The organism is Bacillus sp. FSL R5-0439 (genome assembly GCF_038008805.1).
GTDB lineage: Bacteria > Bacillota > Bacilli > Bacillales > Bacillaceae > Bacillus > Bacillus safensis.
In genome coordinates, this window is sequence record NZ_JBBOZW010000001.1 from 173,015 (window position 1) to 230,078 (window position 57,064).

Below are 57,064 nucleotides of genomic sequence, written 5' to 3' on the forward strand. Positions count from 1 at the left end.
TGAATGGTTCTTAAAAAGGCCTTTCTGTCTGTTACAATAGAAAAGGTAAGAAAGTGAAGGATGGAGGTGGCCGGCATGCTTTTGCGTTTGAATCAAGTGCTCGGCCGGATGATGCCGCTCATTACACCTTTTAGTGTGTTACTCGGTGTTTTATTGGCGGCTTACTTAAAGGATTATACGTTTTTAGTGCCATGGGTATTTGCTGTGATGACCTTTGCAGGGAGTTTGTCTTCTACTTTTTCGGCTTTAAAGCATACGGTGATGCACCCATTGCCTTTGATTTTATCGTTTATGATTTTGCATGTGTTGATGCCTCTTTATGCTTGGTCAGCGGGACATCTCATATTTGCAGGTGATGCCATGACGATTACTGGTTTGACCCTTGCAATGGTGATTCCCACAGGAGTTTCTAGTTTAATATGGGCGGCAATGTATAAAGGGAATGTTGGATTAACGTTATCCATTATTTTAATTGATACAATGCTTTCGCCATTAATTGTGCCAGCCAGTTTGTCACTTTTGGCCGGTACACAAGTTCATATGGACATGGTGGCGATCATGAAAGGGCTGTTTGGGATGGTGGTGCTTCCATCTATTTTAGGTATGCTCGTTCGTCACTATGCAAAGCCTGATGTGACGAAAAAGATCAGTCAGACACTGTCACCTTTTTCAAAAATAGGCTTGTTTGTAGTGGTGTCGATTAACAGTTCTGTTGTTGCGCCATACTTGCGTGAACTGGATGCCGCATTTTTTAGCAAAGCAGCGACGGTGTTTCTCATTGCGATGAGCGGTTATGCGTTTGCTTGGTTGATTGGGAAGGCGATGAAATGTACTCAAGGAGAGATTGTGGCCATCGTGTATACGGGCGGTATGAGAAACATTAGTGCGGGGGCTGTGCTTGCCATAAGCTTTTTTCCGCCTGCTGTCGCTGTTCCTGTAGTGATTGGCATGCTGTTTCAGCAAGTGCTTGCTGCCTTATTTGGCTTCTTACTCAATCGTTTTGAGTTGAAAGCACCTGCTGTGACCAAATCTTTCTCATGAAAAACCCTCCATCTATCAAAGGATGGAGGGTTTTTTGTGATTTAATAGATGAGATATTTTTTTCGCTTCTTTTCGAATGTTTTGAGGTCATGATGATAACGTTTCATGATGTGTTTGACGGAAGTTCCTTTTTTGATTTCTTCTTTCATCCAGCCATTCCCGATGAGTTTGTCAAAGCTGCCTGTTTGAAGGAACTGAAAGTCGTTAGGATATAAATCATGTATTGCTTTAATGATGGATAACCCCGTTTTCACCGCTTCAAAAGATGAGCGGTCTGTGACGTATAACTGCACACCGTGAGATAGTGTACCGGCATGTTTAGAAAATGTGGGGGTGAATGACACAGGTCTAAATTGAACGCCTTTTAGTTTTAGCTGATTTAAATGATCTGCCAGCTCGCTGCTATTGATATATGGTGCACCAATGAGCTCGAATGGTTTTGTCGTTCCTCTGCCTTCAGAGACATTTGTGCCTTCAATTAATCCTGTGGCAGGATATACAAAGGTACTATCCACTGTTGGCATGTTAGGGGAAGGAAGGACGAACGGCAGCTTCGTGTCATCAAATGTCATGGACCGCTTCCAATTTTTCATTTTGATGACTGTTACATCAGCATTGATATGAAACTCTTTGTTAAACAGTTTTGCAAGCTCACCAGTAGTCATTCCATGTCTTAGCGGGATTGGATAGAGCCCTACAAATGAGGCGTGTTCAGGCTCTAAAACAGGTCCTTCTACTTTTAGTCCGCCAATGGGATTTGGGCGGTCTAGTACAACAAAGGGAATGTTGTTTTCTTTAGCGGCTTCCATCGCATAGGCCATTGTGTAAATATAGGTGTAATAACGAGTACCAACGTCTTGAATATCAAACAGCAGGACATCTACATTTTTTAGCATTTCAGGAGTTGGTTTTCTTGTTTTTCCATAAAGAGAGTAAACAGGAAGACCTGTTTTTTCATCGGTATAGGATTCGACACCTTCTCCTGCTTGTGCATCGCCGCGCACGCCGTGTTCAGGCCCATATAAAGCAGTGAGCTTGATATTTGGATGTTCAAATAGGAGGTCGACACTGCTTTTCATATTTGCATCAATGCCAGTCGGGTTGGTAATGAGACCAACCCTTTTCCCTTTTAGCCATGAAAGATTGCTTGAGAGTAGTGTTTCGATCCCTGTTTTGACTGCTGCTTTTTTTCCTTTTGTGTCTGTTCGTTCTTGATCTGCGGGAGAGGCGGCGGTCAATGTGCTCATCATAAGAATGCTTGCGAGTATGAAACTTGCTGTTTTCTTCAAGAGAATCCCTCCTATTTGATCTGTTTCCCTTTCAAATTGAGTCCATAGCCGAATGGGTAAAGGGTTTGATTTGGATGAGTGACAGATGGGATATCAACTGGCAGTTTCCCTTTAGGTGATGCAGCTCCAAATATCACTTCTAGTCCAGCAGGAATATTTGGCTGATTGAATTGTCCGTTTGAGTAGCCTTTAAAACCGTACACAGCTAGTAAGGCATCAGCTTCTTCAAAATTTGCCGCATCATAAGGGTTTCTAAGACTCATGATGACCATTTTTTTATTTTGTGCTCCTGCTTCTTTCATGACAGCACGAGGGAAGGCAGTTGCCCATTTTTTTGGGTCCTGGACATTGTCATCAATTACGCCATCATTTACAGCTGGGTCATTTTGGACAACGTAAGAGCCAGTGATGACATAGTCAGCTTCTTGAATTAGTTTGGCAGAGTCTTTGGTGAACGTTTTATCCGCAAAAGCATATGACTGGATGCGTACAGGCTTGATCTTTTTTTGTTTTATGAGAGATTCGACTGTGACAGACATTGCTTTTGTCTGATCTTCGTAAGGTGCCATGACCACGATTTTGTCATTCTTTTTAGGCTTGAAAGGTAAGGTTTTTTTGTTGTTTTTAAGCAGGGTGATTCCTTCACGTGCCATTTTTTGTTCTGCTTGACGGTGCGATTTTTTCCCGACGACTTGAGTGGCTTTTTTGATTTTTTTCTCAAGACTGATTGGTTTTTTGGAGGAAATAATGCCGCGTTTGATTTTCAATTGAAGAATTTTTTCGACGGATTCGTTAATCTGCGACATCGGAATTTCTTTCTTTAAAATCGCTTGTTTGACCGCATTAAATACATTCTCCAGGTTTTTCTCTGTTTTTAATGAGGTAACTGGTGCTGGCATGAGAGCGATGTCGACGCCTGCTTTAATGGCCATCACTATGGCTTCTTCCTGTCCAAAATTATCTGCAATCGCTTTCATGTTTAGGGCGTCTGTCACAACAACACCTTGAAAGCCCATCTCTTCTTTTAATAAGTGTGTGATGACTTTTTTTGATAAGGTTGCTGGAACCATGATGTCCTCGCCATCTTTCTTGCTTCGATACGTTGTGTCATCAATGGCAGGAAATTGCACATGAGCGGTCATGACCATATCTGCACCAGCATTGATCGCTTGTTGGAACGGATACAGCTCAACCTTTTTTAAACGATCTAGGTCATGCTCTACGAGCGGCAAGCCATAGTGACTGTCGACCGCTGTATCACCATGTCCTGGGAAATGTTTTAGTGTGGAAATGGTCTTTTCCTTTTGAAGTCCTTTCATGGTTTGAAGGCCAAGTCTAGAGACAAGAGCAGGATCAGAGCTAAAGGAACGGACACCAATGACGGGGTTGTTTGGGTTGTTATTCACATCAAGCACAGGTGAGAAGTTTGTATTAATCCCCAAGGCGTTTAATTCTTTTCCGATGATTTTTCCTGTGTCATATGCATTTTTTTTGCTTCTAGAGGCACCAATCGACATATTTCCTGGGAAATGTGTTCCCTTTTGTAACCTTGTGACGATTCCGCCTTCTTGATCAATGGAAATGAGTAAAGGAATGTTTGGTGATGCTTTTTGAAATTCGTGGGTGAGTTTTACGGTTTGTTCCGTATCAACGACATTCTCCGCAAATAAGATGACACCACCTAGATGATATTTTTCTACAAGGTGAGATACTTCGTTATTCATCTTTGTGAAGCCTGTAGGTGTGGATTCATCTGTTGTTTGCCAATTGCGAAAGTCCGGCATGAGCATTTGACCTATCTTTTCATCCAGTGACATGTCTTGAACCATTTGTTTAGCGGTTGGCAGAGAGGCAGAGCTAACCTTTTCCGTTGGAATGGAAGAGGTTAGCAGGGCTAAAACCAGTGCAGCGGGAAAGAGAGCTTTCAACATCGAATTCCTCCTTTTACTTAAAAGATTCGTAGATTGCAGTCATGATGCTTCCATAAGTACCAGTTGGGAACAGGTCACCTTCAAATTGATTAGGATTGGTTTCTGGTGAAACAACGGGTGAATGTTTCTTATTCGTCAGCAAGACGACACCTAAATTGTGTTTAGGATCAATCAACGTCATTGTGCCAGTCCAGCCAGTATGTCCATAGGCTTCGTTACTTGCATATTTTCCAAACATCCATTCCATGTCAGTATGACCGTTTTTTCGCCAGCCTAGCCCGTAAGTTGGGTTCGTATCAGAGGAGGCTGTAAAGAGATCGATGGAAGCTTGATCAAAGATGGTTGTTTTTCCATAGCCTCCTTTGTTAAGCATCAGCTGAAGCAGCACGGCCATATCTGAGGTATTCGAGAAAAGTCCAGCGTGGCCGGAGATACCTGCCATTGAGTAATATGCTTTCTCGTCGTGTACTTCACCTAGCAGGGTGTACCGTCGGATGTTTTCAAAATCGATTACACCGTCTCGTGAATTGCCTAAACGTTCTGTTGCTGCAAAATGCTTCGGCTTGAACCCCTTTTGCAGCGGATTGAACATTGTGTGTTTGAGACCTAACGGCCGATAAATGGTTGACTCGACATATTGATCAAGAGGCATGCCTGTTTTCTTCTCGATGATCATGCCCAGCAGCATGTAATCAATATCACTATAAATGTGCTGGGTACCTGGCTTGTATTGCAGCGGTACTTTTGGCAGCCATTTCATCGTTGTTTTTCTATCTTGAGAATAAAAAGAGCCAGCTGATTCTTTGCTATAAAATAAGACACTGGAAGGGAGACCGGCAGAATGGGTGAGTAGATCCTTTACCCGGAGCTGGTCTTTACCAGTTACCTTTGCATCAGGTTCATCCTGAAAATCTGGAAGGATGGTCTGTATTTTTTCGTTGACATCAAGTTTTTTCTCGTAGACAAGCTTTTGCAGGGCATAGTTGGTCGCATACATTTTCGTATTAGATGCCAAATCGAATAGTGTATCCTTTTTCATTTTTTTATATGATTTGAGCTCTGTTGTGCCATCGTATTTTTGCCGGTAGCCATAGGCTTTTTGATGGACGATCTTTCCGTCCTTGATAATGATGAGAGCGGCTCCTGGAAATCCTGCTTTGATGTCATTTTGAATCATTTGATCAACCTTCCTCAGCTGCCTGGAAGAAAAACCTACTTGTTCCGGTCGTTTTGCTTTTTTTAAGACGGGATATTCTTCAGATGCTGTTTTAGACAAAGACGATACAGGATGGGAGCTAGTTGCAAATGTTTGTACTGGAAACCCAAGGAGCATGAGCAGACATGTGATCAAAAGAAAACATTTCTTCAAGGTCTAGACCTCCTTATTGATTGTGATCCTCGAATTCAACAGCCATATCATCATGAAATCCAAATAAGTATGTGAAGAAAAATCCAGCAACATATGCGATAAATAGTCCAATTAAGTAAAGAAGCATTTGATGTGTGTGAACAATAAAGGTTAATGGAAGACCGGATACACCGATGGCTTTTGTCGCGATTTGGAAGTAGGCTTGAAATGCGCCGCCGATTCCTGCACCAAGACAAGCGGTGAGAAATGGTCGTCCTAGCGGGAGTGTGACACCGAAAATGAGTGGTTCACCAATGCCCAGCATCCCAGAAGGAAGTCCACCAGCAATGGCTCTTTTGAGCTTTTTCTTTTTTGTTTTCATATAAATGGCGAATGCAGCGCCTACCTGTCCTGCACCGCCCATAGCGAGAATTGGCAGAAGCGGGTCATCTCCAATTGAATTGATCAGTTCCATATGAATCGGTGTCAGCCCTTGATGAAGTCCTGTTACAACAAGTGGAAGGAAGGTCGCACCAAGAACAAACCCTGCGAAGATTCCGCCCATATTTAATAGGTAAGTCAGTCCTGAGGTGATGGCATCAGATATAAATCCGCCGACTGGCATGAAGACAACATACGTGAAAATGCCTGTAATGAGTAGTGTGATGGTTGGTGTGACGATGATATCAAGTGATTGCGGGACGAAGCGTCTAATTCGGGTTTCCACAAGTGCCATAAAGATGGCGGCTAGAAGAACACCGATGAGTCCGCCTCTGCCTGGTAGAATATTTGTGCCAAATAACATAATGTCTGCGGAGGCTGGGTTAATAATGAGAATACCAGCTAATGCGCCTAATGCAGGAGAGCCTCCAAATTCCTTTGCGGCGTTTGTTCCGACTAATATCCCTAGGTAGGCGAAAAGGCCAGAACCTATAACTGTTAAAATAACTGCGGCTTGAGATTTTTCGTCAAGCCAGCCTGCTTGCACGATCGCTTTTGTAATCCCAGTAATAAGCCCTGAAGCAACAAGTGCCGGAATGATTGGAATGAAAATGCTGGCAATCCGCCGTAAGAACAGCTTGAACGGTGTGCGGTTTTTTTGTGAAATGGCTTGCTTGTTTTTTTGTGCTTCGTTGTTTAAATCATAAGAGCCAGACGCATTTAGAAGCTGTTCAAACGCACTTGATACTTGGTTGACAACACCGGTACCTAAAATGATTTGAAGCGTTTCTGCTTCGACGACGCCAATAACGCCATCGAGTTCTTTGATTGCTGTGATGTGAACTTTTTCATTATCGATCGGTGTAATTCGAAGACGTGTCATACAATGTGTATGGGAAGAGATATTTTCAGAACCACCACAGAGTGAAAGAATGTCTTTCGCCAACTGCTGATATTTCTTTTGATGACTCATGTTGAATCCCCCTTTGTTTTTCGTTTCATGGAGCGGATGGCATGCCTTGTCTTGTCAATATATTGCGCTGTCTCTTCATATTGACGAGAAGCTAAACTGAGGAACAAGACATCAATTAAGTAGAGCTGTGCCATTCTAGAGGAAGTGGCAGCACTGCGAAAAGGTGCTTCATTGGAACCGGACGTCGATAGGTGAACATCACATAAAGCAGAAACGCTAGTATGACCTGGATGTGTTAAAGCAATGGTTTTCACTTGGTTGTCTTTTGCGAGCTGAAGGGCTTGAATGATGTCTAACGTTTCTCCTGAAAAGGAGATACCAAACACAATGTCATTCTCTCCTGCATTTGCAATGACCATAGATGCAATGTGCATGTCAGTGAAGGCTGTCGCTGCATAGTTAATTCTGAGAAATTTCTGCTGGGCATCAGCTGCGACGATGCCAGATGCACCAACACCGATAAAATGAATTTGGTTTGCATTCAGCAGTAATTGAACAGCCTTTTCTAAAGCATCTGCATTTAAAATAGAAGCGGTGTCCTTAATCGATTGAATCGAGTTTCCAGCTGTTTTTTGAATAATGGATTGAAGTGGTTCATCTTGTTCGATATCTCTGTAGCCTTGTTTATCGTCATGCATCAAGTCTCCAGCGATCCGCATTTTTAAATCTTGATAGCCATCCAGCCCGAGAGATTTACAAAGACGGATGACTGCAGAGCTGCTTGCGCCGGCTGCCTGACTGATTTCGTGTACTGTACTTTTAATGACTTTGTCAGGATGGGCAAGGATATAGTCTGCAATGATTTTTTCAGATTGGGGAAGCTTTGATTTGATTGTGTGTAGTAGGGTAAGTCCGCCTGCTGACATGAGCTCTGCCTCCTTTAGGATTGATAACGTGAGATCGCTTTGTCGATATGACCATTCGTTTTGCTCAGTAAATCTTTGGCTGTTTTCTTTTCTGTGTTTGTTTGGAGCATGACGATGGCGGTTTTGACTTCTAAGTCTGCTGCTTCGAGAGTCTTCACGGCTTGTTCGTAGGAAGCATTTGTCACATGTTGAATGATGGTGATGGCGCGTTCTTTTAATTTATGATTGCTGACTTTAACATCAACCATCAGGTTTTCATATACTTTGCCTTGTCTGATCATGACTGAGGTGGAAAGCATATTTAAAATCATTTTATGAGCGGATGCTGCTTTCATTCTTGTTGACCCAGTGATGGCTTCTGGTCCTACAATGACCTCAATGGCGCAATCTGCAAGCTCGCTAATTTCTGCTTGTTCATTGCAGCTGAGTGCTACTGTTTTAGCTCCAATTGACTTTGCATAGTTTAAAGCGCCGATGATATAAGGTGTCCTGCCGCTTGCGGCAATTCCGACGACTGTATCTTTTGATGTCAGGTGGATGTGTACTAAATCCTGTTTGCCGGCTTCTTCACTATCTTCCACATCTTCGGCAGCTTGAGAAAAAGCTGAGTCTCCGCCTGCCATGATGCCTACAATGACATCAGGTGAGACGCTATAGGTTGGGGGACATTCGACAGCATCCATTACGCCAATTCGGCCGCTTGTTCCGGCGCCTAAATAAACGAGTCTGCCTCCATTTGAGATGGATTCATAGGCAAAGTCACTTGCTGTTTTGACATGGGGAAGTACAAGGTTGACTGCTTGAGCGACCTTCCTATCTTCTTCATTAATCATCTGGAGTATTTCAAGCGGATTTGCTTGAGAAATTCCCATTGTGTTGGGGTTTCTTGATTCTGTTGTCAAAGAACGCAGTTGAGATGGCTGCATGTGACATACCTCCTTATTTCTTCATTTTCAGTATATTGAGTATGATATGAAATTTCAATATTATATTTGAATATTGAAATTATATTTCAGTAGAAATGTTGAATAAATAGGGAGCAAATAGTTAGAAAATAAAAAAAATAAAAATCCCCTTTACAAAAGGGGGACAACCTGTATATAATAACTTTTGTCAGCTTCACGGAAACAACAAACTTGACAAACTGGCCCGTTGGTCAAGCGGTTAAGACACCGCCCTTTCACGGCGGTAACACGGGTTCGAATCCCGTACGGGTCACCATGATGTGGAGGATTAGCTCAGCTGGGAGAGCATCTGCCTTACAAGCAGAGGGTCGGCGGTTCGAGCCCGTCATCCTCCACCATATGCCGGTGTAGCTCAACTGGTAGAGCAACTGACTTGTAATCAGTAGGTTGGGGGTTCAAGTCCTCTTGCCGGCACTGTTTTATCTTTATCAATTCCATATGTGGAGGGGTAGCGAAGTGGCTAAACGCGGCGGACTGTAAATCCGCTCCCTCCGGGTTCGGCGGTTCGAATCCGTCCCCCTCCACCATTTTTGGGCTATAGCCAAGCGGTAAGGCAACGGACTTTGACTCCGTCATGCGTTGGTTCGAATCCAGCTAGCCCAGTTAAGACACCTTTTTCAAAAAGGTGTCTTTTTTTATGTTGGCGGAGGGACTGTATAACTATTCAAAATGTTGTCGAGTTGAGTCAGAAGGCATCAAGAAAGTAAAATATAAGCATGAACGGAAAGGGGATGTACATATGGGAGAGCAAAAGAAGGTCACGATTGTTGGAGTTCCGATGGACTTGGGGCAAACGAGAAGGGGCGTCGATATGGGGCCGAGTGCGATTCGTTGTGCAGGCGTAAAAGAAAAATTGGAAACGCTCTCATTTGATGTGGAGGATCTAGGAGATATTCCAGTTGAACAAAGAGATGATGAGAAAGGTTTATATACAAGTGAAAAGCTAAAAAATTTGACCGAGAATGCTGGGGCGAATCAGCTGCTTGCTGAGAAGGTTGACAGTATTGTGCAATCAGGTTCGTTTCCGCTCATTTTAGGTGGTGATCACAGCATTGCGATTGGCACACTTGCTGGGGTAGCCAAGCATTATGAAAACTTAGGAGTCATTTGGTACGATGCGCATGGTGATTTAAATACGGAGGAAACCTCTCCTTCTGGAAATATTCATGGCATGCCGCTTGCTGTCAGTCTCGGTCTTGGGCATGCTGATTTAACAAACATTGGCGGTTATTCTCCTAAATTGAAGCCTGAAAATGTCGTTATAATTGGTGCTCGATCCTTAGATGAAGGAGAGCGGGCATTGATTCGAGAGAAAGGCATTAAAGTCTATACGATGCATGAAATTGATCGTTTAGGGATGACAAGGGTGATGGAGGAAGCTATTGCGTATCTAAAGGAAAGAACAGATGGTGTCCATCTCTCGCTTGATTTAGACGGGCTAGACCCAGCGGAATGCCCTGGTGTAGGCACTCCGGTAGCAGGCGGCATTAGTTACCGGGAGAGTCATCTTGCAATGGAGCTTTTAGAGGAGGCGGGTATTTTAACGTCTGCTGAATTTGTTGAAGTAAATCCGGTTTTAGATGAGAAAAACAAAACAGCAGAAGCTGCTGTTGCGTTAATTGGTTCGTTAATGGGTGAAAAGCTATTGTAGAGCGGGACTTGTTCCCGTTCTTTTTTGTTTTGGGAAAATTTAAGGATATGTTAAGGTTTTTACCGGTTGATAAGCGTAACACACTGTCAAAAATTTGTTACACTATTTTTTAGAGGAGAATGAAACCTTTTGGAAAGAGGTTCGTATACATAAAGACCGGTGAAGGCAGAGGTTGAATATACTATGGACACAATGATTAAAAAGAGAATTAAGCAAGTGAAAAAAGGCGACCAGAACGCATTTGCAGACATCGTAGACCTGTATAAAGACAAAATTTATCAGCTGTGCTACCGTATGCTTGGGAATGCACATGAAGCGGAGGATATTGCGCAGGAGGCGTTTATTCGTGCTTATGTGAATATCGAAAGCTTTGATGTGAATCGTAAGTTTTCCACGTGGCTGTACCGCATTGCAACCAACCTGACCATCGACCGTATTCGCAAAAAAAAGCCGGATTACTATTTAGATGCAGAGGTGGCAGGAACAGAAGGATTAAATATGTATTCTCAAATTGCTGCTGATGGCATTTTGCCAGAGGATGAGGTGGTGTCTCTTGAATTATCGAGTACCATTCAGCAAAAAATTCTAAGATTACCCGACAAATATCGTTCGGTCATCGTATTAAAGTATATTGATGAACTCTCGTTAAAAGAGATTAGTGAGATTCTGAATATACCAGTTGGTACGGTGAAAACGAGAATACACAGGGGTAGAGAGGCTCTCCGGAAACAGTTGAGAGACCTTTGAGTGAGGTGATTTTGATGAGCTGTCAGGATAGAATCGTCCAGCTTATGCATCAGTATTTAGACGGGGACATTGAGCCCCAAGACGAAAAAGAATTAAAAAGCCATCTGCAATCGTGTGAGGAGTGCCGTACTCATTTTCAACAAATTGAGAAATCCATCGCGCTAGTGCAGAGTACATCTCATATAGAAGCACCATCTGATTTCACTGCAAAGGTGATGGCAGGTCTTCCAAAGGAGAAAAAGCGTGTGTCGGTTCAAAGATGGATCAAAGCTCACCCGCTGATGGTAGCCGCTGCCCTCTTTCTCATTTTAATGGGAGGTAGTCTGTTCACGAGCTGGAATACCGATCATAATTTCAGTGTGTCAAAGCAGCCGAATCTCGTCGTTGAAAATGATACAGTGACCGTACCTAAAGGGGAAACCGTAAAGGGTGATGTCACTGTCAAAAATGGCAAGTTGATTGTAGAAGGCAAGGTTGATGGAAATGTCACCGTCGTCAATGGGGAACAGTTGACTGCTTCTGCCGGACAAGTCACTGGTCAAATTAATGAAATTAATGAAGTGTTTGATTGGATCTGGTACAAAATGAAATCAACAGCACAAAACGTAATGCGGGTCATTGGGCCAGAGGAGCAAAAGTAACTCAATCGGCTTAAGAGCAGTCTCTAAGGGGGCTGCTCTTTTTTCTATACATTGGTGAGATTCACGCATACTAACAAGTCAGCCAGATATGGCAACTATTTTCCTTGCTGAAACAAAATGTGGTATAATAGCCACGCTATGTATTGATACATAGGCTCTTTTTATATTAAAAAAATGCATCAAACGAAGAATAACTGAAAATTCTGGAGGACGAGGAAATGGCTTTAGGGGATATTCCTTTTTTGCAGTACCTCGGTAATGCTGTTGATATTCTCGTTGTTTGGTATGTGATATATAAATTAATGATGGTCATCCGCGGAACAAAAGCGGTTCAGCTTTTAAAGGGAATTGTGGTCATTGTTCTCGTCAGGATGGGAAGTGCGTATCTCGGTCTTAACACACTTCAATGGCTGATGGATCAAGCGATTACGTGGGGATTCCTTGCGATCATTATTATTTTTCAGCCAGAGCTAAGGAGAGCGCTTGAGCAGCTTGGGCGCGGCCGTTTCTTCTCAAGAAGCGGGACACCTGTAGAGGAACAGCAGCAGAAAACGATCGAGGCAATTACAAAAGCAATTAACTATATGGCGAAACGCAGAATCGGCGCGCTGCTGACAATTGAGCGCGATACCGGGATGAATGATTACATAGAGACAGGAATTCCTTTGAATGCAAAGGTGAGTTCAGAGCTGCTCATTAATATTTTCATTCCGAATACACCGCTTCATGACGGTGCTGTCATTATGAAGCGGGATGAGATTGCAGCTGCAGCTTGCTATTTACCGCTGTCAGAAAGCCCTTTTATCTCTAAGGAGCTTGGGACGCGTCATAGGGCGGCAGTTGGAATAAGTGAAGTGACAGACAGCTTAACTGTCATCGTTTCTGAGGAAACTGGCGGTATTTCTGTCGCAAGGAATGGTGATCTCCACCGAGAATTGACAGAAGAAGCGCTTGAAGAAATGCTGATTGCTGAATTTAGTAAGAACAGCAAAGATGCTTCCTCGACCAAATGGTATTGGAGGGGCAAGAAAAATGGATAAGATTTTGAATAATCGCTGGGCCGTTAAGCTTCTTGCATTGGTCTTCGCTTTATTGCTGTATGGTGCAGTCAATTCAGCGCAAGCGCCCACGCCGAAAAAAATCGGTGAATCCTTTTTCCCAACATCGACGACAGATGAAGCAACTTTAACTGACATTCCTGTTAAAGCGTATTATGATGACGAGAAATACGTTGTCACTGGTGTGCCGCAGACAGTCAATGTCACGATTAAAGGGTCAACAAGTGCTGTGAAAACAGCAAGGCAAACAAAGAATTTTGAAATTTACGCAGACATGCAGAACTTATCGACAGGTACACATAAAGTGGAGCTGAAGGCAAGAGATGTATCGAAGGGACTCACACTATCGATTAATCCATCTGTGACGACTGTGACGATACAAGAAAAAACGACAGCTGAATTTCCTGTTGAAACCGAATTTTATAATCAAAATAAAATCAAAGACGGCTATTCACCTGAACAGCCCATTGTGAATCCGAAAAAGGTCACAGTTACTGGATCAAAGGACGTCATCGACAAAATTTCTGTCATTAAAGCTTTTGTGAATTTAGAGGATGTCGATCAGCAAATTGAAAAAGAAGCGAAGCTCACTGTGTATGATAGCAGCGGGAATGAGCTGCCAGTCGAAGTAAGTCCGTCCGTGGTGGATATTACGGTTCCAATCTCGAGTCCGAGCAAAAAGGTTCCGTTTAAACTTGAGCGGACGGGCAGCTTGCCAGAAGGGATCAGCATCTCAAGCATTGAGACAAGCCCGAGTGAGGTCACAGTGTACGGCTCTCAAAAGGCACTGGATGCACTTGATTTTATTGATGGCGTCAAGCTGGACCTAAGCAAGATCAAAGATGATACGGAGATTGATGCCGACATCCCCCTGCCAGATGGTGTGAAAAAGGTATCGCCCGAAACTGTAAAGATCAAAGTGAAGGTTGCAACAGCTGAAGAAAAAAAGATCGATAATGTACCGATTTCTGTCGTGGGTTTGAGCAAGGATCTCACATCTGATTTTGTGAGCCCATCTTCTGGACGGATCACGTTAACAGCAAAGGGGTCGAAGAGTGCGATTGATAAACTAAAGGCTTCAGATGTTGAAGCCTATATCAATGCAGGGGACTTGAACGAAGGAACCCATGAGGTCAAAGTTCAAGTGAATGGTCCTCAAAATGTGACATGGACATTATCAAGATCAAAGGTCAAAGTGAAACTCACTTCTACTGATACAGAGGATCAGCCGGCGTCGACGAATGATCGAAAGGATCAAAAAGATCAATCAACTGATGATGATGATCAGAGTGAGAAGAGTAAAGAAGAATCCACACAAGATAAAGCAAAGAAAGAATCAAGTCAAAGACAGCCGGTCAAAGAAGATAAAAAAGAGGACGAAGCGTCCTCTTGAATGGAAAAAGGAGCGATTGAAACATGGGCAAGTACTTTGGAACTGATGGTGTAAGGGGTGTAGCAAATAGCGAATTAACACCAGAGCTCGCATTTAAAGTTGGGAGATTTGGCGGCTATGTGCTCACAAAGGATAAAGAACGTCCAAAGGTACTCGTTGGACGAGACACACGTGTATCCGGTCATATGCTGGAAGGAGCGCTCGTTGCAGGCTTACTTTCAATTGGAGCTGAAGTGATGCGTCTAGGTGTGATCTCAACACCTGGTGTGTCTTATTTAACGAAGGCAATGGATGCTGAAGCGGGTGTCATGATTTCTGCTTCACACAATCCAGTTCAAGACAACGGCATTAAATTCTTCGGCGGTGACGGCTTTAAGCTGTCAGATGAACAGGAAAGCGAAATTGAGCAGCTGATGGATCAGCCAGTCGATCAATTACCACGCCCAGTTGGAGCGGATCTTGGAACGGTCAATGACTATTTTGAAGGCGGTCAGAAATACTTGCAATTCTTGAAGCAGACAGCGGATGAGGATTTCACAGGTATTCACGTGGCGCTTGACTGTGCACACGGTGCAACCTCTTCTCTAGCGACACATTTATTTGCAGATTTAGATGCTGATGTGTCTACAATGGGAACATCACCAAATGGACTGAATATCAATGATGGTGTAGGCTCAACTCATCCAGAGGCACTTTCTGCATTTGTGAAGGAGAAGGGTGCAGATATTGGTCTTGCGTTTGATGGTGACGGTGACCGTTTAATTGCAGTCGATGAAAAAGGTGATATCGTAGACGGCGATCAAATTATGTACATATGTGCACGTTATTTGAAGGATGAAGGCCGATTAAAGGATGACACCGTCGTGTCAACGGTCATGAGCAACCTTGGTTTTTATAAAGCGCTTGAGAAGCAAGGCATTAAGAGCATTCAAACTGCTGTTGGTGACCGCTATGTGGTCGAAGCGATGAAAAATGATGGCTATAATGTCGGCGGTGAGCAATCAGGCCATTTGATTTTCCTTGATTATAATACGACAGGTGATGGCATGCTTTCTGCGATCATGCTTGTGAATACGCTCAAAGCGACAGGGAAAACATTATCAGAGCTTGCAGCGGAAATGGAAAAGTTCCCGCAGCTTTTAGTGAATGTGAAAGTGTCTGATAAATATAAAGTAGAAGAAAATGAAAAAGTAAAAGCAGTGATCCAAGAGGTCGAAAAAGAGATGAATGGTGACGGCCGTATCCTTGTTCGTCCATCTGGAACAGAACCGCTTGTACGTGTTATGGCTGAGGCAAAAACAAAAGAGCTGTGTGATGAATATGTAGCTCGAATTACGGCTGTTGTGAAAGAAGAAATGGGTATTGAGTAATAGATGAAAGCAAATCGCTAGCAGCGGTTTGCTTTTTTTTTTCGAATAAACGACATAATTGGATGGATCTGTACGAATCATATAAGTGAGGGCAACTTGAAGCTGCCTTCATACATAGGAGAGCACATCAAAGGTAGAACGTGACAAGCCTCATCGCATATAGTGTATGGAGGTCTCACTTTCTCAAATGAAGGCAATCACCTGCTAAATTGTGATTGACGGAGGTCAGACCTTATAGTACAATCATCCTTGTGTTACTGGATTTTTATTCTATCAGGAAAGGCAGGGTAGATGTTCAGAAACTCTCTTATAATTATAGCGCCCGAACTAAGCGATCGGACGAAAGATGCTTAGTTGACGAGGATGGAGGTTATCGAATTTTCGGCGGATGCCTCCCGGCTGATCAAAAAAAGAGATCACAGCCGTAAGTGTTTCTTTAAACCAAAGAGGTGACTCTTTGTACAAAGGGAATACACATGATCTCCCAAAATAAACATGTAGAGAGGGACGAAGAAATGTCCCTTCTATTTTAGTAGGCTTTCTTTGTCCCTTTCACATGATCGGGAGGAAGAATATTTATGTGTGGAATCGTGGGTTATATTGGTCAGAATGATGCGAAGGAAATCTTATTAAAAGGTTTAGAGAAGCTTGAGTACCGCGGGTATGATTCAGCAGGTATCGCTGTGGCAAACGAAGAAGGCGTGCATGTGTTCAAAGAAAAAGGACGTATCGCTGAGCTTCGTGAAGTCGTGGATGCAAACGTAGCATCTTCAGCAGGAATCGGACATACACGCTGGGCAACTCACGGTGTACCAAGCCATCTAAATGCGCATCCGCATCAAAGTGCTTCTGGCCGTTTTACGCTTGTTCATAACGGTGTCATCGAGAACTATGTACAATTGACACGCGAATATTTACAAGACGTCACACTAAAAAGCGACACAGATACAGAGGTTGTTGTTCAAGTCATCGAACAATTTGTGAATAGAGGTCTTGATACAGAGGAAGCTTTCCGTCAAACGCTTCTTCAACTAAAAGGCTCTTACGCGATTGCCCTTTTCGATAACGAAAACAAAGAAACAATCTATGTGGCGAAAAACAAAAGCCCATTATTGGTTGGTTTCGGCGAAGATTTCAACGTTGTGGCTTCTGACGCAATGGCGATGCTTCAAGTAACAAACGAATATGCGGAATTAATGGATAAAGAAATGGTCATTGTTACTAAAGACGAGGTTATTATTAAAAACCTTGACGGTGATATCATGACACGTCCTTCTTATATCGCTGAGCTTGATGCAAGCGACATTGAGAAAGGCACATATCCTCACTACATGTTAAAAGAAACGGATGAACAGCCGCTTGTTATGCGCAAAATCATCCAAGAATATCAAGATGAAAACAGCAAGCTTTCAGTCGCTGGCGATATCGCAAGCGCAGTAGCAGAAGCAGACCGCATTTACATTGTGGCTTGTGGAACGAGCTACCATGCAGGACTTGTTGGTAAACAATATATTGAAGACTGGGCAAAAGTACCTGTAGAAGTCCATGTAGCGAGTGAGTTCTCTTACAACATGCCGCTTCTATCGAAAAAACCGTTGTTCATCTTCCTTTCTCAATCTGGGGAGACTGCGGACAGCCGTGCTGTACTTGTTCAAGTCAAAGAGCTTGGTCATAAAGCATTAACGATCACAAACGTACCAGGGTCTACGCTTTCTCGTGAAGCGGACTTTACATTGCTTCTTCATGCAGGACCAGAAATTGCAGTGGCTTCAACAAAAGCCTACACAGCACAAATCGCTGTACTTGCAATTCTTGCTTCAGTTGCAGCTGAATTAAACGGTCAATCTCTTGACTTTGATCTTGTCAAAGAGCTTGGTATTGTAGCAAACGCAATGGAAGCCCTTGTCGATCAAAAGGATGAAATGGAACAAATCGCTCGTGACTTCTTCACAGTGACACGTAACGCATTCTTTATCGGAAGAGGACTTGACTACTATGTGTGCCTTGAAGGTTCACTGAAGCTAAAAGAGATCTCTTACATCCAAGCAGAAGGCTTTGCTGGCGGAGAACTCAAACACGGCACAATTGCTTTAATTGAAGAAGGCACACCGGTCATTGCCCTTGCAACACAAGAGCACGTGAACCTCAGCATTCGCGGTAACGTCAAAGAAGTCGTTGCACGCGGAGCAAACCCATGTGTCATCTCACTAAAAGGCCTAGAAGACGAAGGCGACCGTTTCGTCCTTCCAGCTGTACACCCAGCACTTGCACCACTTGCATCTGTTGTTCCATTACAGCTAATCGCTTACTACGCAGCCCTTCACCGCGGGTGTGATGTGGATAAACCACGTAACCTTGCGAAGAGTGTGACGGTGGAGTAGGGATTAAATAAGATCGGATTTTTGATACCCCTTTAGATATCGTTTTCTAAAGGGGTATTTTTATGTTAAAAGAACTAGTATTATAAAGATTTAAGCTGAACTTTGATTAATGGACAATATCTCCACTTGCTGTCATCATAAATATAGATACGTATTTTAAGGGGGAAATATTATTTTTATTCGATACGTAAAAAAAGAAAAATGGGGAATTGTTTTTTTCTTAATTGGTTATATCGCATTGTTTATCATTTCTTATTGTTTAATTGGTGGTCCTGTTTCAAGCGAAGGACCAATTGGTGTATTCCTTGGATTTTGTATCGTTCAATTTCTTAAATATAGAGCGTTCAAAAAAGATGAAAGAAATAATAAAGGCGTATATCATCGTTTATAAGTTGTAATTTTAACACATTATACTAAGTGCATAATGAGAGAGCGGCCCATTGAGAAAGCATTATAGGTTAAATATTTAACGAAGAAAGAGAGCAGACACATGACCAAACATAAAATCTACACAATGAGTTTTGCAAAAGTCTATCCTCTCTACATCGCAAAGGCAAAGAGAAAGGGACGAACAAAGGCTGAAGTCGATACGATTATTTGTTGGTTAACAGGGTACAGTCCAGAAGAGCTGCAGGAACAGATAGATAAACAGATAGACATTGAAACCTTTTTTGCTGAGGCTCCTGAGCTTCATCCTTCCCGCAGTTTAATCAAAGGCGTCATTTGTGGTGTTCGAGTAGAGGACATTGAGGAAGAAACCATGAAAAACATTCGGTATATGGATAAGCTGATTGATGAGTTAGCGAAAGGAAAGAAGATGGAAAAGATTTTACGAGGTTCATCATGAGAATAACAAGCAAGCCCAGTGAACTAACCTTCACTGGGCTTTTTTATATCTTATAGATCATTCGACCAATAAAAATAAAATCCATTTGAACGAATTCTCTCTTCATGTCGTCAAAAGAAGTAATACTAAAACAAATTGGCGTTTGAAAAGGGAGTGGCGTGGATGGATATGAAGATGATATTACCTCTTATTTTGCTGCAAGCGATTTTGATGGTGATTGGTTTGTTTGATTTATTGAAAAGAGATCCATCGGGGATCAGAGGAGAGGTGAAGTGGGTTTGGGCTTTGGTGATTGTGTTTGTGGCGAGTGCCGGTCCTATTGCGTATTTCATTTTTGGCCGTAAACAATCTTAGTAGGGGGAATTCGCTTGAATATGCTGGAGTGTCATGGGCTGACGAAATCGTATGGTCGGCATAAAGTTTTAAAAGATGTTTCGTTTTCTGTTGGGGAGGCTGGATGTGTTGGCTTTTTAGGAGCCAATGGAGCGGGGAAGACAACAACGATCCGGATTCTCACAGGGCTTGCTCGTCCTACTTCTGGGGTCGTGAAGGTGGCAGGTTTGGATGTCACAAAGGAGATGGATCAAATCAGTCATGTGATAGGGTATTGTCCGCAGCATCCTGCATTTTATCAGGATATGACGGGGCAGGAGTGGATGCATTGGGTTGGAGGGTTATTTCATTTAGAGAAAAAAATCATTCGCTCCAAAACAGAGGAGCTGTTGAAGCTTTGCCGCATATATGAGGCGAAGGATCGTGCCATTGGCAGCTATAGCGGAGGCATGAAGCAGAGGCTTGCCATTGCGCAAGCGCTTATCAACAGCCCGAAGGTTCTCATCTTGGATGAACCTGTGTCTGCACTTGATCCCATGGGGAGAAAAGACGTTCTGACATTGATTGAGCGTCTGAAACAAGAGATGTTGATCTTTATGTCGACCCATATTTTAGATGACATTGAACGTGTGGCAGATCATATTATCATGATCAACAGTGGCAAAATTGAGAAGTCTTCTTCCATGAAACAGATCAAAGAAGACTATATCCAGCCAGTGTTTGAATTTCAATTAGAACAACAGAATACGAAATTAGTGGCTTTGCTAAAAGAGCGGCATTGGGTGGAGGATTGCATTGAGACAGAAAACGCTTATCAGGTGCGAGTCAAAGATCAACAAACGGCATTGAAGGAGCTGCCTCGTCTGATCACTGAAGCTGGCGGTGTTCTCCTCCATTATCGACTATCTAAGCTGACGCTTGAAGATATTTTCATGAAGGTTGTGAATGCATAATGATGTTGAAAAAGGAATTTAGGGAGTTATTTACTAGCTATAAAATCTTATTTGTTCCTATTATTTTTACGATTTTAATGATCACACAGCCTATTACGCTTAAAATGCTGCCAGATCTTCTATCGAAATCAGCTAATTTACCTGAAGGGTCTACATTTTATATACCAGAGCCTAGTGCTGGAGAGGCTTTGGCGAGTGCATTGAGTAAATTTGATTCGCTAGGTGTGTTTATCCTGATTATGATCGTGATGGGGACGATCGCTGGAGAGCGTGCCTCTGGAGTGACCGCGATGATTATGGTGAAACCGATCAGTCGAACGAGTTACTATGTCTCGAAAATATGCGCCTATGCCTGTTTGACTTTGTTTAGTTTGGTGGTGGCAGTGCTTGCCTCTGTTTATTATGTGGACATTCAATTTGGGCATGTGGATTGGATGAATGTGTTAAAAGGAACACTTCTTTATTATCCGAATTTATTGCTGATTGTGGTATCGACCAATTGTGCTTCGGCGTTCTTTCAACGTTCTGTCACAGCTGGCGGTGTGTCGCTTTTGATCAACCTTATTCTGTTTACCGTTCCTTCATTTTATGAAGAGACATTAGGGAAGTTTGCGCCTAAAGGCGTGACAAGTGCAGCCGAAGAGATGATTCATAAGGGGACTTATTCGGATCAGGCACTTACAAGTCTTCTAGGTGTATCGGTATTGATTGTTTTCTTTTTTCTCGTCGGATGGTTTCTTTTTAGAAAACAAGAATTATAGCAGGCTGTTGCGATTATTTCTGAAGGTTTACTTTGAGCATAAAAATCTGAATATGGTAGAAAGTTTGATATGATGATAAAAATTGACTGTATTTTCAGAAAAGAGGTTTTTATTTATGAGAACATCACGTAATCCTGAGACCATTCATCCGCCAGTCGCACCATATACCCATCAAATAGAAACAACAGGACCTCAGCGGTGGTTAACCCTATCAGGTCAGGTGGGGATGGAAGCGGATGGGACAATCCCAGAGAGCCCGTTGGAGCAGCTCGAACTAGCGTTAGAGAATGTGAAGCGAAACGTTGAAGCGGCAGATATGGCTGTGGAAGATATAACGAAACTAGTATTTTATCTCGTTGGAGAGTTCGATGCAGAGAGCAGGAAACAAATCATGGGACAGTTTTTAGGCGATCATCTGCCTTGTATGACGATGATTTATGTGGTGGCATTGGCTTCCCCTGCTTTACAGGTAGAGGTGGATGCTTGGGCGTGTCAGGAGATGGTTTTGGGTGAATAGATAAAAGATTGGGATACTGCAACCCAATCTTTTTTTATTTTGTACATAATCTTTTTTATTTTTCCGTTGTATATAGAATAGATTACCTCATTTCTATTACCTTGTTATTCTCTATATGGTAATATTAGGGTTAATAATTAGTGGGTCTAATGACATTCGTTTTTGATTTTTAACACACCATAGATAAGCATACATCACTCTAATAAAAGGGAGAGATTTGATGCCATTCATGGAGGTTCAGAATGTAAGCAAACGATATAGAAATGGTGATGGGATAGAGGATCTGTCATTTTCCATCGAACCAGGGGAGGTTGTGGCGCTGCTTGGGCCTAATGGTGCCGGGAAGACGACAACGATTCGGTGTTTAACAGGTCTATATAAACCAGATGGAGGGGAAATTCTCATAGAGGGTTTCCCGCCTGGTCATGCCCATGTCAAAAAACAAGTAGCTCTTATTCCTGATCAGCCGTATTTGTATCCAGACTTAACGGCTGCTGAACATGTTCAATTCCGTGCACGTGGATATCATAAAGGCTTAAAACAGATCAAGGAAAAGGTATATGAAGCGTTGAAAGAAGTACATATGGAAAAGAAGATGAATGAACTGTGCGGAAGGCTTTCAAGAGGCCAAAAGCAGCGTGTCGTCTTAGCAGGAGCCATTGTTCAAGATGCCTCCCTTTTTATATTAGATGAACCGACTGTCGGGTTAGATATTCCGTCTAAACAGTGGCTGTCGGATTGGCTGAGACAAAAAAGCAGTCAAGGTGGGTCGGTCTTTGTGTCGACTCATAGTCTGGAGTTCGTTCTCGATACAGCCAGTAGGGTGGTATTTATTCGAGACGGTGCCATCATGAAGAGTATGGATGTTCCTCAATTAAAGGAAGAACAGGTTGAGTGGAGGGCAGAAGTTATTCAACTTTTGGGGGAGTGGTCAAGTGAATAACACACTCTCCCTTTTATGGATGAAATCTCAAAGGCGCTTGATCAGTAAAAATCAAGAAAAGAAAATGCCTTTTCTGATCTTACTTCTTTTCATAGCGGCAATTGGTTTTCAGCTAAGTGCAGTTTCAAGTATGGGTGATTGGAATACGGGTACAGCTGGATGGATCATTATCTGTTTGTTTGTTCTTTATACGGGGGTTGGTTTGTTTACGAACCGGCTGCCTAGCCAAATGAACGATATCATTTGGTTATATGGAAATGGCGTTTCTTTATGGACGGTTGTTATCAGTGTGTGGATGTATCACATTTTCTGGAGAGGGGCTCTTCTCATTTTCTCTGCTGTAGCTGCCGATCTACTCTTGTTTTTTATGACGCAGCAGTACCCGTTTCTGCTTGGCAAATCACTCATTCTAACAGGGCTGTTATGTTTGGTCGAAACTTGGATGATTGCGGTTTCTTGTGCTAGAACCATTCGAGTATACAAGCGTTTGCTCTTACTCGGTTTTGTCTTGATGTTCTTCAGCTTTGCACTACTTGTTTTGAATCAATTGGTGATGAAACAGCCTTCATTGATGAACATTGCTGATTCTTTAATGTTTCAAGTTGGACGTATGATCGAAGAGTTCTCCATTCTTTCTGTCTTCATTTTTATTGGAGTGATGTTTCTATCTTTCATGATGATGTACAGTGCTAGTCATCGTTTAGAGATGAAGGAGTCTTTAGTCAAGGAGGCAGTATTTTGGGAGGAATTTGAGGGGAAACATATTCAATCAAGTCCAATCGTTCAAAAAAAGAGCAGGACATGGTGGGGACTTCCAGCATTAACGGGCGTTTGGGCTTTTCTTTGGATTGAATTATTGCTGATTAAAAAGTATATGATTTTCCATGTACTATCTACCATGCTGTTAATTGGTACTTACTATGTCGTCTTTACCTATTTTTCAGATTGGCTGAATCTATTCTTGATCGTCATCGCGGCATCCGTTCTTTTTAGTTCATACTATGCAGGGATTGTAAGACACGCACAAACAGGAGTGCTCTACCTTTTTCCAGGTGCTTTATATCAAAAAATCATTCTGTTAGAAGTGTTTCAAACCTTTTGGCTGTATGCTTTCTACTTGATTTCTCTTTATTTGGTTGAGATTCAGGATGTTTTGTATTGGACCTTATTTGGTGGAGGAGTTTATATATGGTTTTTGGTCATACGACTCTTTGCCTTTATGCAGCCTCTGAGACGAGAAAGGAGTTTTGCTTTGGCCGCCTATTATCGATCATTGCTATTTGCGTCTGTGATCAGTGCGATGGTCATGATTAGCATTTATCTCATCACTGATGGCTTGTTGACTACAATTGTATCCCTAGCGGCTGGGGCTGGATTTTATGTGCTTTGTTATCGATACCGTGCGGTTCATTAAAAAGAGGAGTTGATTGTAAATGAAACCAGAAAATAAGCTGTCTCAATCCGTTCAACAATTGGCCAATACAAATGAAGTAACGATCGTTCAAGCAATGGGGGAATTGAGAAAGTCAGGAAAAGATGCAGTGCCAGTGCTTGTTGAAGCTTTAAAAGAAAAGGGGTCTCTGCGAAATATTGCCGCAGCAGTACTGGGTGAATTTGGAGCAGATGCGGGGGACGCAGCTGAACCGCTAGCACAGCTATTAGAAAGTGACGAAGAGGATACAAGAATGGCAGCTGCCACGTCACTCATGAGGATTGGTCAGCCTAGTCTGCCATTTCTTCTGCCATTAGCGAAACGTTATGAGGGACCTACTTGTTTTTGGGCATCATGGTGTATTTCTTGGATTGATCCATCAAAAATCGAAAAAAAAATGTACGAGTGCTTAAAACAAGAACAAGAAAATCCAACAGGCAGCGTTACTCCTTTTGCTGCAGAGGAAGCTTTAGGGAAAATTATCGCTTTTCAGCTAAAGGAAAAAGGGGATGAGTAATATTAAATGTGTATATGTTATAAAAATTACGCCACATAAACTTGGAATAAATAAGAGAAGGGGATCGTTATGTTTCGATCAAATAAAGAGTTAAAAAGAAATGCATTTTTCTATGCAGGAGTTGGTATCGTTCTAGTGATTATTTTCATTCTTGAAGTGGTGCCAATTAGTTCTGAATGGGAATTTTCCTTTATTTTTTTAGGATTGGCCATCTTGTTTTATCTTAAATTTGTCATGCGCATAGAAGAAGAACAGACATCATTATAAAGAGTATTCTTATCAACTGTAGATTTAATAAAATGTCGTTTATAAATCTACAGTTGATGGATTGTTTAAATGGGATTGTCAATGCTCATAAATATTTCTTCTAAAGAGGGCTCATCGACTTCTAATCTAAAAATATCAATATTTTTTGATAAGAATAGTTTGTTGATGGTTGGGATTCTTGCTTCGTCCTCAATCACTAGATGGGAATTTAATTCGTTAATTTTGCATTTTTCCACGTTTTCCTTCAAGTCTCTTAATAAAGATTCCTGCTGGTTCTTACAAATGGCACTGTGTTTAATATAAACAGTCAAATTCTTTTTATAGGTTTTTCTTAAATCCTCGATACTACCTTTCGCTTGAAGAACACCCTTGTTCATGATGGCCACCTCGTCACATAATTTTTCTACCTCATTTAAGTTATGTGATGTTAAAAATATAGTTGTCCCATTTGCAGCGATTTCTTTCAACATGGAATGGATTGTCAATGCTGAGTTCGCATCGACCCCAGAAGTAGGTTCATCTAAGAAAATGAGTTCTGGATTATTGATCAGTGCTTGTGCAATTCCCAGTTTCTTTTTCATTCCGAAAGAAAAGTGTTTAGTTTTTAATTTTGCAGCATCTTTTAACTCAACTTTATCAAGGAGTTCTAATAAATCCTCTTTCTTCAAATATAACTTCAATATTTTGCTGAAATACTCCATATGTTCAATGGCTGTCATATTTTCATAAAGTGATGAATAATCAGGAAGAACTCCTATTCTCCTCCAACATTCTTTTTGTTGCGCTTTTTTGTAACCTAATAATTCGTAGTATCCTCCGGTTGGTTGAATGATGCCTGTTATCATATTAATAAATGTCGACTTTCCAGCACCATTTTTCCCTAAAAACCCAAATATTTTTCCCTTTTCAATGGTCAAATCTATTTCATTAACCACGATCTTATTTCCATACTTTTTTGTTAGTTTTTTTGTTTTAAGTGCATACACTATAAATCCCTCTTTCTTAAAGTGATGATACTTATGAGTAAAAATATGACAGGGAATATGACCACAATATAAGTGAAGTCAGTCTGATCGTTTGTGAAATAATAATATGGTGTGATGTAACTTACGATTTGAATGAAAACATTTGTAGTTCCGATGCTGATCATACCAATGATCGGCAAAATAATGGATATTGTTATGCCTAAAAACATCGTAATTGAAGGGCTTGAAATAATAGTAGATAGCAGCAAGCTGAACCCTAAAAAGTACGAGATAAAGATGATGGACTGAATCAATTCTAAAAAGTAAAATGCGTTTGAGAAAGGCATTATTAGAATGAAAGAAATTGTTAAACATACAACCCAAAACAGAAAATTCCCGAGAAATTTTCCAAGTAAGATACTACTTCTGGACGTCTTAGTGACTAAGAAACGAACTGTACGAGAATAAACCTCTTTATTCACAGCGTTATGAGCGAGACTTGTGATAAAAAGTGGTGCGGCAATAAAAAGTAAAACCATTAATCCACCTACATATGCATTTTCATTTAGACCTAGAGAATCGAATTGATTACTAAATTGACTAAGGATTTTTGCAGTACCTGTTGAAATTCCAATGATGATAAAAACAATTAGGATGGATCGTATACTTTTAAACAGTACTTTAAACTCTTTCAATCCTATTGCAAACATGACATCCCCTCCTCTAAAGATGGATTTTATTTTTTGTGGCTGAATGATTTTTAGAAATTACAATCATTCCAGCTATTAAATATGCAGCACTGCCAATTAAGCCAGAGAAAACAGTTAATAAGCTACTTGAAATACCTGTTGTGATTAACATAATACCTGCAGCCCGCACATTTCTTTTCATGACTTGTAAAGAAATTGCCCCAACTAAGCTGCTTAGCATAGATAAAATGATCATATATATAGTTCCGTTCGAAAGAATTACAATTATTTGTTCTGGTGTGATACCTGTGATGTTTTCATCTTGTAAGAAGCTTTGAATTAAATTGTTTGTATCCTCACTATTTCTTGTACCTTCATGCAATATAAAACTTCCAATCGATAATAAAATAAATAATGAAATTCCTAAAAAAATAAGTGATTTTTCTAAAGTTTGATTCATAATAGCCTCTATAAATACCAATTTATTGTTTAGTTATCTTAAAAAGACAATATCATGGATCTAGTCCATTTATCCATATATTTTTTAATAAAGTTTAAAATAATTTAATATTGTTAAAAAAATTATTGAAATTATGATCATTTTTATTTAATATATGTTATGCTATTAGCAAAGAGAGGTTGTGGATACATGGAAAAAGATATTCCTACGTGGATTCTAGCTGTAGATGCTGAAGATAGAGAATTTATCAGAAAATTTATTCTCAGTTCAGGCTCTTTAAAACAAATGGCAAAAGATTATGATGTGTCCTATCCTACGGTCAGGACTCGTCTAGACAGAATTATTGAATTAATTCGTTTAAATGACACGTTAGAACAAGAAACATTGATTAAATATGTAAAAAAACTTGCAATTGAAGAGAAAATCAGTTTAGAAGTGGCCAAAGGTATAATAGAAAAATATAAAGCAGAAAGGGGTAAAGATGATGAATGAAATCTTGTACTTTCTTATAATCGTTAGCATTTTTGCTTTGCAGTATTTCTTATCAACACGAAATCATTTGATGTGGGGAGCGTGCATTCCTATTATCTTTTTAGTAGTAATGGGTTGGTTATATTCCACGTATCAGGTAAATCATCATATTGGTTTTATCATATTGCTGTTGGTGGGATTAGCTCTTTTGATCGAAGAATGGAATCGAGGCCGGAGAATGCTTCATCAAAAGAAGAAAAAAGAAATTGAAAAAATGAAATCACAGGATATTGTATTATAAATTTTTAAGTCATTTTATATGGAGATAGCATATTACATATTAATAGAAGATGATGAAACTCCTGTTCAAAATATCTTCAGTAAAATAGCAACTTTATAGGATGATATATCCTTAATTTTAAAAATAAGGTATGATAAATATGCTTTATCTTTATATTGTCCGAAGGAGCTGTCGAGTTGAAGGGATCTAGGGTTGAGTTTATTGATAGTTTACGTGGTTTTAGTTTATTAGGTATTTTGATCGTGAATATGCTTAATTTTCAATATGATTATGATTTTGAGAAAATGTTTGATTCGAGTTTTTGGGGGCAGGAATTCGGTGTATATGTGACGGAAATTTTGTTCCAAGGGTCTTTTTATCCGATTTTTTCCTTTTTGTTTGGGTATTCTTTTATCAAGCTGATTGAATCGACGAAGGCCAAGGGGTTAAATACGAATGCCATTGTCGTTCGCCGTGGTTTTGGTCTGATTGTGCTTGGGATGCTGCATTTAATCTTCATTTGGAGTGGCGACATTCTTCTCTATTATGGAGCTTGTACGTTTTTCCTAATGATGTTTATAAACAGCCGAATCAAAACAGTGTTTATATGGTCGGGTATTTTAGGTGCCTTATCTTTAGTGATTTATCCATCTCTAATGAATTTTATTTACGGAAATCCTGATTTATTAACGAATGTATATGGGACTGGTACATATGGCGATATTGTATTGAGCCGGATTACAATTGAAGATGATATGGTAATCGTCTCCATCATTATGGCAATTGTAACACTTACTATGACACCAATTTTAAGTCTTCTCTATGCTCCTATCATGATCGGTCCATTTGCACTGCTTGGCATGGCGATCGGGAAAAAGGGTCATTTGACAGAAGAAGATCGAGGCATGGCTTATCGTAAAGGCTGGGTTTGGATGATTATCATCGGGCTTGCTTTAAAATGTGCGACGTTTATTGATGCTCCTTGGAGTGAAATGGTGTTGACGTTAGGAGCCTATGTCCTGACGATCGGTTATATTCAAGCGTTTATTGTTTTTTACTATTCAAAGGCTGCACAAGGGTTGAAACGTCTGCTTGCAGGGCTTGGCCGTTTGTCTCTATCAAACTATTTGGCGCAGTCGATTATTTGTACAACGATTTTCTATTCTTATGGACTTGGTCTATTTGGACAATTGGGGTCAATGTTTGGGCTGCTTCTTGCTGTCGGACTGTACACAGCACAGCTGTTCATCAGCTATCTCTATTTGAAAAAATGGAGAAGAGGTCCTGTGGAGTGGCTTATGGGAAAATGGGTATATTGGAAATAAAGCATTTTGTTAAAGAACCGTATGGCTTTTGGGCTGTGCGGTTTTTTATTTTAAAAAAATGAGGAGAACATTTTTTAAAATAGTTGAATATTCTTTTAATGTGTATATAATGTATATATAGTATATATACATTATTTTGTTCTAACTATGTGAAAAAAGAGGTTTTTATATGCAAATTACGATTTCAAACCATTCTAAGGAGCCCATCTATGAGCAAATTACGAATCAAATCAAATCGATGATTTTAATGGGTGAGCTTGCAGAAGGCGCAGCACTGCCGTCTATTCGCAAGCTGGCGAAGGATCTACAAATTAGCGTGATTACAACAAAGCGAGCGTATGAAGAGTTAGAGAAGGCAGGATTTATTTATTCAATTGTAGGCAAGGGATCTTTTGTTGCTGAACAAAACGTAGAAGTGATGAGAGAGAAGAAATTGAAGGTGATCGAGGAACAGCTTGGAGCGGTTGTCACAAACGGGAAAGAATTAGGCTTATCTTTTGATGAATTGCAGCAGTTATTAAAGTTCTTATATGAGGAGTGAGATGAGTGGAGCATGTGATTGAATTCACAGGAGTTTTGAAACGATTCAAGGATTTTTCAGTTCAGAATCTAGATTTACAAGTTAAGAAAGGATTTGTTACAGGGTTTATTGGAGAGAATGGAGCGGGTAAGTCGACCACCATTAAAATGATCATGAATTTGTTAAAACCCGATTCAGGTGACATCAAGGTTTTTGGATTGGATTATCATACTCATGAAAAAGAGATTAAGGAACGAATCGGCTTTGTTTACGATGCTAACGTTTTTTTCCCAGGATTGAATTTAAAGGACATCAAACGAATTGTAGCACCTGCCTATAAACGCTGGGATGACCGGCTTTTTGAGCAATATATTGAGCAGTTTGGTCTGCCGCTGAATAAAGCGATCAAAACATTCTCAAAAGGGATGCAGATGAAGGCGTCGCTTGCGATTGCGCTGTCGCATCATGCAGAGCTGATTATCATGGATGAGCCAACTGCTGGTTTAGATCCGGTTTTTAGAAGAGAGCTGCTCAGCACGTTACAAGAATTGATGATTGATGGAAATCGGACGATCTTTTTCTCGACGCATGTGACGACTGACTTAGACCGGATCGCGGATTATATTGCGTTTATACAAAATGGAAAATTGGTGTTTCAACAGTCGATTCATGAAGTGGCAGAAAGTTATGCGCTTGTGAAAGGAAGCCTGGAGTTATTGGATCGAGACACAGAAAAGGCCTTTGTCCATATCATGCGTACAGCAGCCGGATTTGAAGCATTAACCGATCGGATTGATGAAGTGAAACTCATTTTTGGGGATGCTGTTGTGATTGAACCGGCGTCGCTTGAGGATATCATGTTTTATTTGAAAGGCGGGGTTGCGCATGTTTCATTTAATTAAGCGTGATGTGATTTTGCAAAAGAAGCAGTTACTTATTTTTATTCCGTTTATCTTATTTTTTATTTTCATGGATGTCCATCCAGTATTGACGTTTCTAGTTGCTAGTGTCTTCATTCCATTTAACACATATGCGTATGATGAAAAGGCAGAAACGAATATTCTATTAAACTCCTTACCTTATACACGTAAAGAAATTATCGCATCACGTTATCTTGGCGCCATTTTCTATATGAGTATTGCGATCGTGCTGACAAGTGCTGCATTATTTGTGTTTGGGAAGCTGTTTTCGCTGTCAGATATTGCGATTGGCAGCGGGTTGTTTTTATTGTTCGCGGCGTGTACTTTTCCATTGTTTTATATCTTAAAGCCCGGTTATATCACAACGGCAGTGATTATTGGCTTTATCGTATTATCTGCTATGGGACCACCTGTTGTTCTCTATTTAGCAGAGCAATTCAGTGGGATCACTGATTTTATTATGAATTTATCGATCCCTATTTTATATACGGGGTCAGCTGTGCTGATTATGCTTTTCTACCTGCTGTCTTGGGGGCTTTCTACTGCGATTTACCAGAGGAAAGTGTTTTAGGAAAGCAATTGCCGATGTTCCTATAAATTTACAGTTTGAGCTTAGAAGACCGTGTGAGCGGTCTTTTTTTGAAGATTTTTCTGGTTATTGATTATATCAATATAAAATAATTTGAACTTACTTTTATGTCAGAATATTTTGTTAATAGTGTTTTCCTCAAAAAAACAATTGTTTTTTAAGGGTAGATTTATTATGATAATATACATCGAAAGATTGATGTTTCTCAATCAGAATGAAAATTCTGATTTTTATTTTTTATGTTGTTTGTTGATGAGGGGGAAGAAAAGTGGCTCAAAAGGAATTAAAGAGAGGGTTAAGTGCCCGCCATATTCAAATGATCGCTCTTGGCGGCACAATCGGTGTTGGCTTATTTATGGGGTCAGCGAAGGCCATTCAATGGACAGGTCCATCGGTTCTTCTAGCGTACGCAGTGTGTGGTATTTTTATCTTTTTTATTATGCGAGCGATGGGAGAAATGTTATATCTTGAGCCGAGTACAGGGTCGTTTGCTACATTCGGGCATCAATATATTCATCCGCTTGCAGGGTATATGACGGCTTGGAGTAACTGGTTCCAGTGGGTCATTGTCGGAATGTCTGAAATTATTGCTGTTGGGGCTTATATGAAATATTGGTTCCCAGAGCTGCCTGCGTGGATTCCAGGGTTAATTGCGATGATCATTTTAGGAGCGGCCAACTTGATTTCGGTTAAGTCGTTCGGTGAATTTGAATTTTGGTTTGCGATGATCAAAATTGTGACGATTATCTTGATGATTGTTGCAGGTCTAGGCATTATTTTCTTCGGATTTGGAAATGGCGGGACGCCTATTGGCTTGTCTAATCTGTGGGCGCACGGCGGGTTCTTTACAGGTGGATTTACCGGATTCTTGTTTGCATTGTCGCTCGTCATTGCTGCCTATCAGGGTGTTGAGCTGATTGGGATTACAGCAGGTGAAGCACAAAATCCAGAAAAGACGCTGACAAATGCCATCAAAAGTATCATCTGGCGTATTTTGATTTTCTATATCGGTGCGATCTTTGTCATTGTGACTGTGTATCCATGGGATCAGCTGAATACGCTTGGCAGTCCATTTGTGGCGACGTTTGCGAAGATCGGAATTACAGCAGCGGCAGGTATTATTAACTTTGTTGTGATTACAGCAGCGATGTCAGGCTGTAATAGTGGTATTTTCAGTGCGGGCCGTATGCTTTATACATTAGGTGTAAATGGTCAGGCGCCTGCTTTCTTTACAAAAATTTCGAAAAATGGTGTACCGTATTTTGGGACATTCGCTGTGCTGATTGGTCTAGCGATAGGAGTTGTTCTGAATTATGTTTCTCCGCCAAACATTTTCGTCTATGTGTATAGTGCGAGTGTTCTTCCTGGGATGGTGCCTTGGTTTGTCATTTTGATTAGTCATATTGGCTTCAGAAAGGCGAAGGGAGCAGCGCTTGATCAGCATCCGTTCAAGATGCCGCTAGCACCGTTTTCTAACTATCTTACAATCGGATTCTTAGTAATGGTACTTGTGTTTATGCTCATTAATCAGGATACGCGTATTTCTCTTATTGTAGCAATTGGGTTCTTGATTTTAGTGGCGCTTAGCTTTTTTGTATTTGGAATTGGGAAACGGAAACCGATTGAAACAGCTTCTTCTGATCAAACGGTGAAATAATCAAAAGCCTTGCGGAGTGGACCGCGAGGCTTTTGTCGTTTACAGAGAAGCTTTGACACGCTGAAAGACATCTGGATAGTTGGTGAAAAGACCGGTGACGCCGTATTGCAGAAGACGTGTCATGTCTGCTTCGCTGTTGACCGTATATGGATGAAGGAGCAGTCCGTGGCTTCTGACCTGCTGGACGTTTTCAGGTGTTAAAGCTCTAAAATTCGGTCCGACTCCCACGGCGTACGTTTTAATAAAGTCGAGCTGATCGTCTGTGATGGATGTCATTTGGGCTCTGTCTAATAGCTGTACTTTTGGAAGGCGTGGAGCTAATTTCTGCAGCTTTAGCAGGCTGTCTTGACTAAAGGATTGTATGATAACCTGCCCTTTTCTTGTGTGTTTCCCAAGAAGATGATGTTTCTTTAAGGCGGCCAATAGTTTTTCTTCCATTTGCGGATAAAGGTCTGGTTTTTTTGTTTCAATATAATAATTCTCTCGTTTTCCGAAATAGCGCAACACCTCATCTAATGTAAGGATTCTCTGTCCGATATAGTGGGCATTTTGTCTGTCGGGATTGGCTTCGTTAAACCATGTGCCCGCATCAAGCCGTTTGATTTCGGCAAGTGTGAGGTCTTTGACCCACCCTGTTCCGTTTGTGGTCCGGTCAACGGTTTCGTCGTGCATCACGATGAGATGTCCATCCTTTGTCATTTGAAGATCGAGTTCGAGGTAATCAGCATTCATCTTTGTGGCCAGCTTGTAGGAAGCCAGGGTATGCTCTGGTGCATACCCTGATGCTCCGCGGTGTGCAACGGTTAGGATACGATCTGGAGATAAAAGATGTTCATGAGCCGATATGGTGGCCGGCACCCACGCAAAAGACAGTAAAGCAAAAGAGAGCAACACGAAAGCAAGTAATCTACTTTTCTTCATATTTTAACCTCCTTTTACGGTAACTGCCTTCATCATAAGAAATAGATGTAAAGAGCATGTTGGGCGGATATGAATCTTTTATGTGATTTTCATTAAGCTTGCTCTACGCGTTTTCCTGTATTCCATGTCATCGCAAGGAAAACAATCGCAAGCACACAAGAACCAACCAGTAAAATGAAGCCTCCTGTCCAGTCATAGTGATCAACGACGACACCCATCATGGCATTGGCAAATGCAGAGCCGCCAATGTAGCCGAAGAAGCCTGTCAGTCCGGCAGCAGTGCCAGCTGCTTTTTTCGGAGCGAGATCAATGGCTTGAAGTCCAATGAGCATAACAGGTCCGTAAATCAAAAAGCCGATGCTGATGAGGGCAATGTTATCGACCATTGGATTGCCAGCAGGATTTAGCCAGTAAACGAGAACGGCAATTAACACCCCGACCATAAAGATGACGCCAGCTGGTGCGCGGCGGCTTCTAAAGAAGCGGTCACTAATCCATCCGCACAATAATGTACCGGGGATGCCTGCATATTCATAAAGAAAATAAGACCAGCGTGAATGCTCTGGTGAAAAGCCCTTCGCTTCTGTTAAGTAGGTCGGCGCCCAGTCAACAACACCGTAACGGACGAAGTACACAAACACGTTGGCAATGGCGATATACCATAGGAATTTATTGTTGAGTACATATTTAAATAAAATCTCTTTCACTGTTAATTCTTTTTCTTGATCCTCATATTTTTGTGCCGGATAGTCATTTCGATATTCCTCGATTGGCGGAAGACCAGTGGATTGCGGGGTATCCCGTACGAGAAGAATGATCACGAAGGAGACGATAATGGCAATGATGGCAGGGAAGAAAAAGATACTTTTCCACGTCGCAAACAGCACAATTCCTAATGTGATAAGCGGTGCAAGAATCCCCCCGCCGATATTGTGAGCGACATTCCAAATGGACATTTTCGTACCACGTTCACTAACCGAAAACCAGTGTGCCATCGTACGTCCGCATGGCGGCCACCCCATGCCTTGAAACCAGCCATTTAAGAACATGAACAAAAACATGATCCATACACTGGATGTGACCCACGGAAATGAGACAAATAGGATATTGATAAGAGCTGATAAAAAGAGTCCGGCAGCTAAAAAGTATCTGGGGTTACAGCGGTCTGAGATCATCCCCATGATGAATTTACTAAAGCCATAAGCAATGGATACGGCTGCGAGTACAAAGCCTAATTCACTTTTCGTGAACCCCTCTTCCTGTAGATATGGAATGGCAAAAGCGAAATTTTTGCGCAGCAAATAGTAGCCCGCATACCCGATAAAGATGCCTAGAAAGACTTGCAGCCGCAGCCGCTTATAGGTCTCGTCTGTTTTGGCATCATCAAGCCTGTCGATATGCGGAGCAGGTTTAAACCATTTGAACATAAAGATCCTCCTTTTGTAGATGTCCGATTGACTGAAGCAAAAGTACGAGAATGGCTTTTGATCCTGTACCTTTTCAGAGACAAAAGAATTGTTAGCGCTTTCTTTTGTACTCCCATCATATCGGATGAAAGAGACGTTTATGATGAGGCTTTTGTCATAAATTTGGAAAAATGGTTCGTGAAGTAACAAAAAAATCCGCACAATGGCGGATTTTTTCTTAGATGTTACAGAGACACATTAATTTTCGCAGATTTCTTTAGCTTTTCAATTTCTTTTTGTACTTCTTTCTGCTTTTCTTGAGATTCTAGCTGTTTTTTAATTTGTGATTTAACCTCTTTGTATTCTGGTGCTTTTTGCTTTTGTTTTTTCATTTGGTCTGCGTATTGGTCATAGTACGCTTTGACGTCTTTCTCAGAGACGGAGGCTGATTTGATTTCTTTGTCGACATATTGGCTGTACTTGATGCTGTCGGCAATGTCGCTTTTCAGCTGATCCAATGTAAGTCCGCTCTTTTTCAGTGCTTCTTCGAATTGAGCGTTGTCTTTAAACTGTTTCTTTTCTTCCTTTAGCTGCTTATCTACTTCTTTGTCAGAGGCTTTGAAGCCCTTCTTCTCAGCATCTTGCAGGATGAGCTCTTGGCCTACGAGCGCATCAATGGTTTGTTTCTTGACTGCTTTCTCGCCTTCTTTAGAAGTTGGGTCTTGCCCGGACTGCTGAAGCTGGCCTTGGATAGTAGATAAGGCGCTATTGTATTCACTGCCTGTGATTTTGTCTTTGTTGACGGTCGCAACGACCTTTTGATCATCGATTTTTTGTGCGTCTAATTTCTTTTGCATTTCTTCCATTTGCTTTTGCTGTTCTTTTTGATCAGCCTGTGTTGTTTCCTTGTTTTTGGCTGCATCGTTTTGCTTATCTTGTTTGGCATCGTTTGACGAGCAGGCTGCAAGTCCAACAGATAACAAACAAGCGATGAGTGTGTATGATACCTTTTTCATCATTTTCTCTCCCTTCGGTATGAGAACGTCTAGTGCGCATTCTAACCGTTTTTTAGGAAAAATAAAACCGTACAGACGATTTGTTAGCGGATTGACATGTTTTTTATCTGTTTGTCCTCATTTTGTCTTCTCATAGTCATCATATGACAAACTTAATCGTGGAATAACTGTTCCATCAATTCGTCGATATTGGTGATTGGCTGGCGGCAGCTGTAGTTTTCACAAATATACACGGTGGTGCTGCCGTCGATTGTTTTGTAATCTTTTGTAAAGGGCGCGAGCTTCGCTAATTCTTTCCCTGTTTCGGCAGTCAATATGATATCAAATGGCACGAAGCGTTTTTGAAGCGCCTGTAAAAGCTGTTCTTTTTGAGGGTCGCCGTTTTTCCCAAGAATGATGATTTCTCTTTTTGCCGCATATTGACTCAAGAGACCTTGCAGAAACGCTGTGTGTCCGCTTGGGTAGGAAGAGACATCGACATAAAAGGCTTTGAACATCTGTTCTAATGTTTTCAGCCAGTCTTGACGTCCAGTCATTCTGCTTAGCTTCAGAAGCTGGTGGAGTGCGGTGCTGTTACCAGAAGGCATGGCACCGTCGTACACTTCTTTTTCTCGAACGAGGAGCGCTTCCGCATCTGAACCTGAGAAGAAAAAGCCCCCTTTTCCCTTGTCCCAAAACAGCTCAAACATGTTCTCGGCAATGGCTTTGGCTTTTTCCAGCCAATCTAATTCAAAAGTCGCTTCGTATAAAGACATATACGCTTTTAGCATATGCGCATAATCCTCGATAAAGCCGAGATGCTTCACGTCACCTTCTCTGTAGCGGACCATAAGCCGCTCATGTTGAACAAGATGTGTTTCTAGAAAAGACATCGCCTGCTGCGCCATAAGAATCGCTTCCTCTGAATCAAAGACACTTCCTGCTTTGGCGAGAGCCGCGATTATCAGCGCATTCCAAGATGTGAGCACTTTGTCATCTACAAGCGGCGCAGGTCGCTGCTGTCTGACTGATTGTAAAATGTGTCGGGCTTCTTGCAGCTTGGAATGAAGTGTATGGTCATCAATTGAAAAAGAGGTTTTGATGTCCTCAAAAGAGGTGGAAATGGTATGAGGGATGTTTTCCCCTTCAAAATTCCCCTCTTCTGTGATGTGATAGACTTCGCAAAATAAAGCGCCAAGTTCCTCTCCTAAATGGGTGATGATCTCATCCTTTGACCAGACGTAATATTGTCCTTCTTTCCCTTCGGAATCTGCGTCTATCGCTGAATGAAAGGAGCCGCCTGGATTCATCATATCTTGTTTAATAAATTGAATCAGACGTCGGACAAGCTTTTCATACTCAGGTTTTGAGGTGAGCTGATACGCTTCTGTGTAAGCTTCCAGCAGCAAGGCGTTATCATACAGCATCTTTTCAAAATGAGGCACCAGCCATTTTTCATCCGTCGAATAACGAGAAAAGCCCGACCCAATATGGTCGTATATACCGCCATTTGCCATCCCATCTAACGTTTTCGTGACCGCATATAGCGCATTCTCCTGCCCCGTCCATTCGTAATAGCGCATCAGAAATGAGAGCATATGAGGTGCAGGAAATTTCGGGGCGGAGGCGAATCCGCCATACAGTGTATCAAAGCTGTTTATGAGCTGATAATAGGCTTTGTGAATTGCCTCTTGAGACAGCGTATTTTCTGTCTGCCCTGCTGCTTTAATCCGCAGATTATTTGTCGCTTTCTCTGCCAATGATTCAATATGATCTCGGTCGTTATGGTACGCATCCAGCAATTGTGTGAGTGCCTCGATGAAGCCAGGACGTCCGTATGCGCTTCTTTTTGGAAAATATGTCCCCGCATAAAAAGGCTTTTGATCCGGCGTGACAAACACATTCAACGGCCAGCCGCCTTGCCCCGTCATCATCTGACAAACCGACATATACATAGAGTCGATATCTGGACGCTCCTCACGATCGACTTTGATTGAAATAAAATGCTCATTTAAGATGTCAGCGACTTGTTGATCTTCAAAGCTTTCGTGTGCCATGACGTGGCACCAATGGCAAGTGGCGTAGCCAATGCTGACAAGCACAGGTTTATTTTCACGTTTGGCTTTATCGAACGCTTCTTGCCCCCACGGGTACCAGTGTACTGGGTTGTGAGCGTGCTGAAGGAGATACGGTGATTTTTCATGGATGAGCGGGTTGGGTGTTTGGTTGTTTGGCATGGAATCACCTTCCTTTCTAAATGTTTTTTAGTATTCTCTTTTCTCTATTTAATATATCAGATTGCTGTTGCCCGTCATCATTTGTCTGTGAGGTATTCCCAAAATGAAAAAAATCAAGGGCTATAAACCCTTGATAGCTACATCAATCGTAATGCTTTAACAAGATGGCTGAATTATGTCCTCCAAAACCAAAAGAATTGGATAGCCCATATTTCAATGAAAGCTCTCTCGCTTCTAATACAACATCTAAGTTGCAGTCTGGATCTTGATTCTCTACATTAATAGTTGGCGGAATCATTCCTCGTCTCAAACTTTCCACTAAAGCAATGGCTTCTACTCCGCCGGCAGCACCAAACATGTGCCCAGTCATTGACTTGTTTGCCGTTGTTGGAATTTCACCTGAACGATCACCAAATAATTTTTTAATCGCTAGAACTTCTGAACGATCACCTACTTGTGTACTTGTTGCATGAGCACTAATAACATCAATTTCATCTGTTGATATGTTTGCACTTCTCAATGCTTTTTTCATGGCTAAGTAGGCACCCTTACCTTCTGGGTGTGATGCTACCATATGATGAGCATCTGAACTAGCTCCGTATCCCACTACTTCACATAATATCGGTGCATCTCTAAGAATCGCGTTTTCTAATGATTCTAATACTAAGATACCTGCGCCTTCACTCATCACAAAACCATCTCTATCTGTATCGAATGGACGGCTGGCTAGGCTTGGCTCTTGGTTTCTAGTAGATAGTGCATGTGCGTTTCCAAAACTGGCCAAAGATATTTGTGAGATGGCAGCTTCTGCTCCACCGGCAAATATAATATCTGCATCATCATTTCGGATCGCATTGAAAGCTTCACCAATAGAGGTGTTCCCAATAGAACAAGCTGTGACTGGTGACAATGATGGCCCTTGTGCCCCTAATCTTATGCTGATTTGGGCCGCAGCCGCATTTGAAATCATCATGGGGACAAGGCTGGGGCTTACTCTTGAGGGGCCTCGTTTATCTAATACATTCACTTGATCAACAAGCGATTGGATTCCCCCGATTCCTGAACCAACATATACGCCTAAACGTTCAAGATCAACTTGATCTAACTGTAATTGTGAATTTTCTAATGCTTGTTCGGCTGCTGCTAAGGCAAACTGACTAAAACGATCTAATCGTTTTGCTTCTTTTCTTCCCAATATTTTATCTGCATCGAAATCACGAACGATTCCAGCTATTTTTGTTTTATAATCAGTTGTATCAAAAGAATCAATGAAAGATATTCCCGATTGTCCTTTTATTAGTTGATTCCAAAAGCTATTCACATCATTTCCCAGTGGAGAAATAACTCCCATTCCAGTAATGACAACTCTTTTCATGATCATTCCCTCCTTGTTTTTATTAACTTTAGCCATTGTGTTATCCTATTACAAGTTGTTGTTTATCCTAGTATAATTAATAATATTTTAAAGGGAGATCTTCATGAAACCTGAAACTAGACTTCAAGCTTTATCAGAATTTCTAAAGAATCAACGTTCGAAAATCACTCCTCAAATGGTTGGTTTACCTGTAGGAACCCGCAGAAGAACACCAGGACTAAGAAGAGAAGAAGTGGCTCAACTAGCCGGTGTGAGTCTTACTTGGTATACATGGTTAGAGCAAGGCAGAGATATAAAAGTATCTACTTCGGTATTAGATGCGATTTCTCGAGCATTACAATTAAATAACGATGAAAGGAGATATTTGTACGCTTTAGCGTTAGAGGAAGGAGTGAAACAATCCTTTATCATTGAGAATGAGAAGGAAATCAGTCCGGCTTTAGTGAAAATGTTGCAGGAGCTTCGTTATTGCCCAACGATTATATCTGATAGAAGAAGTCAAATTGTTGGGTGGAATCAAGCAGCAGCTAATGTATTTTTGGACTTTGAACAAATCATCCCGTCAGAAAGGAATATCATACGCTTACTATTCGCAAGAAAGGAATTTAAAAGTCTAGCCGTGAATTGGGAGCATTTTGTTAGAGGATATATTGCCATATTTAGAACGTATTATGGACAGTATGTAGCTGATGACTGGTATGAGCAATTTATAGAAGAAATGGAGCAGGCATATCCTGAGTTTCGTAAAATTTGGAATGAAAATGAGATCAGCTATGCGCCTGAAGTATTAATTGAATTTCGTCATGCTAAGGCAGGTAAAATGTTGTTTAACCTCACTTCATTACAAGTGTATGGGGATACTGATTTAAGATGCAGTGTCTATACTCCAGTTGAGGATACTGATACGGAGCTTAAGTTGAAACGTTTAATTGAAGGCTAGGTTTCATTTGGATGAAGTTATTATGGCCATTAAATATAAAATAGATCCTATGCCGTCAGCGACAAGTGGGCATAACCGATGCTGATAAGCACTGGTTTATTTTCACGTTTGGCTTTGTCGAAGTCTATTTGCCCCCCAAGCCTATAACGTTTCTGGTAAATGGTGTTTATACATCTCAATAGCATCTGTATGTTCTTTTAAAACGCTCATTGTTTTTGGATGTGGTTTAACATATATCAAAGGATAGTCGACTTCATCTAATTCTTGTTGAGTATGAAAAGCTAATCTTTCATGATCAAGTGAGAATTGAGCATCAATTCCTGTTTTGTTGCCGCGAGAGTCTAATCGAATCCATTTATTAAGTGAATGAAAAAATACAGCATTTAATGCGTGAATACAATATCCTTTATCTGGCGTATCGAACAACATTAACCGCTGGTAACAGAAACCTGTGGGTATTTCTTGTGAGCGCAATAGAGCAGCTAATAGGTTGGACTTTGCATAGCAAATTCCCTCTTTATAAGTTAATACCTCAGATGCATGACAAGTCACTCGTTTGGATTGGATATCCCATGTATGGGGAATTTCATCTCGAACAAACTCAGAGGCTGCTTTTGCTTTTTCTATTTCTGTCTGCAAAGGGTTGAAAAGTTCATTTGATTTTGCTCGAATAAGAGGATGAGAATAATCAACTTCAGCTAGTTCACATAAATAATCATCAAAATTTTTAGATTCACATGTCAAGTTCATGATAGTGTCTCCTTTTCTCTATACTTTTACCGCAGGAGGTCTATTTCTTCACCAACACATATTGTAAGTTTTCTAACTCAAACATATCAATCAGTTCATTGATGTCTTTAAAATAGATATGTTTTCCAAACCGTTTTTTGCTTAGGTCAATTTCTACATCCAATTGATCATCCTTTTCTTTCGTTTCGAGTTCATTTAGACAAGAATAGATTTCGATGGTTTCTCCTTTTGAAAGCTCTTTTTCAATGAATTTAAAAAGTGCACGAAGAGAATGAATGATGTCCAATTCATAAACAAAAGGATGTGTGAATTTGTTTCTTACCGTTTCATAGAAAGGATCTAAATAATCAATGTGAATGCCTTCGAAATCCTCTTCTGTTTCGAATACTTCTATTAAAGGATCTTCTTTTTGATAGGTTTTGTGCTTTTTTTGTTTTTGATCAAACAATTTGATATTGAGTTCAGAGAGTGGTTTATAGGTAGGATTTTGACCAATGGTCCCAAGCGGCAGTTCTTTGTTTGATCCAATATAATGCTGTAAAGTCATAGGTTGCCCTCTTTTCTTTCAATGATTTCTCGTTCGTTGATTATTTTCTTTTTATCAATAAATGGTGGAATGTGCAATTATTTTCACATACGTTCTCTACAAAAGAGAAGGACAAGTCGTTTGACTAAATACCTCTTAGGGTATACTATCTGTTCATAGGAATTCAATAGAAAGGGGTACTTGCGAATGGAATATAATCAGCAGATGAAGAATCGTCTTCGCCGGATTGAGGGGCAGATTAAAGGGGTTCTTGCGATGATGGAGCAGGGAAAGGATTGCCGCGAGGTGGTGACGCAGCTGTCTGCATCACGCAATGCCATTGATCGTGCAATGGGTGTGATTGTGAGTACAAATCTTGAACAATGTGTCCGTGAAAGTCTTGAACAAGGCAAGGATACGGAGGGTCTTGTGAAAGAAGCGGTTGAGCTATTGGTGAAAAGCCGGTAAGAAATTCATCAGCCTTTGGAGGTTGACGGATTTTTTTACTTGTTATAATATACCCTTACCGGTATATGTATATATTTTTTATTTTATATATACCCCCAAGGGTAATTGAAAAAGGAGGAGCAGAATGGAAGAACAGAAAAAACGCACGACGATTGTGCTATTTAGTGGAGACTATGATAAAGCGATGGCGGCTTATATTATCGCCAATGGTGCAGCGGCCTATGATCATGAGGTGACGATTTTTCATACGTTTTGGGGGCTGAATGCCTTGCGCAAGGATGAGATGGTGCCAATGAAAAAAGGTTTTTTAGAAAAAATGTTTGGCAAGATGATGCCGCGCGGGGCTGATCGAATGGGCATTTCAAAGATGAATTTTGCTGGAATGGGCCCAAAGATGATTAAGCACGTGATCAAAAAGCACAATGCCATGACTTTGCCGCAGCTTATTGATATGGCGAAGGAACAGGAGATTAACCTCGTGGCATGTACAATGACGATGGACCTTTTAGGATTGCAGGAGAAAGAATTATTAGATGATATTCAATATGCTGGTGTGGCGGCGTATTTAGCAGAGGCTGAAATTGGGAATGTGAATTTATTTATCTAGTGAGGTGTTAACAAATGATTCAAACACTTTTGATCATCATTGTCATTGGTTTGCTGGTGAGCCGTTTTCTTCCTGTAAAGGGTGTAAAACAAATGGATGCAGCCGATATGAAACCTCAATTGCGTAGGCAGCATCAACAACTGATTGACGTTCGGTCTCCTGTAGAATTTCAAACAAACCATATTAAAGGATTTCGCAACATCCCATTACCTCAGCTAAAAGAACGAGCAAATCAGCTTGCGAAAGACAAAGAGGTCTATGTGATATGCCAAAGCGGGATGAGAAGTATGCAGGCAGCTAAAATATTGAAGAAGCAAGGATTTACACAAATTACGAATATCAAGGGTGGCATGAATGCTTGGCATTAAGTATGTATAAAATATACCCCCACCCCTATATGAAGGAGGACATCACGTGCAGCAACCAACTGTCATTTTAGATGCAAAAGGATTGGCATGTCCGATGCCGATTGTGAAAACAAAAAAACAAATGAATGAGCTATTACCAGGAGACGTGCTTGAGGTGCAAGCTACCGATAAAGGATCAGCAGCGGATCTAGCGGCATGGTCAAAGAGTGCCGGCCACGAATTTTTAGGAACAAAAGTAGAAGGACAGGTGCTTCATCATTTGATACGTAAAGGTGGAGTGCAAGAGAAAGAAGGGGAGTCAATGATTTCGGAAATGCCTTTGAATACGTTCCAACAGAAGGTAAAAGAAGATCAATCTTTGTTTATTTTAGATGTACGAGAACTGGATGAATACGAGGCGGGGCATATTCCAGGAGCTGTTCACATCCCTCTTGGAGAAGTCGAACACCGTGCAGAAGAATTGAGCCAGGATACGCTTATTTACCTCATCTGTCATTCAGGCAGAAGAAGTGAATTAGCCGCGCAAAAGTTAAAAGAAAAAGGATTTCAACAATTAGTGAATATAGTGCCAGGCATGAACAGCTGGACAGGAGAGATTGAAAAATAGGAGCTGAATAAAACGATGTCTGTAAAAGAAATGACAGCAGAACAGTTAACAAAAAAGATTATCAACAAAGAGCCCATCTTTTTGTTAGATGTACGAAACGAATCAGATGTACAGGACTGGAAGATTGAAGGAAAAGCCGTTGATTATATCAATGTGCCTTACTTTGAGCTTCTTGATGGCGTAGAGGATATGGTCGAGAAAGTACCAACAGACCGAGAAGTGCTCGTTGTGTGTGCCAAAGAGGGCTCCTCTATTATGGTGGCGGAGATGCTGTCAGAGGCGGGCAGAACGGTCAGTTATTTACAAGGTGGTATGAAGGCATGGAGTGAGCATGTCGAGCCAGTGAAGATTGGTGATTTAAGCGGCGGTGGAGAGCTGTATCAATTTGTACGGATGGGCAAAGGGTGTCTGTCCTATATGATCATGTCCAATGGAGAAGCTGCGGTTGTGGATGCTGCTCGAATGACGGAGGTCTATATCGATTTTGCGAAAAAGCATGATGTTTCGGTGGCGCATGTGCTGGATACTCACCTTCATGCGGATCATATTTCTGGTGGGAAAAAACTAGCTGATCAGACAGGAGCTGCTTACTGGCTGCCACCAAAAGATGCAGAAGAGGTAACCTTTGAGTACAAACATCTTGAAGAAGGACAGCGGATAACGATTGGAACAGCTTCCATCGACATTCAACCCATTTATTCCCCGGGACATACGATCGGCTCAACATCTTTTATCGTAGACAATCAATTTCTTCTTTCAGGTGATATTTTGTTCGTTGATTCCATCGGAAGACCTGATCTCGCTGGACTGGCGGAGGACTGGGTAGGTGATTTGAGAGAAACACTTTATGACCGATATATGGCGCTTTCGAAAGAATTAATTGTTTTACCTGCGCATTTCATGGTCATGGAAGAAGTGAATGAAGACGGAAGCGTTTGGAAGGAACTTGGCGTTCTATTTGAAGAAAATCATGGACTGAACATTGAAGATGAAGATGTATTTAGACAAATGGTCACGAAGAATCTTCCTGCACAGCCAAACGCCTATCAAGACATCCGGTATACCAACATGGGGAAATTGACTCCAGACGATGAAGAGCAGCGGGAAATGGAAATTGGTCCAAACCGTTGTGCGATTCGGTAATGTTCAATAAAATAAGAAAAGAGGAACGATCAAATGACATCTGATCAACTATTAGACGTAACAGGGCTTGCATGCCCAATGCCGATTATTCGAACGAAGAAAAAAATGAACGACTTGGCGGAAGGTCAAGTTTTAGAAATACATGCAACAGATAAAGGGGCTAAAGCTGACTTAGCTGCATGGGCGAAGTCAAGCGGACATGAATTGATCACGCAGACAGAAGAAGGTCACGTGCTGAAGTTCTGGATGAGAAAAGGGTCCTAAAGGATGTAGGGGTATCTGCTGAAGATCCCCTTTTCCTTTTGCAAAGGAGGAGACCAGCGTGGATTTTGCGTTTTTGATTACACTTTTTATCATCGGATGTATTGGTTCCTTCTTATCAGGAATGGTGGGGATCGGCGGATCTGTGATCAACTATCCCATGCTGCTTTATATCCCGCCTCTTCTCGGTGTGATGGCATTATCAGCACACGAGGTTTCAGGGATTGGCGCCATTCAAGTGCTTTTTTCGACGCTGGGTGGTGTACTGGCGTATCGGAAAAGCGGATATTTACATCGCTCGTTGATTTTATATATGGGAAGCAGTATATTGGCGGGCAGCTTATTAGGCAGTTATGTATCACATTTTATGCCAGAGAAAGGGATGAACCTCGTCTATGGATTACTTGCCATTGTGGCGGTTATTCTCATGCTGATTCCGAAAAAAGGACAGCGTGCAGACGCAGAGGGTGAAGTCACTTTTCATAAAGGACTGGCATCAGGTATTGCCTTTGTAATTGGCAGTGTTTCCGGGGTATTAGGCGCAGGCGGTGCATTTATTTTAGTACCTGTCATGCTGTCTATTTTAAAAATTCCTGTTCGAATGACAATTGCGTCATCACTTGCGATTACGTTTCTTTCTGCTATAGGCGCATCGACTGGAAAGGTATTGACGGGTCAAGTCATGCTTCTTCCTGCGATTGTGCTGATGGCCGCAAGTTTGGCAGCCGCTCCGCTTGGTGCTAAGGTCGGTCAGAAAATCAATGCCGTCTATTTGCAATGGGCACTTGCTGTAATGATTACAGCGACAGCGGTCAAAATTTGGCTGGATATTTTATAAAAGAAAGACCAACAGAGCAAACGTGTTGGTCTTTTTTATTTGACGTCATCGTGCTCGATATACGTTTCTAGTGCGGGGTGGTACTCTTTTTGATAATGAAGGTTGGGACATGTTTTCACGACTTTGCCTTGCAGGGCATTGGACTTTGAGACTTCTAATGCTGTTCTACATTTAGGACAGCGTTCGGCAAAGAATGAGGGCCAGCGTTTCATATATCACCACTCCAGTTAAAGTCTTAAAAACCGATTATATTAATATGAATTATAGGGGATCATGCAGGTGAGGTCAATGGGTGTTTGGGTCTTTTTAACAAAAAAAGAAGCATCCTGAGATGCTTCTTTATCGTTCATATTCTTAATAGGCTTTCGCCCAGAACACCATATCAGATGCAGGCTTTCCGCAGCAGACACATGTGTCAGAAATGGTTTCCTGTTCAAATGGGATACAGCGTGAGGTCGCACCTGTTCTTTCTTTAATATCGTTTTCACAGGCTTCGTCACCGCACCACATGGCTTTAATCAATCGGTTTTCTTCTGCAAGAATTTGCTCGATGTCTTCGATTGTGAGGGCTTGTGATGTTTTTTCATGTAATCGTTCCTTCGCCTTTTCGTACATGGTCCGCTGAATGTCTTCAAGCATTGCTGCGATGGTTTGTTCAAGGGCATCTAATGTGACAGCTTGCTTTTCACCAGTGTCTCGTCTTGCGAGCATCACCTGTCCTTTTTCGATGTCCTTTGGTCCTACTTCTACACGAAGCGGAATACCCTGCATTTCACACTCGTTGAATTTCCAACCTGGCTGTTTATCACTTACATCGATGTCAGCGCGTGAGATGCGGGCGAGTCGATCCTTTAATTCATAGGCATGATCGAGGACACCTTCTTTATGAGAAGCGATTGGCACGATACGCACTTGGGTTGGCGCAATATTTGGCGGGAGGACAAGCCCTCTGTCGTCGCCATGCACCATGATCATAGCGCCGATAATTCTTGTTGTGAAGCCCCATGAAGTCTGCTGGACATGCTCTAGTTTTCCTTCACGGTTTAAAAATTCAATGCCAAACGCCTTTGCAAATCCGTTCCCGAAGAAATGAGAAGTGGCAGTTTGGAGCGCTTTTCCATCATGCATCAAGCTTTCGACTGTATAGGTGAAGCGAGCGCCGGCGAATTTTTCCTTCTCTGTTTTTCTCCCTTTAATGACAGGAATGGCAAGGAGATCTTCGCAAAGAGAAGCATAAGTGTGAAGCATTCTTTCTGTTTCTTCAATCGCTTCTTGCTCAGTCTCATGGCACGTGTGTCCTTCCTGCCATAGGAATTCAAGGGTTCTAAGGAAGGGACGTGTTGTCTTTTCCCAGCGGACGACATTGGCCCATTGGTTATATAGCTTTGGTAAATCGCGGTAGGAATGAATAATGTTTTTATAATGCTCAGCGAACAGCACTTCAGAGGTTGGTCTGACGCAGAGCCTTTCTTGTAATTCGGATTCACCGCCATGTGTGACCCACGCCACTTCAGGAGCAAAGCCTTCGATATGATCCTTTTCCTGCTGCAGCAGGCTCTCTGGGATAAAGAGCGGCATATAGACATTCTCATGACCCGTTTCTTTAATCTGGCGGTCAAGTTCGTCGCGAATATTCTCCCAGATTTTAAAGCCGTACGGCTGAATGATCATACTGCCTCTCACGCTTGAATAATCGACGAGCCGCGCCTTTGTGACAACATCTGTATACCATTGGGCAAAGTCGTCTTCCATGCTTGTAATTTTCTCAACAAATTGTTTCTTTGACATTGCAGGTTCCTCCTTTTTAAAAAACAAAAAAGCTGTACTTTAAGTTAGGGACCATTCCTGGTGGTACCACCCTAATTTAAAGCACAGCTTTACACTCAATTCATGATAACGGTATGAACCGCTGTATAAAACAGAACTAAATCGGCAGGTTCACTTGAAGATGTCAGTAGGAACTTCTCAGCACCGTTCCCTCTCTGTTAAAGATCGATTCAAGCTACTATTCCAGATCTACGTTGATCCTTGTTCGTTGATTTTTCATCAGTTTACCTGTAAATGAAGGAGAAAGCAAGTTGTTCTGATTGCCTTTTTGGCGCCTTTTGCTTAAGGATTGGAATGGCAGTATTTTTCTATTTTTACAGCTTGCGAGTTATGAAAGGCTATGCTAATATATTTGAAGAAAAAAATAGACTTGTATAACCTCAATAATATGGTTTGAGGGTTTCTACCAGGATCCGATAAATCCTGATTACAAAAGCGCGCTTTCCTTTTTTGTAATCAGGGTTTTTTTGTTTGTCTGCACCCTGTATCAAAAGTGAAAGCGATGATATAGAGAGAAGGGATGTTAGACATGAACTGGAGAGTATATTTATTAGCCGTTTCTACTTTTGCGGTTGGATTAGTTGAGCTTGTGGTCGGGGGCATTCTGCCAAGCCTTGCAGAGGATTTGAATGTGTCTCTGGCAACAGCGGGGCAGCTCATTACGGTATTTGCGATTGTGTATGCCATTTCAGCACCCGTGCTGCTGACCGCCACAGCCAAAATCGAACGAAAGCGTCTTTATTTAATCGCGTTATTGGTGTTTACATTAGGAAATGTGTTCACTTATTTTAGTTCGACCTTTGCCCTTGTGATGATCTCACGGGTATTGATCGCAATGAGCACAGCGCTTGTGGTGGTGTTATCTTTGACGATCACTGCCAAATTAGTGGAACCAGCGCATCGTGCAAAAGCATTAGGATTGATTTTTATAGGAATTAGTTCTTCACTTGTTCTCGGTGTACCGATCGGTATTTTTATTACAGAGAGCTTTGGCTGGAGAGTGATGTTTTTAGGAATCAGTATTCTTTCTGCTATATCGATGGTGCTGATCTATTTTCTATTGGAAAAAATGCCTGTTGAAAAAGTCACGCCTCTTAGAGAGCAGATTCGTTCTTTAGGGCATCCGAAAATTTTTAGTGCACACCTGATTAGTTTGTTTATGCTTGCAGGACATTATATGCTTTATTCTTATTTCACGCCATTTCTGATGGAAGTTCTGCATATGACCTCGTTTTGGATTAGTATTTGTTATTTGGTCTTCGGGCTTGCGTCTATAGGCGGGAATGGGTTTGGCGGCTGGCTGAGTGACAGACTGGGTTCAGGGAAAGCCATTTTGCTTGTGACAATAGCGTTTGCGGTTGTCATGTTTACCATTCCTTATACAGCGGGTGTGTTCGTGCTCTTTATGGTGATGGTTGTCCTTTGGGGTGCGCTCAGCTGGGCATTGACGCCTGCTTTGCAGAGCTATTTGATTCAAACAGATCCGGTCACGTCGGATATTCAGCAGAGCTTAAATACATCGGCCTTGCAAATCGGCATTTCGATTGGATCAGCGGTTGGCGGAGTCATGTTTACGATGACCGGTTCATCTGTTGATCTGGCTAAATTCGGTGCTGTGTTTGTACTGATTGCCTTTAGCTGTGCGGTGATTTCGCTTAAGAGACCGCCGCTTTATATGGATCGTCAGCATCATGCTGAATAGAAGACAAAGGGCTAAAATCAAGATCATTTTAGCCTTTGTCAACAATCTATGGCTGCCTAAAGATAGGCAGCTTTTTTATGTTCATTTCAAATTCAAAATACCATTCTATTCAAAAACGGCCATTTCGCTGATTGGTTGGAAGCCGGCACGTTGGTAAATATTTTTGCCGTCCGCTGATGCTTGTAAGATGACACACTTTTGTTTATTCTCTGTCTGGGTTAGAAGGTAATGAAACATGTCACTGCCAAGTCCTTTTCCGCGGTGTTCTGCCCTTGTTATGACATCATAAATACCGTAGCTGTCGTTTGTCTCGAATAATAAGCCTGTTGTGACCGGCTTATGGTGTTCATATCCCACGAACATGCGGGCTTTTGAGTGTAATGCTTCAATCGAAAAACGCTGGAAATAAACTTCTAAGGCGGCGGCCTCAGTCGACCCTTTGAATAGTTCAATAAAGATATGTTTGTAATCAAAGAGTGTCTGCTCATCAAGTACTTCCTTGATTGTAAGTGATGAGGATGTGACTGGATCAATATCACCTGTATGCTCAAGCATCATGATGGTATTGCGTTCGACCTCTTGAAGCTCATATTCCTTCAATAAGTCAGCCCAATCAGTATGGAGTAAATGGTGATCGATCCATGTGCTGAAGATGAGTTTCTGTGACCGCATGTGTTCAATGGCTGCTTTCACTTTTTTCGGATCTTGGATTTGAGCTGATGTGGGTAAGAGCAAATTGAACGTGTCAGTCGATATATGAGTATTGGATAGAACGAAATCGTCAGTTGAGAGAAAGGTTCCGTTCACAGCAGAAGAAAACAGGTGTATCTTTTCTTCTAATTGGCGAATGGCCATTTGTTGTTCGGGTTTCATTTAGCTCACCTTTTCATTATGATAAATTGGATGATATCATGATTATAGCATGTGACAGGATGAGGGGAATCTAGTAAAAAAGTACATATGTAATTTTCGGGTCTGTTGACCTATTATTTTACTCGCGTCGACATTTCTTTTGACTCCTTTCTTAATTATTAGTACCATTTTATTAACCAGTTAAGAGTGGAGGTTCAGATGGAAACAAAAGAGCAGATTGTATTAAAAGCGATTCAAGATCTGATTATGCATAGGGAAAAGAGACGGAATGATCCAACAGACCCACTGATTACCACGACTGATACACTCAAACAAGAATGGACACTCACACAGCTTCACATTTTATCCATGATTCAAGCCAATCCAAACGAATCAAATAATACATTTCTATCTCAACAACTGAAACTATCAAAGCCAGCAATTACAAAGGCCGTGAAAAAACTAATTGAAAAAGGCATGGTGGACTATTGTCACCGGCAAGGGGATAAGAAATCTGTCTATTATTCTTTGACAGAGGAAGGGCAGCAATTGGCTGCGCTGCATGATGAACTACATGATAAAGCAGTCATGTCTTATTTAGAATTTCTCCACCAGTTTCATGAGGATGAATTACAAGTCATTGAGCGCTTCTTAAAGGCTTGGAAAGAAAAGATATAGATAAAAAACCGAAACCATCGCACAAAAGGAGATGATGGTTTCGGTTTTTTTATGGTAAAATTAACATATATTAACGTTGTTCTTGGCCATGATGAAAGGGAGGGAGCTTCATTGGAGAAAGAAATGATAGAAAATTATAAAAAATACGCATTCATCATGCCATTCGTGGGATTGTTTGTCAGCTTGCTATTATTTGTTTATTTTTTTGGCATCACAGGAGTTGAAGGGTCAATTTGGGCTGCTGCTTTGTATTGTGCTCTGCCCTTTTTGGTTAATACGATATGTTTCTTGCCTGTATGTATTTATTTTAAAATCAGCAAAAAAAGTGAGGAACATACATGATTGTCGTCAGTGCTTGTCTTGCTGGGTTGAAGGTTCGTTATAATGGAAGCCATCGATTAGATCAGCGTATTGAAGAGCTTGTTCAAGAGGGAAAGGCAGTCACAGTTTGTCCTGAGCTGCTTGGCGGTTTGTCCACGCCAAGACCTCCCGCGGAAATCATTGGCGGAGACGGACATGATGTATTACAGGGTCTCGCCTCCGTGATTGATGTGCATGGAACTGATGTCACGGAGATGTATGTAAAAGGTGCGACGGCCACGCTGGAACAGGTTCAGTCTCTGAAAGCGACAGCAGTTGTGTTAAAAGAGTACAGCCCTTCCTGCGGCAGCCGGATGATTTATCGCGGTGATTTTAACGGCAGGACAAAAACTGGGGATGGTGTGACATCCGCCTTGCTAAAACAGCATGGGATTCGGGTTTTCTCTGAGGAGGATGATTGGATTTCGCTGTTTTGATAGGTGTGGTGAATAGAAGGAGGAGTTAGATTGAAAAAGTGGATCATTGGTTTAGTCGTCATTATTTTATTAGGAATTGGTCTTTATTTTATGATTAATGCCAAAACATACTCTTTTGATGATGTGGCCTCAATTGATCAAAACAAGGTGACTTCGATTCAAATTGAGCATGATAATGAGCGTGTTAAAGTGGAAAAGAAAGAGGATATTCAAAAGCTGCTGAAGGAATTTTCAGGTGTGAAATTAAAGAAAACGAATGAGGTTAAAAAAGCCTCAAAAGAGTCTTATTGGATTAGAGTGTATGAGAACGAAAAAGAAATTTATGGATTTGTCTTTTATGATCAAAGCTTTTTAGAGATATATGATTTTTCTAAAACAAAAGATCAAACCAGCGAATATCAAATCGTTGACGCCAATCAAGTTGATATGGGAAAATATATCAAATAACTCAGTCAGAATGTCATGCATGATCAATAGAAAATTCGGGTATAGTGCTTGGTAAGTAAAAAGGAAGCGGAGGTTTGTTTGATGAGTGGATTAACAGATACAGTCACATTAGCAAACGGAGTAAAAATGCCGAAGCTAGGCTTTGGTGTATGGCAAGTAAAAGATGGAGATGAGGCTGTAAATGCCGTCAAAGACGCTCTTGAAGCGGGCTATCGCAGCATTGATACAGCAGCAGCCTATCAAAATGAAGAAGGGGTAGGCAAAGCCATTCAGCAATCAGGCATCTCTCGCGATGATCTATTCATTACGACGAAGGTCTGGAATAATGATCAAGGCTATGAATCAACACTCGAAGCCTTTGAAACAAGTATGAACAAGCTGGGGCTAGATGTATTAGACCTTTATTTAATTCATTGGCCTGTTGAAGGCAAATATAAAGAAACATGGAAAGCGCTAGAAAAACTATATAAGGATGGACGCGTTCGAGCGATCGGAGTGTGTAATTTCCATCAGCATCATTTAGAGGATTTATTGGAAGAGGCTGAAGTTGTGCCAATGGTGAATCAAATCGAGCTGCATCCGAAGCTGACGCAGGAGCCTTTACGAGACTACTGCAAATCGAAAGGAATTCATGTAGAGGCGTGGTCGCCATTAGGAAGCGGGAAGCTTCTAAACCATCCTGTTCTTCAGGATATCGCGAAAAAACATGACAAGTCAGTAGCGCAAGTGATTCTTCGCTGGGACTTACAGCACGGCATTATCACCATTCCAAAATCTGTGACGAAGAGCCGAATCATCGAAAACACACAAGTCTTCGATTTCGAGCTGTCCACACATGAGATGGGTGTCATTGATCAGCTCAATGAAGATGAGCGCACAGGTCCAGATCCAGATAACTTTAATTTTTAATCGAAAGAAAAGCACAGGTGCGATGCCTGTGCTTTTTTATTTGCCTTCATGTGTAGACATTTTTTGAGGTTGAAAGGTCTCAATGATTTGAATGGCGTCGATAATCTTTTCTTTATCATAGTCTCCAATCAAACAAAAGGTTTCATTTTTACGTGCAGCATGGTTTGCCACTGTAAGTGCCGCCTCGTCCAGCTGAGTTGTAATACCAAGATCGCGCATATTTTTAGGTAATCCAAGTGTTTGGTAGAGTTCAAGTAATTCCTCTACCTCGGACATTCGGTTTTCTGCGGCAAGCTGGACAAGGATGCCATAAGCCACTTTTTGTCCATGTAACACATGATGCGTTTCTTCAATAAATGTCAATCCATTATGAACGGCATGGGCTCCTGCCATTCTTCCATAACGTCCCCCATAGCCTCCGACTGTTCCGGCTAACGTAATAATCGTATCTGTCACATCTGCAAATGCTTGTGAAAATTGACCTGTTTTTAAGCTGTTCACCGCTTCTTCACTATGAGAAAGAAGAATGTCTCGAACATATACCGCCTGCTTTAATGCAGCATGCACCATGAGCGGCAAGGCGCTTTTTGTGTTACGAATAATCGCTTCCGCTTCATACCATTTTGCGAGCGTATCACCAATTCCGCTTTGAAGGTAGGAAAGAGGAGAGGAAAGCAAAAATGTATGATCAATTACGGTGAGGTAGCTGGATCGTTTATGATAATCTACTCTCATGAAATTGCCCTTTTCATCATAAATGACGCTGAGTGGTGTAGAAGCAGCACAGGTGCCGGGAATCGTTGGTACCATGATAACTTCGATTTGAAGAGCGTCTGCAACTGATTTGGCGGTATCTAAAATCGTCCCGCCTCCGATGCCGATAATCACATCTGATTCGTTAAGCTCTTCTGCGATCCGTGTGACCGCATTGGGTGAACTGTATCCTTTGTGCTGAATGACAGGCCACTCGGCCGGCAGCTTTGTGTATTGTGAAAAAGCTTGGTATGAATCATATCCTGTCACCACAGCAGGTGACTGAAAAGCAGATACAAGGGAATCTAGTTCATGATATATTCCCTTTTGAGAAATAAATTGGTTAGGACCGCTTCTGACAATATCCTCTGGCTGGATCATGGATCATCATTGCTCCTTTACTACATCATATTATTCATAAATCATCTCATTTTACAGAAAGTTCTGTCAAATAAATATGAGAAGAAAGGCCCTTCCGTTTTATGGAATTAAGCCGCCGACATTGCCTTTAGGTATGTATTTCCTGTATGATAAAGAACGGTATGTTTTGATTAAATTTAAGAGGTGTTTATATAGATGGAAAAACAATATCGCGTTTTACTTTACTATCAATATGTCCCCATTGAGGATCCAGAGACGTTTACAGCAGAGCATTTAGCATTCTGTAAGGAGCTTGGTTTGTTAGGCCGTATCCTCGTGTCAGCAGAAGGCTTGAACGGAACGGTTTCTGGAACCATTGAGCAAACGGACAAGTACATGCAAGCGTTAAAAGAAGATCCACGCTTTGCGTCTATGCCGATCAAAATTGACGAAGCAGATGGTCATGCATTTAAGAAAATGCACGTCCGCCATCGGAATGAATTAGTGAACCTTAGCCTTGAGGATGACGTGAATCCGTTAGAATTAACGGGGAAACATCTTAGCCCGGTCGAATTTTACGAGCAAATGCAATCACCTGATACTGTTGTGATTGATGCACGTAATGATTACGAGTTTGATGTGGGTCACTTCAGAGGGGCAGTCCGTCCTGATATTGAGACATTCCGTGAATTACCTGAGTGGATTCGTGACAATAAAGAGATTCTTGAAGGAAAAAAAATCCTGACTTATTGCACAGGCGGCGTACGCTGTGAAAAATTCTCCGGCTGGTTAAAGCGTGAAGGCTTTGAAGATGTCTCTCAGCTTGACGGCGGAATTGTCACTTACGGAAAAGACCCAGAAGTACAAGGAAAGCTATGGGACGGTCAATGCTATGTGTTTGATAATCGCTTAACAGTACCAGTGAATCAAACAGAGCATGTGGTTGTCGGAAAAGATTTCTTCACTGGTGAGCCTTGCGAGCGTTATGTGAACTGTGCGAATCCTGCATGTAACCGCAAGATGATTGCCACTGAAGAGAGTGAGCATAAGTATATGCGCAGCTGCAGTCATGAATGCCGCACAAGCGAACGGAACCTTTATGTGAAACAGCACAATTTATCTGAAGAGGAAGTTCAAGAAAGACTAGCTGTCATTGAAAAAGAACAAGCGATTTCACAAGGATAGAGGGAACCCCCCTCTATCCTTTTTTTCTATACATGGCGGGGTTTAGAAGGGAGAGGAAGTCATTTCCTCTATCTTTTTTGTTTTGTTTTTTTCAAAATAAGGGTAAAGGTAGTTATTCAGTCTAATAGATTGAACAGTTAAAAAAGCGCTTTCTTTTGAAATAAGCATGTTCGACTATTTCAGAAAATGAAGAATTGAGAGATAATATAACAGGCGAAAAAATGAACAAGGGTAAAGGTTCATTAGAAGAAATATTTGCCAGTGAAATGAAAAGTGAGCTGCTTTGAAAGAGAGATGCTTGCTTGACACATGCTCTGTATTTTAATCGAAAGGTGTTATGAACATGAATCATTTGCATCGTAGGATGGGAACTTTCGCTTTAATGATGGTAGGTCTTGGCTCAATCATTGGTTCAGGATGGCTCTTCGGTGCTTGGCGAGCGGCTCAAATCGCCGGCCCTGCTGCTATTTTATCCTGGCTGATTGGGATGGTTGTGATTTTATTTATCGCTTTGTCTTATAGTGAACTCGGATCGATGTTTCCAGAGGCAGGCGGAATGGTGAAATATACGCAATATTCACACGGATCTTTTATTGGGTTTATTGCAGCTTGGGCGAACTGGATTGCCATCGTTTCTGTCATTCCTGTTGAGGCGGTTGCTTCTGTCCAGTACATGAGCTCGTGGCCTTGGGAGTGGGCAAAGTGGACAACCCATTTGGTTACAAAAGGGGTGTTGACGACAGAAGGGCTTATGGTTGCCAGTGTGCTTCTTGTGATTTACTTTCTGCTGAATTATTGGACAGTTGGGTTATTTTCAAAAGCGAATACATTCATTACCGTGTTTAAAATTGTCATTCCAGGATTAACAATTGGTGCGCTCTTATTCGTAGGTTTTCATAGTGAGAATTTTACTTCTGGAACAAGTATTGCTCCTAACGGCTGGGCGAGTGTGCTGACGGCTGTTGCGACATCAGGGATTGTGTTTGCCTTCAATGGCTTCCAAAGCCCGATTAATATGGCCGGTGAGGCAAAAAATCCAGGCCGGTCGATTCCAATCGCCATTGTCGGATCGATTTTTATTGCAACTGTGATTTATGTCCTTTTACAAATTGCCTTTATCGGTGCTGTTGATCCATCTATGATTGTGAATGGATGGAGCCATTTGAATTTCAACTCGCCATTTGCGGACCTTGCCATTGCGCTTGGGATTAACTGGCTTGTTCTGATTTTATATGCGGATGCATTTGTGTCACCTTCTGGTACAGGCATTACGTATACCGCAACGACGTCTCGTATGATTTATGGAATGGAAAAAAACAAATACATGCCAAGTGTGCTTGGCCGTCTGCACCCTATTTACGGCGTGCCTCGTCCAGCAATGTTTTTTAACTTAGCCGTATCGTTTATCTTTCTGTTTTTATTTAGAGGCTGGGGTGTACTTGCTGAAATTATCTCTGTCGCAACGCTCATTTCTTATTTGACTGGACCAGTGACCGTCATGACGCTGAGAAAGACAGGGACAGATTTATATCGACCGCTTCGAATAAAAGGACTAAGCATCATTGCTCCTC

At 41.4% G+C, this 57,064-nt stretch carries 61 protein-coding genes, 5 tRNA genes, 1 riboswitch and 1 other annotated feature (2 of these 68 cut by a window edge); of the genes, 46 read left to right on the forward strand and 20 right to left on the reverse strand.

The genetic code is table 11. The annotated features are described in order from the left end of the window. Together NST59_RS00990 and NST59_RS00995 are read left to right on the forward strand one after the other, a co-directional pair. Window positions 1–14, forward strand: partial view of a SulP family inorganic anion transporter gene (locus tag NST59_RS00990; protein WP_341039650.1) — the 3' end only. The gene continues 1,426 nt to the left of window position 1, outside the view; the window shows 14 of its 1,440 coding nt (coding positions 1,427–1,440); the start codon falls outside the window, past its left edge; it ends in the stop codon at window positions 12–14. 61 nt (window positions 15–75) lie between these two features. Next, complete coding sequence (locus NST59_RS00995) at window positions 76–1,041, forward strand: bile acid:sodium symporter family protein (protein ID WP_242056724.1); 966 nt, start codon at window positions 76–78, stop codon at window positions 1,039–1,041. 41 nt (window positions 1,042–1,082) lie between these two features. Here the strand turns inward: NST59_RS00995 and NST59_RS01000 are convergent, their stop codons facing one another. From NST59_RS01000 to murQ, 6 genes are read right to left on the reverse strand one after another with little or no spacing between them, the layout of a single operon-like run. Then, on the reverse strand, window positions 1,083–2,291 hold the full coding sequence (locus tag NST59_RS01000; RefSeq protein WP_410170437.1) for an exo-beta-N-acetylmuramidase NamZ family protein: 1,209 nt from the start codon (window positions 2,289–2,291) through the stop codon (window positions 1,083–1,085). Between the two features lie 50 nt (window positions 2,292–2,341). Continuing rightward, window positions 2,342–4,261: a glycoside hydrolase family 3 protein gene (locus NST59_RS01005; RefSeq protein WP_341039654.1), complete on the reverse strand. Its 1,920-nt coding sequence runs from the start codon at window positions 4,259–4,261 to the stop codon at window positions 2,342–2,344. A 13-nt stretch (window positions 4,262–4,274) separates the two neighbouring features. Continuing rightward, the gene (gene pbp4b / locus NST59_RS01010; RefSeq protein WP_151283945.1) at window positions 4,275–5,630 is read right to left on the reverse strand and encodes a penicillin binding protein PBP4B; all 1,356 of its coding nucleotides are present in this window, start codon (window positions 5,628–5,630) and stop codon (window positions 4,275–4,277) included. A gap of 13 nt (window positions 5,631–5,643) precedes the next feature. Continuing rightward, the gene (locus NST59_RS01015) at window positions 5,644–7,023 is read right to left on the reverse strand and encodes a PTS transporter subunit EIIC (protein WP_064498206.1); all 1,380 of its coding nucleotides are present in this window, start codon (window positions 7,021–7,023) and stop codon (window positions 5,644–5,646) included. Beyond that, window positions 7,020–7,889 (reverse strand): MurR/RpiR family transcriptional regulator, encoded by an 870-nt coding sequence (locus NST59_RS01020; RefSeq protein WP_341039656.1) that lies wholly within the window; start codon window positions 7,887–7,889, stop codon window positions 7,020–7,022. Before NST59_RS01020 ends, NST59_RS01015 begins: the two co-directional genes overlap by 4 nt. Before the next feature lie 14 nt (window positions 7,890–7,903). Further along, window positions 7,904–8,815, reverse strand: coding sequence for an N-acetylmuramic acid 6-phosphate etherase (gene murQ, locus NST59_RS01025; RefSeq protein ID WP_144490653.1), 912 nt, complete (start codon window positions 8,813–8,815; stop codon window positions 7,904–7,906). A 220-nt stretch (window positions 8,816–9,035) separates the two neighbouring features. Between murQ and NST59_RS01030 the strand changes: the two genes are divergently transcribed. The 21 genes from NST59_RS01030 (at window position 9,036) to NST59_RS01130 (ending at window position 24,665) form a co-directional block, all read left to right on the forward strand. Further along, window positions 9,036–9,110 (forward strand) — tRNA-Glu (locus NST59_RS01030). Window positions 9,111–9,116: 6 nt separating this feature from the next. Further along, window positions 9,117–9,192 (forward strand) — tRNA-Val (locus tag NST59_RS01035). Between the two features lie 3 nt (window positions 9,193–9,195). Next, a tRNA-Thr gene (locus NST59_RS01040) sits at window positions 9,196–9,268 on the forward strand. A gap of 28 nt (window positions 9,269–9,296) precedes the next feature. After that, window positions 9,297–9,381 (forward strand) — tRNA-Tyr (locus NST59_RS01045). Between the two features lie 4 nt (window positions 9,382–9,385). Continuing rightward, a tRNA-Gln gene (locus tag NST59_RS01050) sits at window positions 9,386–9,457 on the forward strand. 136 nt (window positions 9,458–9,593) lie between these two features. Next, window positions 9,594–10,505, forward strand: coding sequence for an arginase (gene rocF / locus NST59_RS01055; RefSeq protein WP_144464047.1), 912 nt, complete (start codon window positions 9,594–9,596; stop codon window positions 10,503–10,505). Window positions 10,506–10,688: 183 nt separating this feature from the next. Then, a complete protein-coding gene (gene sigW, locus NST59_RS01060) occupies window positions 10,689–11,252 on the forward strand; it encodes an RNA polymerase sigma factor SigW (RefSeq protein WP_024424449.1) in 564 nt (187 codons plus the stop codon). Window positions 11,253–11,266: 14 nt separating this feature from the next. Next, entirely contained in the window at window positions 11,267–11,893 is a 627-nt protein-coding gene (rsiW, locus tag NST59_RS01065) for an anti-sigma-W factor RsiW (RefSeq protein ID WP_024424448.1), read from the forward strand. 218 nt (window positions 11,894–12,111) lie between these two features. Continuing rightward, window positions 12,112–12,933, forward strand: a complete 822-nt coding sequence (cdaA, locus tag NST59_RS01070) for a diadenylate cyclase CdaA (protein WP_008344027.1) — start codon at window positions 12,112–12,114, stop codon at window positions 12,931–12,933. Beyond that, on the forward strand, window positions 12,926–14,344 hold the full coding sequence (locus tag NST59_RS01075; RefSeq protein WP_064498204.1) for a CdaR family protein: 1,419 nt from the start codon (window positions 12,926–12,928) through the stop codon (window positions 14,342–14,344). The genes cdaA and NST59_RS01075 overlap by 8 nt, the downstream gene beginning before the upstream one ends. A 23-nt stretch (window positions 14,345–14,367) precedes the next feature. After that, window positions 14,368–15,714, forward strand: coding sequence for a phosphoglucosamine mutase (glmM, locus tag NST59_RS01080; RefSeq protein ID WP_099662838.1), 1,347 nt, complete (start codon window positions 14,368–14,370; stop codon window positions 15,712–15,714). A gap of 578 nt (window positions 15,715–16,292) precedes the next feature. Then, window positions 16,293–18,095 (forward strand): glutamine--fructose-6-phosphate transaminase (isomerizing), encoded by a 1,803-nt coding sequence (glmS, locus tag NST59_RS01085; protein ID WP_144491673.1) that lies wholly within the window; start codon window positions 16,293–16,295, stop codon window positions 18,093–18,095. 490 nt (window positions 18,096–18,585) lie between these two features. Then, complete coding sequence (locus tag NST59_RS01090) at window positions 18,586–18,942, forward strand: DUF2200 domain-containing protein (RefSeq protein ID WP_251181491.1); 357 nt, start codon at window positions 18,586–18,588, stop codon at window positions 18,940–18,942. Between the two features lie 162 nt (window positions 18,943–19,104). After that, window positions 19,105–19,296, forward strand: coding sequence for a PLD nuclease N-terminal domain-containing protein (locus NST59_RS01095; protein WP_327842345.1), 192 nt, complete (start codon window positions 19,105–19,107; stop codon window positions 19,294–19,296). Between the two features lie 14 nt (window positions 19,297–19,310). Continuing rightward, complete coding sequence (locus NST59_RS01100) at window positions 19,311–20,228, forward strand: ABC transporter ATP-binding protein (RefSeq protein WP_341039673.1); 918 nt, start codon at window positions 19,311–19,313, stop codon at window positions 20,226–20,228. Beyond that, a complete protein-coding gene (locus NST59_RS01105) occupies window positions 20,225–20,989 on the forward strand; it encodes an ABC transporter permease (protein ID WP_247544655.1) in 765 nt (254 codons plus the stop codon). Before NST59_RS01100 ends, NST59_RS01105 begins: the two co-directional genes overlap by 4 nt. 115 nt (window positions 20,990–21,104) lie before the next feature. Then, window positions 21,105–21,506, forward strand: coding sequence for a RidA family protein (locus NST59_RS01110; protein WP_144495611.1), 402 nt, complete (start codon window positions 21,105–21,107; stop codon window positions 21,504–21,506). 220 nt (window positions 21,507–21,726) lie between these two features. Beyond that, complete coding sequence (locus tag NST59_RS01115) at window positions 21,727–22,449, forward strand: ABC transporter ATP-binding protein (protein WP_341039675.1); 723 nt, start codon at window positions 21,727–21,729, stop codon at window positions 22,447–22,449. Continuing rightward, window positions 22,442–23,863, forward strand: coding sequence for a sporulation killing factor system integral membrane protein (gene skfF, locus NST59_RS01120; RefSeq protein ID WP_269773266.1), 1,422 nt, complete (start codon window positions 22,442–22,444; stop codon window positions 23,861–23,863). Before NST59_RS01115 ends, skfF begins: the two co-directional genes overlap by 8 nt. Window positions 23,864–23,882: 19 nt before the next feature. Next, window positions 23,883–24,398, forward strand: a complete 516-nt coding sequence (locus NST59_RS01125) for a HEAT repeat domain-containing protein (RefSeq protein WP_269773267.1) — start codon at window positions 23,883–23,885, stop codon at window positions 24,396–24,398. A 69-nt stretch (window positions 24,399–24,467) separates the two neighbouring features. After that, window positions 24,468–24,665 (forward strand): hypothetical protein, encoded by a 198-nt coding sequence (locus NST59_RS01130; RefSeq protein ID WP_076839397.1) that lies wholly within the window; start codon window positions 24,468–24,470, stop codon window positions 24,663–24,665. A gap of 65 nt (window positions 24,666–24,730) precedes the next feature. Here the strand turns inward: NST59_RS01130 and NST59_RS01135 are convergent, their stop codons facing one another. The 3 genes from NST59_RS01135 to NST59_RS01145 are packed head-to-tail and all read right to left on the reverse strand — an operon-like array spanning window position 24,731 to window position 26,779. Further along, the gene (locus tag NST59_RS01135; protein WP_126682124.1) at window positions 24,731–25,651 is read right to left on the reverse strand and encodes an ABC transporter ATP-binding protein; all 921 of its coding nucleotides are present in this window, start codon (window positions 25,649–25,651) and stop codon (window positions 24,731–24,733) included. After that, a complete protein-coding gene (locus NST59_RS01140) occupies window positions 25,651–26,340 on the reverse strand; it encodes an ABC transporter permease subunit (protein WP_046313613.1) in 690 nt (229 codons plus the stop codon). Before NST59_RS01140 ends, NST59_RS01135 begins: the two co-directional genes overlap by 1 nt. Before the next feature lie 13 nt (window positions 26,341–26,353). Continuing rightward, window positions 26,354–26,779 (reverse strand): DUF4064 domain-containing protein, encoded by a 426-nt coding sequence (locus NST59_RS01145; protein ID WP_046313615.1) that lies wholly within the window; start codon window positions 26,777–26,779, stop codon window positions 26,354–26,356. A gap of 189 nt (window positions 26,780–26,968) precedes the next feature. On the opposite strand from NST59_RS01145, the gene NST59_RS01150 reads away from it, so the two are divergent. The 7 genes from NST59_RS01150 to NST59_RS01180 all read left to right on the forward strand — a co-directional run bounded on the left by NST59_RS01150 (window position 26,969) and on the right by NST59_RS01180 (window position 32,541). Continuing rightward, the gene (locus NST59_RS01150) at window positions 26,969–27,271 is read left to right on the forward strand and encodes a DUF2089 family protein (protein WP_046313618.1); all 303 of its coding nucleotides are present in this window, start codon (window positions 26,969–26,971) and stop codon (window positions 27,269–27,271) included. Beyond that, entirely contained in the window at window positions 27,264–27,551 is a 288-nt protein-coding gene (locus NST59_RS01155; RefSeq protein WP_126682125.1) for a hypothetical protein, read from the forward strand. Before NST59_RS01150 ends, NST59_RS01155 begins: the two co-directional genes overlap by 8 nt. Before the next feature lie 176 nt (window positions 27,552–27,727). Continuing rightward, window positions 27,728–28,855 (forward strand): DUF418 domain-containing protein, encoded by a 1,128-nt coding sequence (locus NST59_RS01160; RefSeq protein ID WP_106025756.1) that lies wholly within the window; start codon window positions 27,728–27,730, stop codon window positions 28,853–28,855. A gap of 169 nt (window positions 28,856–29,024) precedes the next feature. After that, window positions 29,025–29,396 (forward strand): GntR family transcriptional regulator, encoded by a 372-nt coding sequence (locus NST59_RS01165; RefSeq protein ID WP_144490662.1) that lies wholly within the window; start codon window positions 29,025–29,027, stop codon window positions 29,394–29,396. Between the two features lie 5 nt (window positions 29,397–29,401). Further along, window positions 29,402–30,277, forward strand: a complete 876-nt coding sequence (locus NST59_RS01170; protein WP_144490663.1) for an ABC transporter ATP-binding protein — start codon at window positions 29,402–29,404, stop codon at window positions 30,275–30,277. Further along, window positions 30,261–30,866, forward strand: a complete 606-nt coding sequence (locus NST59_RS01175; RefSeq protein WP_058837211.1) for an ABC-2 transporter permease — start codon at window positions 30,261–30,263, stop codon at window positions 30,864–30,866. Before NST59_RS01170 ends, NST59_RS01175 begins: the two co-directional genes overlap by 17 nt. 286 nt (window positions 30,867–31,152) lie before the next feature. Further along, window positions 31,153–32,541, forward strand: coding sequence for an amino acid permease (locus NST59_RS01180; RefSeq protein WP_039176097.1), 1,389 nt, complete (start codon window positions 31,153–31,155; stop codon window positions 32,539–32,541). A gap of 39 nt (window positions 32,542–32,580) precedes the next feature. Here NST59_RS01180 and NST59_RS01185 read toward each other — a convergent pair whose 3' ends face one another. From NST59_RS01185 to fabF, 5 genes are all read right to left on the reverse strand, one after another. Beyond that, the gene (locus tag NST59_RS01185; protein WP_327842353.1) at window positions 32,581–33,462 is read right to left on the reverse strand and encodes a glycerophosphodiester phosphodiesterase; all 882 of its coding nucleotides are present in this window, start codon (window positions 33,460–33,462) and stop codon (window positions 32,581–32,583) included. 92 nt (window positions 33,463–33,554) lie between these two features. Further along, complete coding sequence (gene glpT, locus NST59_RS01190) at window positions 33,555–34,889, reverse strand: glycerol-3-phosphate transporter (protein WP_041088787.1); 1,335 nt, start codon at window positions 34,887–34,889, stop codon at window positions 33,555–33,557. A gap of 224 nt (window positions 34,890–35,113) precedes the next feature. Beyond that, complete coding sequence (locus NST59_RS01195) at window positions 35,114–35,884, reverse strand: SurA N-terminal domain-containing protein (protein ID WP_039176104.1); 771 nt, start codon at window positions 35,882–35,884, stop codon at window positions 35,114–35,116. A gap of 152 nt (window positions 35,885–36,036) precedes the next feature. Next, entirely contained in the window at window positions 36,037–38,100 is a 2,064-nt protein-coding gene (locus tag NST59_RS01200) for a thioredoxin domain-containing protein (protein ID WP_341039694.1), read from the reverse strand. Window positions 38,101–38,242: 142 nt separating this feature from the next. Further along, window positions 38,243–39,475, reverse strand: a complete 1,233-nt coding sequence (gene fabF / locus NST59_RS01205) for a beta-ketoacyl-ACP synthase II (protein ID WP_144516420.1) — start codon at window positions 39,473–39,475, stop codon at window positions 38,243–38,245. A gap of 103 nt (window positions 39,476–39,578) precedes the next feature. Between fabF and NST59_RS01210 the strand changes: the two genes are divergently transcribed. After that, the gene (locus NST59_RS01210; RefSeq protein WP_059374499.1) at window positions 39,579–40,415 is read left to right on the forward strand and encodes a helix-turn-helix transcriptional regulator; all 837 of its coding nucleotides are present in this window, start codon (window positions 39,579–39,581) and stop codon (window positions 40,413–40,415) included. A 141-nt stretch (window positions 40,416–40,556) separates the two neighbouring features. Here the strand turns inward: NST59_RS01210 and NST59_RS01215 are convergent, their stop codons facing one another. Both NST59_RS01215 and NST59_RS01220 read right to left on the reverse strand, forming a co-directional pair. Beyond that, window positions 40,557–41,165 carry a transglutaminase-like domain-containing protein gene (locus NST59_RS01215; protein ID WP_341039699.1) on the reverse strand — a complete coding sequence of 203 codons (609 nt, stop codon included), beginning with the start codon at window positions 41,163–41,165 and terminating at the stop codon, window positions 40,557–40,559. Between the two features lie 40 nt (window positions 41,166–41,205). Then, entirely contained in the window at window positions 41,206–41,712 is a 507-nt protein-coding gene (locus NST59_RS01220) for a hypothetical protein (RefSeq protein ID WP_126682132.1), read from the reverse strand. A 186-nt stretch (window positions 41,713–41,898) separates the two neighbouring features. On the opposite strand from NST59_RS01220, the gene NST59_RS01225 reads away from it, so the two are divergent. From NST59_RS01225 to NST59_RS01255, 7 genes are all read left to right on the forward strand, one after another. Further along, complete coding sequence (locus NST59_RS01225; protein ID WP_003217059.1) at window positions 41,899–42,159, forward strand: metal-sensitive transcriptional regulator; 261 nt, start codon at window positions 41,899–41,901, stop codon at window positions 42,157–42,159. A gap of 124 nt (window positions 42,160–42,283) precedes the next feature. Continuing rightward, window positions 42,284–42,766 carry a DsrE/DsrF/DrsH-like family protein gene (locus NST59_RS01230; RefSeq protein ID WP_041088802.1) on the forward strand — a complete coding sequence of 161 codons (483 nt, stop codon included), beginning with the start codon at window positions 42,284–42,286 and terminating at the stop codon, window positions 42,764–42,766. A gap of 14 nt (window positions 42,767–42,780) precedes the next feature. Further along, window positions 42,781–43,134 (forward strand): rhodanese-like domain-containing protein, encoded by a 354-nt coding sequence (locus NST59_RS01235; RefSeq protein WP_047204147.1) that lies wholly within the window; start codon window positions 42,781–42,783, stop codon window positions 43,132–43,134. Window positions 43,135–43,180: 46 nt separating this feature from the next. Beyond that, window positions 43,181–43,741, forward strand: a complete 561-nt coding sequence (locus NST59_RS01240) for a sulfurtransferase TusA family protein (RefSeq protein ID WP_106025747.1) — start codon at window positions 43,181–43,183, stop codon at window positions 43,739–43,741. 15 nt (window positions 43,742–43,756) lie between these two features. Further along, window positions 43,757–44,884: an MBL fold metallo-hydrolase gene (locus tag NST59_RS01245; protein ID WP_144490668.1), complete on the forward strand. Its 1,128-nt coding sequence runs from the start codon at window positions 43,757–43,759 to the stop codon at window positions 44,882–44,884. 33 nt (window positions 44,885–44,917) lie between these two features. Beyond that, window positions 44,918–45,148: a sulfurtransferase TusA family protein gene (locus tag NST59_RS01250; RefSeq protein ID WP_024427452.1), complete on the forward strand. Its 231-nt coding sequence runs from the start codon at window positions 44,918–44,920 to the stop codon at window positions 45,146–45,148. Window positions 45,149–45,206: 58 nt separating this feature from the next. Further along, window positions 45,207–45,983: a sulfite exporter TauE/SafE family protein gene (locus NST59_RS01255; RefSeq protein ID WP_059374510.1), complete on the forward strand. Its 777-nt coding sequence runs from the start codon at window positions 45,207–45,209 to the stop codon at window positions 45,981–45,983. Between the two features lie 35 nt (window positions 45,984–46,018). Here NST59_RS01255 and NST59_RS01260 read toward each other — a convergent pair whose 3' ends face one another. Both NST59_RS01260 and proS read right to left on the reverse strand, forming a co-directional pair. Further along, a complete protein-coding gene (locus NST59_RS01260) occupies window positions 46,019–46,195 on the reverse strand; it encodes a hypothetical protein (protein ID WP_164512187.1) in 177 nt (58 codons plus the stop codon). Window positions 46,196–46,337: 142 nt separating this feature from the next. Beyond that, complete coding sequence (gene proS / locus NST59_RS01265) at window positions 46,338–47,771, reverse strand: proline--tRNA ligase (RefSeq protein ID WP_126682134.1); 1,434 nt, start codon at window positions 47,769–47,771, stop codon at window positions 46,338–46,340. Between the two features lie 43 nt (window positions 47,772–47,814). Next, window positions 47,815–48,011 (reverse strand) — a binding site (T-box leader). 149 nt (window positions 48,012–48,160) lie between these two features. Then, window positions 48,161–48,260, forward strand: a riboswitch (purine riboswitch). Between the two features lie 79 nt (window positions 48,261–48,339). On the opposite strand from proS, the gene NST59_RS01270 reads away from it, so the two are divergent. After that, the gene (locus NST59_RS01270; protein WP_144490669.1) at window positions 48,340–49,512 is read left to right on the forward strand and encodes an MFS transporter; all 1,173 of its coding nucleotides are present in this window, start codon (window positions 48,340–48,342) and stop codon (window positions 49,510–49,512) included. Window positions 49,513–49,617: 105 nt separating this feature from the next. Here the strand turns inward: NST59_RS01270 and NST59_RS01275 are convergent, their stop codons facing one another. Continuing rightward, window positions 49,618–50,385, reverse strand: a complete 768-nt coding sequence (locus tag NST59_RS01275; protein WP_144490670.1) for a GNAT family N-acetyltransferase — start codon at window positions 50,383–50,385, stop codon at window positions 49,618–49,620. A 198-nt stretch (window positions 50,386–50,583) separates the two neighbouring features. Here NST59_RS01275 and NST59_RS01280 point away from each other — a divergent pair, with 198 nt between their 5' ends. The 5 genes from NST59_RS01280 to NST59_RS01300 all read left to right on the forward strand — a co-directional run bounded on the left by NST59_RS01280 (window position 50,584) and on the right by NST59_RS01300 (window position 53,195). Next, complete coding sequence (locus tag NST59_RS01280) at window positions 50,584–51,042, forward strand: MarR family transcriptional regulator (protein ID WP_058837234.1); 459 nt, start codon at window positions 50,584–50,586, stop codon at window positions 51,040–51,042. A 111-nt stretch (window positions 51,043–51,153) separates the two neighbouring features. Then, complete coding sequence (locus NST59_RS01285) at window positions 51,154–51,384, forward strand: hypothetical protein (RefSeq protein WP_058837428.1); 231 nt, start codon at window positions 51,154–51,156, stop codon at window positions 51,382–51,384. After that, entirely contained in the window at window positions 51,381–51,839 is a 459-nt protein-coding gene (locus NST59_RS01290; RefSeq protein ID WP_268464101.1) for a DUF523 domain-containing protein, read from the forward strand. Before NST59_RS01285 ends, NST59_RS01290 begins: the two co-directional genes overlap by 4 nt. A 30-nt stretch (window positions 51,840–51,869) precedes the next feature. After that, the gene (locus NST59_RS01295) at window positions 51,870–52,286 is read left to right on the forward strand and encodes a DUF5301 domain-containing protein (RefSeq protein WP_327842365.1); all 417 of its coding nucleotides are present in this window, start codon (window positions 51,870–51,872) and stop codon (window positions 52,284–52,286) included. Window positions 52,287–52,367: 81 nt separating this feature from the next. Then, window positions 52,368–53,195, forward strand: coding sequence for an aldo/keto reductase (locus NST59_RS01300; RefSeq protein WP_039176146.1), 828 nt, complete (start codon window positions 52,368–52,370; stop codon window positions 53,193–53,195). A gap of 36 nt (window positions 53,196–53,231) precedes the next feature. Here NST59_RS01300 and NST59_RS01305 read toward each other — a convergent pair whose 3' ends face one another. Then, window positions 53,232–54,329, reverse strand: coding sequence for an iron-containing alcohol dehydrogenase family protein (locus NST59_RS01305; protein ID WP_327842366.1), 1,098 nt, complete (start codon window positions 54,327–54,329; stop codon window positions 53,232–53,234). Between the two features lie 195 nt (window positions 54,330–54,524). On the opposite strand from NST59_RS01305, the gene trhO reads away from it, so the two are divergent. Continuing rightward, window positions 54,525–55,493, forward strand: a complete 969-nt coding sequence (gene trhO / locus NST59_RS01310; protein ID WP_039176148.1) for an oxygen-dependent tRNA uridine(34) hydroxylase TrhO — start codon at window positions 54,525–54,527, stop codon at window positions 55,491–55,493. A gap of 343 nt (window positions 55,494–55,836) precedes the next feature. After that, window positions 55,837–57,064, forward strand: partial view of an APC family permease gene (locus NST59_RS01315; RefSeq protein ID WP_247544636.1) — the 5' portion only. Its footprint extends 392 nt past the window's final position; only the first 1,228 of its 1,620 coding nucleotides appear in the window; the start codon lies at window positions 55,837–55,839; the stop codon falls past the right edge of the window.

Bases quoted from the DNA above. Each gene is read 5' to 3' on its own strand.
- NST59_RS01200 (WP_341039694.1), bottom strand. From the start codon at position 38,100: ATGCCAAACAACCAAACACCCAACCCGCTCATCCATGAAAAATCACCG.
- NST59_RS01305 (WP_327842366.1), bottom strand. From the start codon at position 54,329: ATGATCCAGCCAGAGGATATTGTCAGAAGCGGTCCTAACCAATTTATT.
- NST59_RS01245 (WP_144490668.1), top strand. From the start codon at position 43,757: ATGTCTGTAAAAGAAATGACAGCAGAACAGTTAACAAAAAAGATTATC.
- NST59_RS01140 (WP_046313613.1), bottom strand. From the start codon at position 26,340: ATGTTTGCAATAGGATTGAAAGAGTTTAAAGTACTGTTTAAAAGTATA.
- NST59_RS01110 (WP_144495611.1), top strand. From the start codon at position 21,105: ATGAGAACATCACGTAATCCTGAGACCATTCATCCGCCAGTCGCACCA.
- murQ (WP_144490653.1), bottom strand. From the start codon at position 8,815: ATGCAGCCATCTCAACTGCGTTCTTTGACAACAGAATCAAGAAACCCC.
- NST59_RS01015 (WP_064498206.1), bottom strand. From the start codon at position 7,023: ATGAGTCATCAAAAGAAATATCAGCAGTTGGCGAAAGACATTCTTTCA.
- NST59_RS01130 (WP_076839397.1), top strand. From the start codon at position 24,468: ATGTTTCGATCAAATAAAGAGTTAAAAAGAAATGCATTTTTCTATGCA.
- rsiW (WP_024424448.1), top strand. From the start codon at position 11,267: ATGAGCTGTCAGGATAGAATCGTCCAGCTTATGCATCAGTATTTAGAC.
- NST59_RS01005 (WP_341039654.1), bottom strand. From the start codon at position 4,261: ATGTTGAAAGCTCTCTTTCCCGCTGCACTGGTTTTAGCCCTGCTAACC.
- NST59_RS01145 (WP_046313615.1), bottom strand. From the start codon at position 26,779: ATGAATCAAACTTTAGAAAAATCACTTATTTTTTTAGGAATTTCATTA.
- proS (WP_126682134.1), bottom strand. From the start codon at position 47,771: ATGTCAAAGAAACAATTTGTTGAGAAAATTACAAGCATGGAAGACGAC.
- cdaA (WP_008344027.1), top strand. From the start codon at position 12,112: ATGGCTTTAGGGGATATTCCTTTTTTGCAGTACCTCGGTAATGCTGTT.
- NST59_RS01210 (WP_059374499.1), top strand. From the start codon at position 39,579: ATGAAACCTGAAACTAGACTTCAAGCTTTATCAGAATTTCTAAAGAAT.
- trhO (WP_039176148.1), top strand. From the start codon at position 54,525: ATGGAAAAACAATATCGCGTTTTACTTTACTATCAATATGTCCCCATT.
- NST59_RS01090 (WP_251181491.1), top strand. From the start codon at position 18,586: ATGACCAAACATAAAATCTACACAATGAGTTTTGCAAAAGTCTATCCT.
- fabF (WP_144516420.1), bottom strand. From the start codon at position 39,475: ATGAAAAGAGTTGTCATTACTGGAATGGGAGTTATTTCTCCACTGGGA.
- NST59_RS01280 (WP_058837234.1), top strand. From the start codon at position 50,584: ATGGAAACAAAAGAGCAGATTGTATTAAAAGCGATTCAAGATCTGATT.
- sigW (WP_024424449.1), top strand. From the start codon at position 10,689: ATGGACACAATGATTAAAAAGAGAATTAAGCAAGTGAAAAAAGGCGAC.
- NST59_RS01250 (WP_024427452.1), top strand. From the start codon at position 44,918: ATGACATCTGATCAACTATTAGACGTAACAGGGCTTGCATGCCCAATG.
- rocF (WP_144464047.1), top strand. From the start codon at position 9,594: ATGGGAGAGCAAAAGAAGGTCACGATTGTTGGAGTTCCGATGGACTTG.
- NST59_RS01000 (WP_410170437.1), bottom strand. From the start codon at position 2,291: ATGATGAGCACATTGACCGCCGCCTCTCCCGCAGATCAAGAACGAACA.
- NST59_RS00995 (WP_242056724.1), top strand. From the start codon at position 76: ATGCTTTTGCGTTTGAATCAAGTGCTCGGCCGGATGATGCCGCTCATT.
- NST59_RS01095 (WP_327842345.1), top strand. From the start codon at position 19,105: ATGGATATGAAGATGATATTACCTCTTATTTTGCTGCAAGCGATTTTG.
- NST59_RS01175 (WP_058837211.1), top strand. From the start codon at position 30,261: ATGTTTCATTTAATTAAGCGTGATGTGATTTTGCAAAAGAAGCAGTTA.
- NST59_RS01300 (WP_039176146.1), top strand. From the start codon at position 52,368: ATGAGTGGATTAACAGATACAGTCACATTAGCAAACGGAGTAAAAATG.
- NST59_RS01115 (WP_341039675.1), top strand. From the start codon at position 21,727: ATGCCATTCATGGAGGTTCAGAATGTAAGCAAACGATATAGAAATGGT.
- NST59_RS01235 (WP_047204147.1), top strand. From the start codon at position 42,781: ATGATTCAAACACTTTTGATCATCATTGTCATTGGTTTGCTGGTGAGC.
- NST59_RS01020 (WP_341039656.1), bottom strand. From the start codon at position 7,889: ATGTCAGCAGGCGGACTTACCCTACTACACACAATCAAATCAAAGCTT.
- NST59_RS01260 (WP_164512187.1), bottom strand. From the start codon at position 46,195: ATGAAACGCTGGCCCTCATTCTTTGCCGAACGCTGTCCTAAATGTAGA.
- glmM (WP_099662838.1), top strand. From the start codon at position 14,368: ATGGGCAAGTACTTTGGAACTGATGGTGTAAGGGGTGTAGCAAATAGC.
- NST59_RS01220 (WP_126682132.1), bottom strand. From the start codon at position 41,712: ATGACTTTACAGCATTATATTGGATCAAACAAAGAACTGCCGCTTGGG.
- NST59_RS01195 (WP_039176104.1), bottom strand. From the start codon at position 35,884: ATGAAAAAGGTATCATACACACTCATCGCTTGTTTGTTATCTGTTGGA.
- NST59_RS01155 (WP_126682125.1), top strand. From the start codon at position 27,264: ATGAATGAAATCTTGTACTTTCTTATAATCGTTAGCATTTTTGCTTTG.
- NST59_RS01165 (WP_144490662.1), top strand. From the start codon at position 29,025: ATGCAAATTACGATTTCAAACCATTCTAAGGAGCCCATCTATGAGCAA.
- NST59_RS01270 (WP_144490669.1), top strand. From the start codon at position 48,340: ATGAACTGGAGAGTATATTTATTAGCCGTTTCTACTTTTGCGGTTGGA.
- NST59_RS01075 (WP_064498204.1), top strand. From the start codon at position 12,926: ATGGATAAGATTTTGAATAATCGCTGGGCCGTTAAGCTTCTTGCATTG.
- NST59_RS01215 (WP_341039699.1), bottom strand. From the start codon at position 41,165: ATGAACTTGACATGTGAATCTAAAAATTTTGATGATTATTTATGTGAA.
- glmS (WP_144491673.1), top strand. From the start codon at position 16,293: ATGTGTGGAATCGTGGGTTATATTGGTCAGAATGATGCGAAGGAAATC.
- NST59_RS01150 (WP_046313618.1), top strand. From the start codon at position 26,969: ATGGAAAAAGATATTCCTACGTGGATTCTAGCTGTAGATGCTGAAGAT.
- NST59_RS01185 (WP_327842353.1), bottom strand. From the start codon at position 33,462: ATGAAGAAAAGTAGATTACTTGCTTTCGTGTTGCTCTCTTTTGCTTTA.
- glpT (WP_041088787.1), bottom strand. From the start codon at position 34,889: ATGTTCAAATGGTTTAAACCTGCTCCGCATATCGACAGGCTTGATGAT.
- NST59_RS01230 (WP_041088802.1), top strand. From the start codon at position 42,284: ATGGAAGAACAGAAAAAACGCACGACGATTGTGCTATTTAGTGGAGAC.
- NST59_RS01290 (WP_268464101.1), top strand. From the start codon at position 51,381: ATGATTGTCGTCAGTGCTTGTCTTGCTGGGTTGAAGGTTCGTTATAAT.
- NST59_RS01225 (WP_003217059.1), top strand. From the start codon at position 41,899: ATGGAATATAATCAGCAGATGAAGAATCGTCTTCGCCGGATTGAGGGG.
- NST59_RS01125 (WP_269773267.1), top strand. From the start codon at position 23,883: ATGAAACCAGAAAATAAGCTGTCTCAATCCGTTCAACAATTGGCCAAT.
- NST59_RS01275 (WP_144490670.1), bottom strand. From the start codon at position 50,385: ATGAAACCCGAACAACAAATGGCCATTCGCCAATTAGAAGAAAAGATA.